At 44.4% G+C, this 57671-nt stretch carries 57 protein-coding genes (1 of these 57 cut by a window edge); 3 read left to right on the top strand and 54 right to left on the bottom strand.

All coding sequences use genetic code 11. The features are described 5' to 3' along the window. From topA to HNR43_RS04355, 30 genes are all read right to left on the bottom strand, one after another. Positions 1-1747, bottom strand: the 5' portion of a protein-coding gene (topA, locus tag HNR43_RS04210) for a type I DNA topoisomerase (RefSeq protein WP_183241580.1). The gene continues 323 nt to the left of window position 1, outside the view; 1747 of the gene's 2070 nt are visible here — the first part of the coding sequence; its start codon is at positions 1745-1747; its stop codon lies off the left edge, out of view. Between the two features lie 104 nt (positions 1748-1851). Continuing rightward, the gene (gene dprA / locus HNR43_RS04215; RefSeq protein WP_183241582.1) at positions 1852-2739 is read right to left on the bottom strand and encodes a DNA-processing protein DprA; all 888 of its coding nucleotides are present in this window, start codon (positions 2737-2739) and stop codon (positions 1852-1854) included. Positions 2740-2800: 61 nt separating this feature from the next. Continuing rightward, entirely contained in the window at positions 2801-3703 is a 903-nt protein-coding gene (gene sucD, locus HNR43_RS04220) for a succinate--CoA ligase subunit alpha (protein WP_183241584.1), read from the bottom strand. A gap of 19 nt (positions 3704-3722) precedes the next feature. Further along, positions 3723-4883, bottom strand: a complete 1161-nt coding sequence (gene sucC, locus HNR43_RS04225; RefSeq protein WP_183241586.1) for an ADP-forming succinate--CoA ligase subunit beta — start codon at positions 4881-4883, stop codon at positions 3723-3725. 118 nt (positions 4884-5001) lie between these two features. Further along, the gene (locus HNR43_RS04230; protein WP_183241588.1) at positions 5002-5268 is read right to left on the bottom strand and encodes an EscU/YscU/HrcU family type III secretion system export apparatus switch protein; all 267 of its coding nucleotides are present in this window, start codon (positions 5266-5268) and stop codon (positions 5002-5004) included. Beyond that, on the bottom strand, positions 5265-6431 hold the full coding sequence (locus tag HNR43_RS04235) for a hypothetical protein (RefSeq protein ID WP_183241590.1): 1167 nt from the start codon (positions 6429-6431) through the stop codon (positions 5265-5267). The genes HNR43_RS04230 and HNR43_RS04235 overlap by 4 nt, the downstream gene beginning before the upstream one ends. 1 nt (position 6432) lies before the next feature. Then, a complete protein-coding gene (locus HNR43_RS04240; protein WP_183241592.1) occupies positions 6433-7212 on the bottom strand; it encodes a ribonuclease HII in 780 nt (259 codons plus the stop codon). Between the two features lie 57 nt (positions 7213-7269). Next, complete coding sequence (gene ylqF / locus HNR43_RS04245; protein ID WP_183241594.1) at positions 7270-8124, bottom strand: ribosome biogenesis GTPase YlqF; 855 nt, start codon at positions 8122-8124, stop codon at positions 7270-7272. Positions 8125-8138: 14 nt separating this feature from the next. Beyond that, the gene (gene lepB, locus HNR43_RS04250; protein ID WP_183241596.1) at positions 8139-8690 is read right to left on the bottom strand and encodes a signal peptidase I; all 552 of its coding nucleotides are present in this window, start codon (positions 8688-8690) and stop codon (positions 8139-8141) included. A 72-nt stretch (positions 8691-8762) separates the two neighbouring features. After that, complete coding sequence (rplS, locus tag HNR43_RS04255) at positions 8763-9107, bottom strand: 50S ribosomal protein L19 (RefSeq protein WP_003394943.1); 345 nt, start codon at positions 9105-9107, stop codon at positions 8763-8765. Between the two features lie 125 nt (positions 9108-9232). After that, entirely contained in the window at positions 9233-9970 is a 738-nt protein-coding gene (trmD, locus tag HNR43_RS04260; protein ID WP_183241598.1) for a tRNA (guanosine(37)-N1)-methyltransferase TrmD, read from the bottom strand. Then, positions 9967-10488, bottom strand: coding sequence for a ribosome maturation factor RimM (gene rimM, locus HNR43_RS04265; RefSeq protein WP_280790527.1), 522 nt, complete (start codon positions 10486-10488; stop codon positions 9967-9969). The genes trmD and rimM overlap by 4 nt, the downstream gene beginning before the upstream one ends. After that, positions 10488-10871, bottom strand: coding sequence for a YlqD family protein (locus HNR43_RS04270; RefSeq protein WP_183241601.1), 384 nt, complete (start codon positions 10869-10871; stop codon positions 10488-10490). Before HNR43_RS04270 ends, rimM begins: the two co-directional genes overlap by 1 nt. 48 nt (positions 10872-10919) lie before the next feature. Next, entirely contained in the window at positions 10920-11147 is a 228-nt protein-coding gene (locus HNR43_RS04275; protein ID WP_032099744.1) for a KH domain-containing protein, read from the bottom strand. 3 nt (positions 11148-11150) lie between these two features. After that, the gene (gene rpsP / locus HNR43_RS04280; RefSeq protein WP_004891099.1) at positions 11151-11423 is read right to left on the bottom strand and encodes a 30S ribosomal protein S16; all 273 of its coding nucleotides are present in this window, start codon (positions 11421-11423) and stop codon (positions 11151-11153) included. A 95-nt stretch (positions 11424-11518) separates the two neighbouring features. Next, positions 11519-12859 carry a signal recognition particle protein gene (gene ffh / locus HNR43_RS04285; RefSeq protein ID WP_032099745.1) on the bottom strand — a complete coding sequence of 447 codons (1341 nt, stop codon included), beginning with the start codon at positions 12857-12859 and terminating at the stop codon, positions 11519-11521. A gap of 12 nt (positions 12860-12871) precedes the next feature. After that, on the bottom strand, positions 12872-13204 hold the full coding sequence (locus HNR43_RS04290) for a putative DNA-binding protein (protein WP_055441164.1): 333 nt from the start codon (positions 13202-13204) through the stop codon (positions 12872-12874). A 71-nt stretch (positions 13205-13275) separates the two neighbouring features. Beyond that, positions 13276-14274: a signal recognition particle-docking protein FtsY gene (gene ftsY, locus HNR43_RS04295; protein WP_032099747.1), complete on the bottom strand. Its 999-nt coding sequence runs from the start codon at positions 14272-14274 to the stop codon at positions 13276-13278. A gap of 6 nt (positions 14275-14280) precedes the next feature. Next, on the bottom strand, positions 14281-17841 hold the full coding sequence (gene smc / locus HNR43_RS04300; RefSeq protein ID WP_183241603.1) for a chromosome segregation protein SMC: 3561 nt from the start codon (positions 17839-17841) through the stop codon (positions 14281-14283). 59 nt (positions 17842-17900) lie between these two features. Beyond that, entirely contained in the window at positions 17901-18617 is a 717-nt protein-coding gene (rnc, locus tag HNR43_RS04305; RefSeq protein WP_032099748.1) for a ribonuclease III, read from the bottom strand. Between the two features lie 69 nt (positions 18618-18686). Continuing rightward, complete coding sequence (gene acpP / locus HNR43_RS04310; protein WP_003394967.1) at positions 18687-18923, bottom strand: acyl carrier protein; 237 nt, start codon at positions 18921-18923, stop codon at positions 18687-18689. Between the two features lie 58 nt (positions 18924-18981). Next, positions 18982-19719 carry a 3-oxoacyl-[acyl-carrier-protein] reductase gene (fabG, locus tag HNR43_RS04315; protein WP_032099749.1) on the bottom strand — a complete coding sequence of 246 codons (738 nt, stop codon included), beginning with the start codon at positions 19717-19719 and terminating at the stop codon, positions 18982-18984. Positions 19720-19721: 2 nt separating this feature from the next. Next, entirely contained in the window at positions 19722-20663 is a 942-nt protein-coding gene (fabD, locus tag HNR43_RS04320; protein WP_183241605.1) for an ACP S-malonyltransferase, read from the bottom strand. Positions 20664-20674: 11 nt separating this feature from the next. After that, positions 20675-21664: a phosphate acyltransferase PlsX gene (gene plsX, locus HNR43_RS04325; RefSeq protein ID WP_183241607.1), complete on the bottom strand. Its 990-nt coding sequence runs from the start codon at positions 21662-21664 to the stop codon at positions 20675-20677. Continuing rightward, positions 21661-22245, bottom strand: a complete 585-nt coding sequence (gene fapR / locus HNR43_RS04330) for a transcription factor FapR (RefSeq protein WP_183241609.1) — start codon at positions 22243-22245, stop codon at positions 21661-21663. The genes plsX and fapR overlap by 4 nt, the downstream gene beginning before the upstream one ends. Before the next feature lie 75 nt (positions 22246-22320). Next, positions 22321-24369 carry an ATP-dependent DNA helicase RecG gene (recG, locus tag HNR43_RS04335; protein ID WP_183241611.1) on the bottom strand — a complete coding sequence of 683 codons (2049 nt, stop codon included), beginning with the start codon at positions 24367-24369 and terminating at the stop codon, positions 22321-22323. Next, entirely contained in the window at positions 24362-25249 is an 888-nt protein-coding gene (gene sdaAA / locus HNR43_RS04340; RefSeq protein ID WP_183241613.1) for an L-serine ammonia-lyase, iron-sulfur-dependent, subunit alpha, read from the bottom strand. The genes recG and sdaAA overlap by 8 nt, the downstream gene beginning before the upstream one ends. Before the next feature lie 24 nt (positions 25250-25273). Continuing rightward, positions 25274-25936 carry an L-serine ammonia-lyase, iron-sulfur-dependent subunit beta gene (gene sdaAB / locus HNR43_RS04345; RefSeq protein WP_183241615.1) on the bottom strand — a complete coding sequence of 221 codons (663 nt, stop codon included), beginning with the start codon at positions 25934-25936 and terminating at the stop codon, positions 25274-25276. A gap of 86 nt (positions 25937-26022) precedes the next feature. Next, positions 26023-27681, bottom strand: a complete 1659-nt coding sequence (locus tag HNR43_RS04350) for a DAK2 domain-containing protein (protein ID WP_183241617.1) — start codon at positions 27679-27681, stop codon at positions 26023-26025. 17 nt (positions 27682-27698) lie between these two features. Further along, positions 27699-28061, bottom strand: a complete 363-nt coding sequence (locus tag HNR43_RS04355; RefSeq protein WP_006323120.1) for an Asp23/Gls24 family envelope stress response protein — start codon at positions 28059-28061, stop codon at positions 27699-27701. 220 nt (positions 28062-28281) lie between these two features. Between HNR43_RS04355 and rpmB the strand changes: the two genes are divergently transcribed. Continuing rightward, entirely contained in the window at positions 28282-28467 is a 186-nt protein-coding gene (gene rpmB / locus HNR43_RS04360; protein WP_003394988.1) for a 50S ribosomal protein L28, read from the top strand. Positions 28468-28497: 30 nt separating this feature from the next. On the opposite strand, the gene spoVM is transcribed toward rpmB, so the two are convergent. From spoVM to HNR43_RS04440, 16 genes are all read right to left on the bottom strand, one after another. Next, positions 28498-28578: a stage V sporulation protein SpoVM gene (gene spoVM / locus HNR43_RS14130; RefSeq protein ID WP_003394991.1), complete on the bottom strand. Its 81-nt coding sequence runs from the start codon at positions 28576-28578 to the stop codon at positions 28498-28500. A gap of 73 nt (positions 28579-28651) precedes the next feature. Then, positions 28652-29290, bottom strand: coding sequence for a thiamine diphosphokinase (locus HNR43_RS04370; protein ID WP_183241619.1), 639 nt, complete (start codon positions 29288-29290; stop codon positions 28652-28654). 30 nt (positions 29291-29320) lie between these two features. Then, positions 29321-29977, bottom strand: coding sequence for a ribulose-phosphate 3-epimerase (gene rpe / locus HNR43_RS04375; RefSeq protein WP_183241621.1), 657 nt, complete (start codon positions 29975-29977; stop codon positions 29321-29323). Between the two features lie 2 nt (positions 29978-29979). Continuing rightward, the gene (rsgA, locus tag HNR43_RS04380; protein WP_183241624.1) at positions 29980-30861 is read right to left on the bottom strand and encodes a ribosome small subunit-dependent GTPase A; all 882 of its coding nucleotides are present in this window, start codon (positions 30859-30861) and stop codon (positions 29980-29982) included. An 11-nt stretch (positions 30862-30872) separates the two neighbouring features. After that, the gene (gene pknB / locus HNR43_RS04385; RefSeq protein WP_183241626.1) at positions 30873-32798 is read right to left on the bottom strand and encodes a Stk1 family PASTA domain-containing Ser/Thr kinase; all 1926 of its coding nucleotides are present in this window, start codon (positions 32796-32798) and stop codon (positions 30873-30875) included. Between the two features lie 6 nt (positions 32799-32804). After that, a complete protein-coding gene (locus HNR43_RS04390; protein ID WP_183241628.1) occupies positions 32805-33554 on the bottom strand; it encodes a Stp1/IreP family PP2C-type Ser/Thr phosphatase in 750 nt (249 codons plus the stop codon). A gap of 50 nt (positions 33555-33604) precedes the next feature. Beyond that, entirely contained in the window at positions 33605-34654 is a 1050-nt protein-coding gene (gene rlmN / locus HNR43_RS04395; protein ID WP_183241630.1) for a dual-specificity RNA methyltransferase RlmN, read from the bottom strand. Then, positions 34651-35997 carry a 16S rRNA (cytosine(967)-C(5))-methyltransferase RsmB gene (rsmB, locus tag HNR43_RS04400; protein WP_183241632.1) on the bottom strand — a complete coding sequence of 449 codons (1347 nt, stop codon included), beginning with the start codon at positions 35995-35997 and terminating at the stop codon, positions 34651-34653. The genes rlmN and rsmB overlap by 4 nt, the downstream gene beginning before the upstream one ends. Beyond that, a complete protein-coding gene (fmt, locus tag HNR43_RS04405; RefSeq protein ID WP_183241634.1) occupies positions 35990-36934 on the bottom strand; it encodes a methionyl-tRNA formyltransferase in 945 nt (314 codons plus the stop codon). Before fmt ends, rsmB begins: the two co-directional genes overlap by 8 nt. Further along, positions 36931-37404, bottom strand: a complete 474-nt coding sequence (gene def, locus HNR43_RS04410) for a peptide deformylase (protein WP_183241636.1) — start codon at positions 37402-37404, stop codon at positions 36931-36933. Before def ends, fmt begins: the two co-directional genes overlap by 4 nt. Positions 37405-37421: 17 nt before the next feature. Then, positions 37422-39836: a primosomal protein N' gene (priA, locus tag HNR43_RS04415; protein WP_183241638.1), complete on the bottom strand. Its 2415-nt coding sequence runs from the start codon at positions 39834-39836 to the stop codon at positions 37422-37424. Continuing rightward, on the bottom strand, positions 39833-41035 hold the full coding sequence (gene coaBC / locus HNR43_RS04420) for a bifunctional phosphopantothenoylcysteine decarboxylase/phosphopantothenate--cysteine ligase CoaBC (protein WP_183241640.1): 1203 nt from the start codon (positions 41033-41035) through the stop codon (positions 39833-39835). Before coaBC ends, priA begins: the two co-directional genes overlap by 4 nt. 68 nt (positions 41036-41103) lie before the next feature. Continuing rightward, positions 41104-41313 carry a DNA-directed RNA polymerase subunit omega gene (gene rpoZ / locus HNR43_RS04425; RefSeq protein WP_003395016.1) on the bottom strand — a complete coding sequence of 70 codons (210 nt, stop codon included), beginning with the start codon at positions 41311-41313 and terminating at the stop codon, positions 41104-41106. A 1-nt stretch (position 41314) separates the two neighbouring features. Next, a complete protein-coding gene (gene gmk / locus HNR43_RS04430) occupies positions 41315-41935 on the bottom strand; it encodes a guanylate kinase (protein ID WP_183241642.1) in 621 nt (206 codons plus the stop codon). A gap of 24 nt (positions 41936-41959) precedes the next feature. Next, positions 41960-42838, bottom strand: coding sequence for a YicC/YloC family endoribonuclease (locus HNR43_RS04435; RefSeq protein WP_183241644.1), 879 nt, complete (start codon positions 42836-42838; stop codon positions 41960-41962). A 102-nt stretch (positions 42839-42940) separates the two neighbouring features. Continuing rightward, entirely contained in the window at positions 42941-45610 is a 2670-nt protein-coding gene (locus HNR43_RS04440) for a calcium-transporting P-type ATPase, PMR1-type (RefSeq protein ID WP_183241646.1), read from the bottom strand. A gap of 101 nt (positions 45611-45711) precedes the next feature. Between HNR43_RS04440 and HNR43_RS04445 the strand changes: the two genes are divergently transcribed. Then, a complete protein-coding gene (locus HNR43_RS04445) occupies positions 45712-47424 on the top strand; it encodes an Rqc2 family fibronectin-binding protein (RefSeq protein ID WP_183241648.1) in 1713 nt (570 codons plus the stop codon). 103 nt (positions 47425-47527) lie between these two features. Next, a complete protein-coding gene (locus tag HNR43_RS04450) occupies positions 47528-48145 on the top strand; it encodes a hypothetical protein (RefSeq protein WP_183241650.1) in 618 nt (205 codons plus the stop codon). Positions 48146-48178: 33 nt separating this feature from the next. Here HNR43_RS04450 and pyrE read toward each other — a convergent pair whose 3' ends face one another. Genes pyrE through HNR43_RS04490 form a run of 8 tightly spaced genes read right to left on the bottom strand, consistent with a single transcriptional unit; the run spans position 48179 to position 57624 of the window. Further along, the gene (pyrE, locus tag HNR43_RS04455) at positions 48179-48793 is read right to left on the bottom strand and encodes an orotate phosphoribosyltransferase (RefSeq protein WP_183241652.1); all 615 of its coding nucleotides are present in this window, start codon (positions 48791-48793) and stop codon (positions 48179-48181) included. Next, positions 48793-49506, bottom strand: a complete 714-nt coding sequence (pyrF, locus tag HNR43_RS04460) for an orotidine-5'-phosphate decarboxylase (RefSeq protein ID WP_183241654.1) — start codon at positions 49504-49506, stop codon at positions 48793-48795. The genes pyrE and pyrF overlap by 1 nt, the downstream gene beginning before the upstream one ends. Beyond that, positions 49478-50416: a dihydroorotate dehydrogenase gene (locus HNR43_RS04465; RefSeq protein WP_183241655.1), complete on the bottom strand. Its 939-nt coding sequence runs from the start codon at positions 50414-50416 to the stop codon at positions 49478-49480. The genes pyrF and HNR43_RS04465 overlap by 29 nt, the downstream gene beginning before the upstream one ends. Further along, on the bottom strand, positions 50413-51177 hold the full coding sequence (locus HNR43_RS04470) for a dihydroorotate dehydrogenase electron transfer subunit (RefSeq protein ID WP_183241657.1): 765 nt from the start codon (positions 51175-51177) through the stop codon (positions 50413-50415). The genes HNR43_RS04465 and HNR43_RS04470 overlap by 4 nt, the downstream gene beginning before the upstream one ends. Next, positions 51174-54365, bottom strand: coding sequence for a carbamoyl-phosphate synthase large subunit (gene carB / locus HNR43_RS04475; RefSeq protein WP_183241659.1), 3192 nt, complete (start codon positions 54363-54365; stop codon positions 51174-51176). Before carB ends, HNR43_RS04470 begins: the two co-directional genes overlap by 4 nt. Continuing rightward, positions 54358-55452, bottom strand: a complete 1095-nt coding sequence (locus HNR43_RS04480; RefSeq protein ID WP_183241661.1) for a carbamoyl phosphate synthase small subunit — start codon at positions 55450-55452, stop codon at positions 54358-54360. Before HNR43_RS04480 ends, carB begins: the two co-directional genes overlap by 8 nt. Beyond that, positions 55449-56735, bottom strand: coding sequence for a dihydroorotase (locus tag HNR43_RS04485; protein ID WP_183241663.1), 1287 nt, complete (start codon positions 56733-56735; stop codon positions 55449-55451). The genes HNR43_RS04480 and HNR43_RS04485 overlap by 4 nt, the downstream gene beginning before the upstream one ends. Next, positions 56701-57624 (bottom strand): aspartate carbamoyltransferase catalytic subunit, encoded by a 924-nt coding sequence (locus HNR43_RS04490; protein WP_183241665.1) that lies wholly within the window; start codon positions 57622-57624, stop codon positions 56701-56703. Before HNR43_RS04490 ends, HNR43_RS04485 begins: the two co-directional genes overlap by 35 nt. Positions 57625-57671 lie beyond the last annotated feature (47 nt).

Consider the following 57671-nt stretch of genomic DNA (forward strand, 5'->3'; position numbering starts at 1 on the left):
CGCATACTTCGCAATCGATATGAGCTGATTCATCGGCTATTTCAACTTTTTCCATTTCAACTTCAGCAATTTTTAATCGTTTTTCAAACTCGCGATAAAATTCATCAATAATGCGCACCCATTCAACTTTTCCTTCTTCGATATCATCTAAATTTTTTTCCATTTTAGCTGTAAATTCGACATCTAAAATCTCTGGGAAAAATTGCATGATTAAATCGAGCACAATTTCACCGAGTTCGGTTGGAACGAATCGCTTATTTTCAAGCGTCACATAATTGCGCTTTTGTATCGTATCGAGCGTTGGAGCATATGTCGATGGGCGACCGATGCCGAGCTCTTCTAACGTTTTCACAAGGCGAGCTTCCGTATAACGCGGTGGAGGCTGCGTAAAATGTTGTTTTCCTTCGATATCTTTACTAAACACGCGCTCTCCTTCCGCAAAATCTGGCAATAGTCGCTGTTGTTCATCTTTCGGATCGTCCGTTCCTTCGACATACACTTTCATGAAGCCCGGAAACTTGACTGTCGAACCTGTCGCACGAAAGACGACTGAGCCGTTTGAAAGTTCGATCGCTACTGTATCCAGTACAGCTGGCGCCATTTGGCTTGCGATAAAGCGCTCCCAAATGAGTTTATATAGCTGATATTGATCGCGCGTGACATACGGTTTAATCGCGCTAGGATGGCGCCAAACGGACGTTGGACGAATGGCTTCGTGAGCATCTTGCGCATTCGCTTTTTGTTTTTCTTTTCTTTTTTCTGTTGCTACATATGATGTGCCGAACGTCTGTTCAATATACTGCATCGCCTCTTGTTGGGCGCTTTCTGATACGCGCGTTGAGTCTGTACGCATATATGTAATTAAACCGACCGTTCCTTCGCTTCCAAGGTCAATTCCTTCATATAGTTGTTGGGCAACCATCATCGTTTTTTTCGTGCGGAAATTTAACTTACGCGCAGCTTCTTGTTGTAACGACGATGTAATAAACGGGGCAACGGGATTGCGCTTGCGCTCTTTTTTCGTTACCGCTGTAACAACAAATTCATTGCCTTGAATATGGCTTAATACATGTTGGACATCTTGTTCTGTTTTTAAATCGAACGTTTCACTATCAAGGCGATAAAATTGCGCTTCAAATACATCATTGCCTTTAACAAACGTTCCTTGAATCGTCCAATATTCTTCAGGCTGGAACGATTGAATTTCTTTTTCTCGATCAATAATTAAGCGAAGGGCAACAGATTGCACGCGTCCTGCACTTAATCCTTTTTTTACTTTTTTCCAAAGCAGTGGGCTAATGTTGTAGCCGACAAGACGATCGAGCACGCGTCGCGCTTGTTGAGCGTGAACTAAATGCATATTAATGGCGCGCGGCTGTTCAAATGATTGTTTAATGGCATCTTTCGTAATTTCGTTAAATACGACACGACATGGCGAGTCCGTATTTAAGTCAAGTAAATGTGCTAAATGCCATGCAATCGCTTCTCCTTCACGATCCGGGTCGGCGGCAAGAAATACTTTTTTTGCCTTTTTTGCTGCCGCCTTCAGCTCTTTAATCACGGAGCCTTTTCCACGAATCGTAATATACTTCGGTTCATAATCATTTTGTATATCAACGCCCATTTGGCTTTTCGGCAAATCGCGCACGTGACCCATCGATGCTTTTACTTTATACTTTTTTCCTAAATATCTTTCAATCGTTTTCGCCTTTGCTGGCGACTCTACAATGACTAAGTAGTCTGACATCATTTTGTCCTCCCTCAAGAGGTAATTCGTAAAGTAAAATCTTCATTATTATTAATGATGATTCGTTCATTTGTCAAACATCATTTTTCGATTTTTTCTTTCGTTCATGTAAAAAGGTGTCGAAATTCTTCCGAAATATCCTCACTTGACAATATTAATTTCGCTCCTTGCTGAATTAATCGATTCGTCCCAAGCGCCTCTTTTGTTGTGATGTCGCCAGGAATCGCAAACACTTCTCTCCCTTGTTGGAGCGCAAAATGAGCAGTAATAAGAGAACCGCTTCGCTCTTTCGCTTGTACGACAAGCGTACCGAGCGATAAACCGCTAATGATGCGATTGCGCATCGGAAAATGCCAAGTTTGTGGACGAACAAACGGTGGACATTCGGAAATAATTAATTGCGTTGTCGCTAATTGTCGAAATAATGATTCGTTTTCAGGCGGGTACATATAATGTAGTCCACCAGCAATGACACCAATCGTCTCACCACAGTATTTCAAACATAACCGATGGGCTTCCGCATCGATGCCTTTGGCTAACCCGCTCACAACGACCCAACCGTTTTGAATCAGTGGCGGGAGTACGATGTGCATCGCTGTAATTCCTTGCCGAGTTGGTGTTCTTGTTCCGACGACGCTAATCATTTTTTTTCGCTTAAGCAATGCCACATTGCCTTTCGCATATAGTACCCACGGTGGATCATATATATGTTTTAGCCACTCCGGGTAGCTATCGTCCTTTATTGTTACAATATGAATGTTTTGTTCCTCATATGTTTTTATCATACGTTTCAACTTGTGACAATGCAAATCATGGAAAAAAGCAGTGAAATGTTTTTGAGAAATCGGCAGTAATTGTTGGAGTTGATGAGAAGGAAGTTGAAAAATGGAGGCAAGCGATGGGTCAACATGGAGCAGTCGTGCGATACTTTTCCATCCAATACCACGACAATGATGTAGATGAATGAGCCGTTCGCGAACGGTATCGTACATCCGTACCCCTCCTTTTTTATAAAAATCGTCCTAAGGCTTGTTCCTTAGGACGATTGGACGATTAATGTGTTTTACATTTTTCGTATAAGCCGCGCTCTTTTAGTACAGAAATGAGCGTTTCGCCGATCACAGACGGCGTTTCAGCCACTTTAATGCCGCATGCAGTCATCGTTTGAATTTTTTCTGCGGCTGTCCCTTTGCCGCCAGAAATGATCGCACCAGCGTGTCCCATACGCTTTCCTGGAGGCGCTGTTTGTCCACCGATAAAGCCGACAACCGGTTTTGTCATGTTCGCTTTCACCCATTCTGCTGCTTCTTCTTCTGCTGTTCCACCAATTTCACCGATCATAATGACGGCATATGTGTCTTCATCTTCGTTAAACGCTTTTAATACGTCGATGAAGTTTGTTCCGTTGACTGGGTCACCGCCGATACCAACCGCTGTCGATTGACCGATGCCCGCTTGTGTTAATTGATGTACCGCTTCATACGTTAACGTACCAGAACGCGAAACGATGCCGACATGACCTTTTTTATGAATGTAACCTGGCATAATGCCGATTTTGCATTCTTCTGGAGTGATGACACCAGGGCAGTTTGGACCAATTAAGCGCGTTTTCTTGCCTTCCATGTAGCGCTTCACTTTAACCATATCCAACACAGGAATGCCTTCTGTAATACAAACAACTAAGTCGATTTCTGCATCAACAGCTTCCATAATCGCATCTGCTGCAAATGCCGGTGGAACGTAAATAACTGAGGCGTTCGCTCCCGTTTTTTCAACCGCTTCTGAAACCGTATCAAACACAGGCACACCTTCTACTTCTGTACCGCCTTTTCCTGGGGTCACCCCGCCGACGATGTTTGTGCCATATTCAATCATTTGTTTCGTATGGAACAATCCTTGTGAACCTGTAATTCCTTGCACGATTACTTTCGTCTCTTTATTAACAAAAACGCTCACGTTTCTCCCATCCCTTCTATTAGCTTACTAGCGAAACGATTTTTTGCGCGCCGTCTGCCATCGATTCAGCGGCTGTAATGTTTAGTCCAGACTCTTCTAAAATCTTTTTCCCTAATTCGACGTTCGTTCCTTCTAAACGAACGACAAGCGGAAGGTTTAAGCCGACTTGTTTTGTCGCTTCAACAATGCCGTTTGCGATGACGTCGCATTTCATAATGCCACCGAAAATATTAACGAAAATACCTTTTACTTTCGGGTCAGATAAAATGATTTTAAATGCTTCCGTTACTTTTTCTGTTGTCGCACCGCCACCAACGTCTAAAAAGTTTGCTGGCTCCCCACCGTAATATTTAATAATGTCCATTGTAGCCATCGCTAAGCCCGCACCGTTTACCATGCAGCCGATGTTTCCATCAAGAGAAATGTAGTTTAAATCATATTTTGATGCTTCAATTTCTTTTGGATCTTCTTCATCTAAATCGCGGTATTCTAAAATGTCTTTATGACGATATAGCGCGTTAGAATCGAAGTTGAGCTTTGCATCAAGCGCCATGACTTTTCCGTCTCCTGTCACAACGAGCGGGTTAATTTCAGCGATTGAGCAGTCTTTTTCAACGAACACCTGATATAACCCTAACATAAATTTGACCGCTTGATTGACAAGCTCTTTCGGAATGTTGATATTAAACGCCATGCGACGCGCTTGAAACGCTTGTAAACCGACAGCTGGATCGATGTACTCTTTAAAAATTTTCTCTGGCGTTTTTGCTGCGACTTCTTCAATTTCTGTTCCGCCTTCTTCTGAGCCCATTAAAACGACGCGGGACGTCGCACGGTCAACAACAAGCCCGATGTAATATTCTTTTTTAATGTCGCATCCTTCTTCGATCAGAAGACGTTTCACTTCTTTTCCTTCTGGACCTGTTTGGTGTGTGACAAGCACTTTTCCTAATAGCTCACTCGCGTATGTACGAACTTCTTCTAAACTTTTTGCGACTTTTACTCCCCCTGCTTTTCCGCGACCACCGGCATGAATTTGTGCTTTGACGACACAAACACTACTGCCGAGCTCTTTCGCTGCCTCGACCGCTTCTTCAACCGTAAATGCTACACGGCCGTTCGGTACGCTCACTCCGTAGCTTCTGAGGATCTCTTTTCCTTGATACTCATGAATATTCATACCCCATCCTCCTATGTATAAAAATAAAAGTACTAGCGCTTTCATTGTATAATGATACTTTGTCAGTTGTCTACCATTTAGACAGAAAATTCTTTAACAAAAGAAAAAGAAGCGACGGTCACGAGCGCTCCTCTACCTTCTTTTCTATTTGATAAATAAATGCAAATACTTCAGCAACGACTTTGTACAGCTCTTCTGGAATCGTCTCATTTAACTGCAGTTGTCCGAGCATCGCAGCAAGCGTTTTATCTTCGTAAATCGGGACGTCGTATTGTTTCGCACGTTCAATGATACGCTCGGCAACCATTCCTTCTCCTTTTGCTACAACGACCGGGGCAATATGTTGTTCGTCGTACGATAAAGCAACGGCACGCTTTCGTTTCATACGCGGTAATCCACTCCTTTATACGAAAATGGTTCAACAGGTAATCGTTTGCTTCGCTTGTTCATCGGCGGTTTAACGGAAACAGCAGAAAGCGTGTATCCATGTTCAGCAAGCTTCTCCTTTAGTGACGGCTCAAGGGCAGATGCATACAATTCTACATGGGGCGTGTCGTTGATGATCGAAATATGAACGATGCGTTGTTGAATGTGAACGTCTACAATCGTTTCTTTTAACGTCGCCATCGTCAAATAAAATAAAATGCGACAATAGTCTGTATCCATTTTTCCATTTTCCCGTTGTTTTCCGCGCCATTGAATCGTCACATCTGTTGCGTGCGTCCCGATGAGTAACGGAAATTGAGTAAATATATGTTGGAGAGAATGGTCATTTGTTGATAAAAACTGATATGCTTTCATCCGATCAAGTAATGAGGTAATCTCCGTTTTTAACTCACCTGTTGCTTCTTCTGCTGCTTTTTGCAATAAAACGAACCATTCATCTTGTTGTTTCATCGTTTCTTCAAGCAGTTGTTGAATATGTTCAGGCGAAAAAGAAGAAAGCGTCGGCATATGGCGTAAATAGGAAGAAAGTGTCGCTAACGTTCCTTTTGGATGAGCGCGATCAATGAGCACCGCAAGCATAAGCCGTTGTTCATATAGCGGCTTATCATGCTGTAAAGTGACGAACGCACGAAACACATCATCACGAAGCGGCAAATTGTGCATAAATAGCCATTTGACTGCTTGAGCTTCCTTTTCGCCACCTGTTTGTAACCATTGTCGAATGAGCGCCATGTCATGCTTTTTAAACGAAAATGATTCATCCATCATCCAGCGAACGAGCGCCTTCGTTTGTTCATTCATCGGTAAACGAAAGTGACGGATGACGCTCTCTTCATCTTTCAGCTTTTCTGTATGTTGCAATATTTTTAGCTCAAGCGGAAATGTTTTTTGTACATGAAACGTATATGTGCCGCCTTCTTTGACAGGCGACTGCAGTTCAGCTGTAAGCGTATGACTTCCAACCCGAACGAGCGCTGTTCGGTCTTCGTTTATTTTTTCGATTTTTCCATAGATGATGTCGCCAATTTGAAACGTCGGTGCTTTTGGTACACGTATCGTTTGTGCATCATCAAATAATGTGCGTAGCCATTGAACGTTCATTTCATTCTCCTCGCTTTAATCGCTCGCGAATCGGGGCAAACGAACGACGATGCTCTTCAATGACTCCATATCGTTCAATCGCTTGCAAATGCGCTTTCGTGCCATATCCCATATGTTGTTCAAATCCATATTGCGGATATGTTTCACCTAGTTGCTTCATCATGCGATCGCGCGTCACTTTTGCTATAATGGAGCTTGCTGCAATGGATATACTATGTGCATCCCCTTTCACAATGGATGTTTGCGAAATCGATAGCGGGAGGCTCATTGCATCAATAAGCAAATGTTCTGGAACGATGGAAAGCGATTGAACGGCTTGCACCATCGCTTTTTTCGTTGCTTCGTAAATGTTTAACTCGTCAATTTCGCGTGCGCTGACAACACCAATGCCGATGGCAAGCGCCGTTTGTTGAATGATAGAAAACAATTGTTCACGTTTTGCTTCCGATAGTTTTTTTGAATCGTCTACATAAGGAATATATACATCCTTTGGCAAAATAACGGCTGCAGCAACGACCGGACCAGCTAGCGGCCCTCGTCCTACTTCATCTACGCCAGCAATGTAACGTACCCCTTTATCGTATAACGCCTGCTCATATTGCAACATATGCAAACAACGTTCTCGTTCGCGCTTTTCTTCTTCTTTTTGCTTATACCATTGTTGAATGAGACGTTGAACGCCTTTTCGTTCATCGTGCAATAGTTGTTGAAACCATTCATCTGTTTCATCGTGAATCGTTTGTAGCCTTTTTTTTATTTCTTGTATATTCACCGTCATCACTCCTTACACCTTATATCGACAAATAAACAAAAAAATAAAGGCTCGCTTATGCGAACCTTACGGGCGGTCAAAACTAAGTCGGCCTAATTTTTCTGTACGAATATCGCGCAACACAAGCTCAGCTACTTTATCGTAATCGACGACGCCACCGGCAGCTAAACAGCCACGCTTTTTTCCGATTTCGTCAAATAGTTGAACGATGTCCTCTGGAATATGCGAAAGCACATACCGTTCTTTTAAACGATCGGGATAATAAATAGCTAAAAAACGTAACGCATAAACAGCAACGTCTTGCAAATTTAAAATCGTATCTTTAATCGCTCCCGTCGTCGCAAGCTTTAATCCGACTTCTTCATCTTCAAACTTCGGCCATAAAATCCCTGGGGTATCAAGCAGTTCAAGCTCTTTGCCGACTTTAATCCATTGTTGCGCTTTCGTGACCCCTGGTGTATCGCCTGTTTTGGCAATATGTTTTCCAGCGAGTCGGTTAATGAGCGTTGATTTTCCGACGTTTGGAATGCCGACAATTAACGCACGCATCGCCCGTGGGCGTTTAATCCCCTTGGCAAGCATTTTCTCAAATTTTGGACGCAACTTCTCTTTTGCTACCTCTACAATTTGTTTGACACCAGCTCCGCTTTGTGAGTCGATCGCAAGCGCTTCGATTTGTTGTGCAGCAAAAAAGTCAATCCATTGTTTTGTGACGTCTGGATCAGCCATATCGGCTTTATTTAATAACATGATGCGCGGTTTGTTCGCCACAATTTCATCAATGAGCGGATTGCGCGATGAAATAGGAATGCGGGCATCCACTAGTTCAAATACGATATCAATGAGCTTTAGCTTTTCTGTTACTTCCCGTTTCGCTTTTGCCATGTGGCCAGGGAACCATTGAATCGTCATCGTTGCCACCTACTTTTATTATGTTATTCAACAATGCGAGCATCAGAAAGAGGCCAATAGACGACCGACGTTTTGCCTACGACTTTTTCCATCGGAATAAATCCAATATGGCGACTATCTTTACTATACCGACGATTATCCCCAAGCACAAATAAATGACCTTCTGGAACCGTCTTTCGTCCCCACAATTCTTCAAGTGTAAACGACTCCGTTAATGGGCCATCAAACAGTTGTTTTTTCTCCTCATCTAAGTAAGGTTCTTTGTAAGGCTTTCCGTTGACGTATAACGTATCGTTTTTATATTCGATCCGATCGCCTGGCAACCCAATGACGCGTTTAATATAATCTTTTCCTTCTTCGGCGTGAAACACAATAATATCAAATCGTTCTGGTTCGCCAATTTTATATGCCATTTTATTGACGATCATCCGGTCTTGGTTATGTAACGTCGGCATCATCGATTCCCCTTCAACGATAATCGGGGCAAAAATAAAGTAGCGAATGCCTCCTGCTAACGCTACGGCAATCAAAATTGCTTTCAACCATTCAAACCATTCGTTTTTTTGTTTTTCCATCCTTCTCCCACCTATATGATACATGTTGAAAAAGGAGCTTGATGATCAAGCTCCTCGCAATCATTTCGTTTGTTAGATGATTTCTTTGATGCGTGCTGCTTTACCGCGGAGTTGACGCAAGTAATACAATTTCGCGCGACGAACTTTACCGCGACGAACAACTTCTAATTTAGCAATCTTCGGCGTGTGTAATGGGAATGTACGCTCAACACCTACACCGTAAGATACTTTACGAACTGTAAATGTTTCGCTAATTCCACCACCACGACGCTTGATAACCACGCCCTCAAATACTTGGATACGTTCACGGTTTCCTTCAACAACTTTCACGTGAACGCGCACTGTGTCACCAGGGCGGAATTCAGGAAGATCGTTACGTAGTTGTTCTTTTGTAATTTCTTGAATTAAATGATGCATCATCTTCATCTCCTTCCAACAGATGCTCATGCCTATGTTTATCGTTCATAGCAGCGGAACATCGTTTTACGTGCGACGTAAGTCACAACGTTTATACTAGCATAAAGATGTACCGGATGCAAGAGTTACCGCTTATTTTTTTCCCATTGTTCAATCCATTTTTTTTGTTGTTCCGTTAGTTCATACGTCTCCAACAAGTCTGGTCGACGCAGCCATGTGCGACGCAACGATTGTTTTTGACGCCACTCTTCAATTAAACGGTGATTACCCGAAAGAAGAACATCTGGTACTTTCATGCCACGAAAATCGGCAGGGCGTGTATAATGTGGATGCTCAAGCAAGCCAGAGCTATACGAATCGTGTACGGGCGAATGTTCATTGCCGAGCACGCCTGGAAGCAGACGAACAACGCTGTCGATGACGACCATCGCTGCGAGTTCTCCGCCTGTTAAGACATAATCTCCAATGGAAATTTCGTCTGTGACAAGATGCTCACGAATGCGCTCGTCGTAGCCTTCATAATGTCCGCAAATGAAAATGATATGTTGTTCTTTAGCAAGTTCCTCTGCTTTTTTTTGCGTGTAACGTTCACCTTGTGGACAGAGTAAAATAATGCGCGGACGATGATCGCTTTGTTTCGTTAAATGATCGACAGCATCGAAAATCGGTTGTGGTTTTAATACCATGCCTGCGCCCCCGCCGTAAGGGTAGTCATCCACCGTTTGATGTTTATTATCGGCAAATTCACGAAAGTTGACGAGTTGAAACGTGACTGCTCCTTTTTCTTGTGCGCGCTTTAAAATTGACTCGTTGAACACACCAGTAAACATTGTTGGAAATAAGGTGAGCACATCAATTTTCATTCGTCAAGCAGTCCTTCCATCACATGAATCGTAATCGTTTTGTTTTCTACATCGACTTGTTTGACGACATCTGCAATGTATGGGATTAACACATCCCCACCTTTTTTTCGTTTGACGACCCATACGTCATTAGCGCCCGGTGTTAAGATTTCTTTTACTTCGCCAATCGTTTCACCATCTTCTGTCACGACCGTACAACCGATAATTTCGTGAAAATAATATTCTCCTTCGTTAAGCGGTTGTAATTGGGTTTCTGGTACTTTAATGATTGCCCCTTTAAACTGTTCAACTAAGTTAATGTTGTCGTATCCTTCAAACGTTAATAAATCAAACGTCTTATGAACCCGATGGCTCGCCACTTTGACTTCAATTGGCGGCTTGTTTTCCATAAAAATATATAGCACATTTCCGACTTTATACCGCTCTTCTGCAAAATCTGTGCGTGAAATCACGCGCACTTCACCGCGAATGCCATGCGTATTGACAATTTTTCCGACATGAAACCATTTCACAACGATCACTCCTCGCGTATATCAACAACGATTCCATCTTCAATGATAATCGTTTTTTGAGGCGTCCAACGCTCACCAATGTGAACGTCGATGATCGCCTCTACCTCTCGTTCTTTTATTTCGCTTCCTATCGGTAATATGCGCAATTGTTCGAGCAGGAAATCAAGTTCTGCTATTTTTCGACGGCGAACTTGCATTTCTCGTTCAAACTTTTCTTTAATTTGTTTCGGTGGAAACGATGTTTGCTTTTCCATTCGTTTCTGTTCAAAGATGAGCTGCTCACATTGTTGTTCAAGTTGCTGTTTTTGTTTTGTAAATTGTTGTATAAGTTGTTGCTTGCTTTTTTCTGTCAGTCGTTGCTTCACTTCAACCGTTTGAATGATTTTCATGGCGCACCGCCTTTCTGAACGAAAAAAGGGGAGGTGTCTCCCTCTCCCTTACTCTTCGATGCGTACGTCTATTCGCTTCTTCGACTCATTTGCTGCTTGAACAACGGTGCGAATGGCTTGAATCATTCGCCCGTTTTTTCCGATCACTTTTCCAACGTCTTCTTGATGAAGTGCAATCGCATATGTGATCGATTGTTGTTGTTCCGTTTCGCGAATGACGACGCATTCCGGATGATCGACAAGTGACCGAACAATTGTCTCAAGCAACGTCTTCATATATTACTTTCCGTACTTTAAGTTGTGGAATTTTTCTAAAATTCCTTGTTTTGAAAGCAAGTTGCGCACCGTGTCAGATGGTTTTGCACCGTTTTGCAACCATTTTAATGCAAGCTCTTCGTTAATTTTGATTTCTGCAGGCTCTGTTAAAGGATTGTATGTGCCGATTGTTTCGATGAAACGACCGTCACGTGGAGAACGAGAGTCTGCAACAACGATACGATAGAATGGTGATTTTTTTGCACCCATACGTTTTAAACGAATTTTTACTGCCATGATGATAGCACCTCCGAAAATATTTCACACAAGATAGTATATTAGCAATAAACGTTTTGTTTGTAAAGTGTTTTTTCTTAACACTGTTGTTTTGTTTACATGAACGGGAAGCGGAATCCTTTCTTTTTCCCTTTTGGCATTGTTGTCATCATTTTCATCATTTTTTTCATTTCGTCAAACTGTTTTAACAACCGATTGACGTCTTGAACTGTCGTTCCGCTTCCTTTGGCAATTCGCTTTTTGCGACTTGAGTTAATGATGTCTGGATTCATTTTTTCTTCTTTTGTCATCGAACGAATGATCGCTTCAACGCGGCTAATTTGTTTTTCGTCAATTTGTAAGTTGTTTAAGCCTTTTACTTTGTTTGCACCCGGAAGCATTTTTAAAATTTCATCGAGCGGGCCGAGTTTACGCACTTGCCCAAGCTGTTCTAAAAAGTCGTCAAGTGTAAATGATGCGGTGCGCATTTTTTGCTCGAGCTCTTTTGCTTTTTCTTCATCGACAGCCGCTTGCGCTTTCTCGATGAGCGTCAACACATCACCCATCCCTAAAATACGCGAAGCCATCCGCTCCGGATGAAACGGCTCAAGCGCATCGAGTTTTTCGCCCATACCGACAAATTTAATTGGCGTGTTCGTGACCGCTTTAATCGATAATGCTGCCCCGCCGCGCGTATCGCCGTCGAGCTTTGTTAAAATGACGCCCGTTAGTCCAAGCTGTTCGTTAAAGCTTTGCGCGACGTTGACCGCATCTTGTCCTGTCATCGCATCGACAACGAGGAAAATTTCATCGGGTTTCGTCACTTCTTTAATTTGTTTTAATTCGTCCATGAGCGCTTCGTCAATGTGCAATCGCCCCGCAGTATCGATTAATACGTAATCATGATGTTCTTCTTTTGCTTTTGCGATCGCTTGCTTAGCAATTTCAACCGGACTCACTTGATCGCCAAGCGAAAACACAGGGATGTTCAGCTGCTTTCCTAACGTCTCAAGCTGTTTGATCGCTGCTGGACGATAAATATCAGCTGCGACAAGCAACGGTTTACGGTTATGTTTTTTACGTAATAAATTTGCTAGTTTCCCCGTCGTTGTCGTTTTCCCTGCCCCTTGCAAACCGACCATCATAACGACTGTTGGTGGACGGCTCGCTACGGCAATTTTGCTGTTCTCTCCCCCCATCAGCTCCGTCAATTCTTCTTTCACGACTTTAATGACTTGCTGTCCTGGGGTTAAGCTTTTCATTACCTCTTGTCCGATAGCTCGTTCGCTTACTTTTTTTACAAAGTCTTTGACGACTTTAAAATTGACATCCGCTTCTAATAGCGCTAGCCGCACTTCGCGCATCATTTCCTTTACATCGGCTTCCGTGACTTTGCCTTTGCCACGAATTTTATTCATGACATGTTGCAGACGGTCGGCCAATCCTTCAAATGCCATCGTTACCGCCCCCTACTCTAATTTCTCCAACTCCACAACGATCCTCATCAACTCTTCATCGTTCGGATAGCGTTCGGCTATATGCGCTTTTAATCGATGTAATAGCTTGTGCCGTTGCTGAAACTTTTGAAAGAGCAATAGCTTTTGCTCATAATCTTCTAGCATCGCTTCCGTTCGTTTAATGTTATCATATACAGCTTGACGACTCACTTCGTACTCTTCGGCAATTTCACCGAGGGAGTAATCGTCTAAGTAATAAAGGGACATATAGTTCCGTTGCTTCGGTGTCAACAACGATTGATAAAAATCGTATAAATAGTTCATTCTCGTTGTTTTTTCTAGCATGAAACTCCCCCCTGTTAAGTGAAACGCCTTTACATGACTTTAGTGTATATGTTTTATCCGATGCTGTCAAGTCATTCTCCTTGCGTCTCTTCTCGTTCCATAAACGTTGAAAATAATCCGTACACGAATTGTTCGGCGTTAAACGGCTCTAAATCGTCCATTTTTTCTCCTAACCCAACAAACTTCACCGGAATGTTTAACTCATGGCGGATCGCTAACACAATGCCACCTTTTGCCGTTCCATCTAGTTTGGTGAGCACAATACCGGTAACATTCGTTGCTTCTTTAAACGTTTTCGCTTGGCTCATCGCATTTTGTCCTGTCGTTGCATCTAACACAAGCAACACTTCGTGCGGTGCACCCGGCACTTCCCGTTCAATAACGCGCTTCACTTTTTCTAGCTCTTTCATTAAATTCACCTTATTTTGTAAACGTCCAGCAGTGTCGCACAATAAAATGTCAACATTTCGCGATTTTGCTGCTTGAATGGCATCATACATGACCGCAGCAGGATCTGAGCCAGCTGATTGTTTAATCACTTCAACGCCAACGCGCTCGCCCCATACTTCAAGCTGTTCAATCGCACCAGCACGGAACGTATCGCCTGCAGCAAGCATTACTTTTTTTCCTTCGTTTTTTAATTTGTATGCCAACTTTCCAATTGTCGTTGTTTTTCCAACGCCGTTGACACCGACGAATAAAATGACCGTTAAACCGTTTGGCTGGATGTTTAGTTCTGTCGTTTCGTCCCCGCTTGTTTGATATATGTCAATGAGTTTTTCGGAAATGACACTATACATTTCTTTTGGATCTTGAATGTTGCGGCGTTTTACTTCCATTTTCAACTCATCAATGAAATCCATCACCGTTGCAACACCGACGTCTGAAGCAATTAAAATTTCTTCCAGCTCTTCAAAAAACTCTTCATCCACTTTTCGATAACGAGCGATTAAATCATTTACTTTTCCAGCGAATGAGTCGCGTGTTTTTTCTAAGCCACGCTTAAACTTTTCCGTTACGGTATCCGCTTGTTTTGCAATTTTTTCTTTTAATTTTTTAAAAAAGCTCATCGTTTTTCATCCTTTCCTTTCAGCTGCTTCTTCGAGTCGAACGGAAACAAGTTTCGATACACCTGATTGTTGCATCGTTACTCCGTATAGTACATCCGCTTCTTCCATCGTTCCTTTTCGATGCGTAATGACGATAAATTGCGTTTCGCTGCTAAATGTTTTCAAATATTTCGCATATCGTTGCACGTTTGCTTCATCGAGTGCGGCTTCTACTTCATCGAGCACGCAAAACGGAACAGGGCGAACGTTTAAAATAGCAAATAAAAGAGCGATCGCCGTTAACGCCCGCTCACCACCTGATAATAAGCTTAAGTGTTGTAGTTTTTTTCCTGGCGGTTGGGCGACAATATCGACACCGGTATGAAGTAAATCGCTCGGATCCGTCAGCTGCAAATCCGCTTTACCTCCTCCAAACAATTCGACGAACACACGAGCAAATTGAGCACGAATTTGTTCAAACGTCGTCGCGAATCTTCGTTTCATTTCATCGTCCATTTCGTCAATGACTTGATACAATGTATCTTTCGCTCGTTGTAAATCTTCTTTTTGTTCCGTTAAAAAGCGATGGCGTTCGGAGACACGTTCATATTCTTCGATCGCCCCAAGGTTCACCGTTCCAAGCTCATCAATGGCAAGTTGGATGAGCTTTACTTTTTTTCGCGCTTCTTGGGCAGGGATATGGAGCGGGAACGCTTCTTTCGCCGCTTCAAATGACAACTTGTATTCTTCGCGAAGTTTGTTTAACAAGTGATCGAGCTCCATATCAAAACGAGCGAGCTTCACTTCTTCGTCTTTTAACGTATCGGTTAGTTGTTTATGCTGACGTTTCAATTCTTTTATTTCTTTTTCGAACTGTTCAAGCTTCGTTTGATAGTCTAGTCGCTGTTCACGTCGGCTTGCGATGAGTTGAATCGTTTCTTCTTTTTGCTTCATTTTTTCTTCGCATATTCGTTCGAGTTGTTGCTCATCTTCCGTTTGTTCATTCATATGATAGAGAAGTTGGTTGCGCTCATGCTCCATTTGTGCACGAGTTCGCTTTGTTTCTTCCCATTCTTCGATGAGTCGGCGCACGTGTTGCTCTTCGTTTCTTACATGTTCTTGCTTTTCGGCGAGCGCCACTTTCAAAGCGGTAAGCTGTTCTTGCATTTGTTCTTTTGATTGTTGCTCGAGTTGTTTTTTCTCTGTCCATTGCTTTACTTGTTCGTCAATGTCGGTAATTTTTTGCTCGAGCGTCTCAAGCAATTGCACAACATGATGAAGGCGAGCAGTAAGCTCTTGCTTTTCTTCTTCAAGCGTTTGTCGTTCATAACGATATACAGCGAGTCGCTCGTCCATATGCTTTTTGCGAAGATCGAGTTCCATCCATGCACTTTTTTCTTCTTGTAGCGCCATGCGGCTCGCTTCTAGTTCGGCATAAAGCGCTGTTCGTTTTTGCTCACCCTTTGCAATCGCTTCTTTTTCACGTTGCACAAGCTGTTCAAGTTCCAGCGTTTTTCGCTCAGCATCGCGCCAGTTTGCTGTCACTTCTTCTAGCTCACGCGCACGACTTAATAACGAATTTGTCTGTTTATTTACCGTTCCTCCCGTCATCGCTCCGCCCGGATTCACAACGTCTCCTTCAAGTGTGACGAGACGGTAACGATATTGCAATTGGCGCGCAAGTTCATTTGCTCCTTTTAAATCGCGGGTAATAATGACCGTTCCAAGAATGTTTGTCATTACTTGTTCGTACGCCGCGTCATATGAAATTAAATCGGAAGCGACACCAACGTAAGCTGGATGTTTGGCAATGTCCATACGTACCGATGGAGGAAGCGTTTTTCGTTGAATGACGTTGAGCGGCAAAAATGTTGCGCGCCCATATTTATTTTGCTTTAAAAATTGAATGGCTGCGCGAGCGCTTTGTTCATTTTCCACAACAATATGTTGCGCAGCTCCTCCAAGCGCTACTTCGATCGCTGTCTCTAGCTCAGAAGGCACTGTCATCAGCTCAACGACTGCTCCATGAATGCCTAAGAGGCGATCTTTCGCTTTTAACACTTCTTTTACACCTTGGAAAAATCCAGCGTACTCTTGTTGCATCGCTTCAAGCATTTCTTTTTTTGATTTTATTTTTTGTACATATTGATATGCTTCGTATAACGTTGCTTCTTTTTTGCGATATTGCTCTTTTCGCACCGTTAATTGTTGTTCTTCTATTTGAAGCGTTTGTTCTTGTTTATTGATGCGCACTTGCAGTTTTTGAATGTGTTGTTGTTTTTGCTCCCATTGTTCGACGATGTGCTCGTATGCTTGAATATGTTCATCGTTTGCAGCGATGAGTTGCCGTTGCTTTTCTTCGTTTTTTTGCAGCTGTGTCTCGATATGCATCCGTTCATTTTTTAACGTCGCTTGCTCATGAACGAGATCAATATATTCGCTTTTTAATCGTTCAATTTCCGCCTCCGCTTTTGGACCGTAAGCGGAAAGGACGTTATTTTGTTCTTTTAATTGTGTTTGAAGCATCCGCACATCTGTTTGAAGCTGTTGAAGCAACTTCTTTTTTTCGGCAATCGTCGCTTCAAGTACACGTTCGCGCTCAGCGAGTTGCGCGATCGTCTGTTCGATTTGTTGTTGTTGCTTATGAGCATTGTTTTTTCGCTCTTTTAATAATTGTTTTTTTCCTTCCATTTTTTCGAGTTCTTCGCTCACAAGCAATAACACTTGTTGTAAGCCGTCAATCGATTCATCAAGCGCTGTCAGTTCATGCCGCAACTGAGCGATATGCGCTTCTTCTTTTTGTATGGTCGTCGCTAGTTCCATCTCGTTTTGTTCATGTAAAGCGAGTTGCGCTTTGAGCGCTTCCCATTTTTCATGTAGCTGTTCAATTTCATAGACGATTAAGCCGACTTCATACGTCTGTAATTGTTCTTTTTTCTCGATATATTCTTTTGCAATCGATGCTTGTTGTTTCAACGGTTCAAGCTGTTGATTTAATTCGTGTAAAATATCTTGCACCCGCTGCAAATGATCTTCTGTTTCGCTCAGCTTGTGTTCAGCCTTTTTTTTCCTCATTTTATATTTTAACACACCCGCTGCATCTTCAAAAATCATGCGCCGATCTTCTGCTTTACTGCTTAAAATTTCTTCTACTTTTCCTTGGCTAATGATTGAGAAAGCTTCGCGTCCGACACCCGAATCCATAAACAAATCGACAATGTCTTTTAAGCGGCAAGGTTGCTTGTTAATAAAAAATTCGCTATCGCCTGAACGATAGACGCGTCTTGTGACGCTTACTTCTTCGTATTCGAGCGGCAAAAATTGATCGCTATTGTCGAGCGTTAGCGTCACTTCAGCGACATTTAACGGTTTTCGCGATTCACTTCCTGAGAAGATGACGTCTTCCATTTTTGCTCCGCGAAGCGACTTCGCCGATTGTTCCCCGAGCACCCAACGAATTGCGTCTGTAATATTGCTTTTCCCGCTTCCGTTCGGACCGACGATTGCCGTCATGCCCGGCACAAAATCGATAGAAATGCGATCCGCAAAAGATTTAAATCCGATAGCTTCTAAACGTTTGAGGAACACATATATCCCCCTTTATCTAAAAGATGTGACAGTAAACAAGGCTGTCCTTTCGCACTGGATCAGCCTTGTTGTAATTGTTTTAGCTTAGCTAATGCCATCTGTGCGGCGCGTTGCTCTGCCTCTTTTTTCGAGCGTCCAACTCCAATACCGAGCTCTTCGCCATTTAACGATACGCGCGATACGAATTCTTTATTATGGGCAGGACCTTTTTCTTGTAAAATTTTATATTCTAAAACTCCGCTACCATCACGTTGCACAAGTTCTTGTAGTTGACTTTTGTAATCCATCACATGAGAAAAAGCACCTTGGCGAATTTTCGGGAACATCGTTTTCTCTAAAAATTGTACGACTGCTTCAATCCCTTGATCTAAATAAAGCGCCCCGATAAACGCTTCAAACACGTCCGCTAACAACGACGGGCGCATGCGCCCTCCTGTTAGCTCTTCTCCTTTTCCGAGCAAGACGAGATCGCCAAACGATAGCGCATGAGCGAACGTAACGAGCGACGGTTCGCAAACAATCGCTGCGCGCAGTTTCGTTAGTTCCCCTTCGCTCATTTGTGGAAACTGTTCAAATAAATATTGAGAAACAGTCAATTCAAGAACAGCATCCCCTAAAAATTCAAGGCGCTCATTATCTTCATGTAGCCGCTTCCGATGCTCATTCACATATGATGAATGGGTAAATGCTTGAATAAGCAATTTTTCATTGCGAAAAAAAATGCCGATTTGCTCTTGAAACTGTTTAAATTTCACGTACGGTCGTTGCTTCGACATGCATATGAACCCCCAACTATAAACGTAAAAAGCATAGAAAGCCCCGCTTACAAAACGGGACTTTTCTTATTATGATAGACGGCTTTTTATGTAGTTTACTGCGTCACCGACAGTAACAATTTTCTCCGCCTCTTCATCTGAAATTTCCATATCAAATTCATCTTCTAATTCCATAACAAGCTCAACGACATCAAGCGAATCTGCTCCTAAATCTTCTTTGAATGAAGATTCAAGCGTTACTTGTGACTCCTCAACACCAAGGCGATCAACAATAATTTTCGTTACACGCTCTAACACATCTGCCATTTTATTCACCTCCCCTCAAGTCATTATACTGAATTATATCAGAAAATAAAACGAATTTTTACATGACCATGCCGCCATCAACATGAATCGTTTGCCCTGTCATATAGCTTGCCCCATCTGAGACGAGAAACGCTACAACATGCGCAATATCTTGTGGATTTCCAAAGCGAGCGAGCGGAATTTGTTGCAGCATCGCTTGGCGCACATCCTCGCTTAGTTGATCGGTCATATCTGTCGTAATAAATCCAGGCGCAACAGCGTTGACCGTAATGTTTCGACTCGCTAGTTCTTTTGCTGCTGTTTTTGTTAGCCCGATGACACCTGCTTTCGCAGCAACATAGTTTGCTTGCCCTGGATTACCGCTTACGCCGACAATGGACGCTACGTTCACGATTCGACCGTATCGTTGTTTCATCATCGGACGTGTCACCGCCTTCGTGCATAAAAAGACACCTTTTAAGTTCGTATTGATGACCGCATCCCATTCTTCTTCTTTCATGCGCATAAGCAAGTTGTCGCGCGTAATGCCTGCATTGTTAACTAAAATATCGACGCGCCCCCAACGCTCAAGCACTTCTTTCACCATGCGCTCGACCGCTTCGCTGTTTGCGACATCTGCCTGTACAGCGAACGCTTCGCCACCATGCTCGACAATTTGAGCGACAACTTCATTTGCTTTCGTTTCACTTCCCGCATAATTGACCGCTACTTTTGCACCAAGACGAGCGAGATGCAAAGCAATTTCGCGCCCAATGCCACGTGACGCTCCTGTCACAATCGCTACTTTTCCTTCCATCTTTATTCCCCTTTCACCGCAGCCACCGTCGCTATAAACGAAGCTTCATCAAAAATCGAATAGACGTTGACATGACGGTTTATTTTTTTCACAAGACCGCTTAATACTTTTCCAGGACCGATTTCAATAAACGTATCTACACCTAAATCAATCATCGTTTGTATAGATTGCTCCCAACGAACAGGCGAATACAATTGTTCAACGAGACGATGTTTGATTTCCGTCGGATCTGTCATCGGCTCAGCCGTCACGTTCGAAATGACAGGCACTTTACTTAGTTGAAACGACAATGTGTTAAGCACAGCTGAAAACTGTTCTGCTGCTGGCTTCATTAAAACGGAATGAAACGGCCCGCTTACTTCAAGCGGAATGACCCGCTTCGCCCCTTTTTCTTTTGCAAGTTGCGATGCTCGCTCGACCGCTTCTTTTGCCCCTGAAATGACAATTTGTCCCGGACAGTTTAAGTTTGCTAATTGAACAGGTGATGATTCCGTTGATGCTTCATCGACAACTTGTTGCAATAACGCTTCATCCATACCAAGCACCGCAGCCATCGTTCCTTGTCCTGACGGCACTGCCTTTTCCATCAATTCTCCGCGCTTGCGTACCGCATATACGGCGTCGGAAAACGACAGCACAGATGCCGCAACGAGCGCACTATATTCTCCGAGACTATGTCCTGCGACATAATGTGGAGCAATCCCTGCTTCTTTTACTTTTTGCAAAAATGCGATGCTTGTCGTTAATAATGCCGGTTGGGCATTTTCAGTTTTTGTTAATATGTCTTGTGGACCTTCAAAAATGAGCTGTGACAAAGAAATTTGCAATCGTTCATCCGCTTGGCGAAAAACAGCAGCTACTGCTTCATCTTTTTCCGCCCATTCTTTCCCCATGCCGACCGTTTGTGAACCTTGTCCTGGAAAAATAAATGCGATTTTCCCCATCATGCCACCTCTTATTGTTTTATTTCAGCTACGGATTGTTTCACCGTTTGTACAACGTCATTGGCAACCATTTCGCGCGCTTGGCGCACCGCATGAAAAATAGCGTGAGCATCGGATGAGCCATGTGCTTTAATGACTGGTGCTCGTAAACCGAACAGTGCTGCACCACCATATTCTGCATAATCCATTTTTTTCTTCAATTGCATAAGCCGTGGTTTCAATGCAAGCGCCGCCATTTTGCTAACGACATTGCTTGTCAATGCTGATTTTAACATTGAGAAAACAGCGATTGCCGTTCCTTCGATCGTTTTTAGCGCGACGTTGCCGGTAAACCCGTCAGTAACAACGACATCCGCTACTCCTTCTAATAAATCGCGCGCTTCCACGTTTCCGACAAAGTTTAACGATGTATCTTGTATAAGCTGAAACGCTTTTTTTGCTAATTCATTTCCTTTTTGATCCTCTGTTCCAACGTTTAATAAACCGATGCGTGGGCGACTAATGCCACGTACTTTTTCAGCGTATGCCGCACCCATGAGCGCATATTGCAATAAATGTTCTGGACGAGCATCAACGTTTGCTCCAACATCTAACAATACAAATCCTTTTCCATCAATCGTTGGCAGCGTCGGCGCAAGCGCAGGACGATCAATGCCGTCGATGCGCCCGACGATAAACAGCCCTGCAGCCATTAAAGCGCCCGTATTTCCTGCAGAAATGCACGCATCTGCACGTCCTTCACTTACTTCGTTTGCCATTAATACCATGGACGCCTCTTTTTTACGGCGAACAGCACGGACAGGCTCATCTGTTGCTTCAATCACTTGTTCAGTATGAATAATGGATAATCGTTCATCATTTGTTATGTACGGGCGAATGAGGGTTTCATTTCCAACAAGCGTAATTTCGATATCTTGAAAATGCTCAATCGCCTTTTGTGCACCGATCACGACTTCTTTCGGTGCGTGATCGCCTCCCATGGCATCGATCGCGATTTTCATCTTTCTTCTCCGTCCTTTTTAACAACGTTTGAGCGATACATATGAAATTCTCCTTGAAAAACAAGTTCTTGTCCTACATAACTATTTACTTCGACGACGGTGCGCCCGTTTTCGTTTAAATTTTTCACTTTCGCTTTGGCGACGACGCGCTCGCCTTCTTTGACAGGGCGCATAAAACGAATGTTTGCCTTTGCCGTTAATGCGAGTTCATCGTTAATAACTGCTACAGCGAGCGAATTGGCTTGGGCAAATAAATGATGCCCTCGTGCAATTTGATTACGTTTAAACACATGTTCTTGTTTGACATCAAAAATCGAAATCGCACTTTCATCTAATTGCATATCAATAATTTCCCCGATGACTTCTTCAATAGGCAACGACTTCACTTCGTCAGCGAATGTGCGCTCAGCAACATGTTTAATGCGCTCGCGCAACTCCGGAATCGATAGTTCTAGGCGATCGAGGCGGATCGTTTGAATGCTGACTGAAAATTTTTCGGCAAGCTGTTCGTCCGTAATAAAAGGATTTTCTTCAATCGTTGCTTGCAGTAATCGTTGCCGTTCTCGTTTATTTCTTCTCATGTTCGATCCACCATCCGAATTATTACTAGGTACTAATAGTAGTATATAACACCCAAAGTGACATTTCAACAACTTTTAATCTAATTTTTCGCCGTTTAAAACGCCCGATTGTTGTAAATGTTCACGAAGTAGCGCATATGTTTCATCGCGCCAAAACGAAGGCGAAGCAATGAGGCGCGCCGCATCTTGTCGCGCCACTTCTAAAATGCGATAGTCGTGAACAAGATCGCCAAGGCGAAACTCGGGCATGCCGCTTTGCTTCGTTCCGAAAAAGTCGCCCGGTCCACGTAGCTCTAAATCTTTTTCAGACAATACAAAGCCATCGTTTGTTTCTGTCATAATGCGCATTCGCTCTTTTCCGGTTTCTGATTTTGGATCGGCAACTAAAATACAGTACGACTGCGCTTGTCCACGCCCAACGCGCCCACGCAACTGATGAAGTTGGGCAAGACCGAAACGATCAGCATCATAAATAACCATGACCGTTGCATTCGGAACGTTTACGCCGACCTCAACAACCGTTGTAGAAACTAAAATATGGATGTCGTTTGTGCTAAAAGCACGCATCACTTCTTCTTTTTCTTCTGAAGATAAACGACCGTGCATGAGTCCGATGCGATATCGCCCTTTATAATAGTGCGTCAGCATCGCATGCACATCAATCGCGTTTTGGACATCCAGTTTTTCCGATTCTTCAATGAGCGGGCAAATGACGTATGCTTGATGACCCGCATCGACTTGTTTAGCGATAAACTGAAAGACGCGTTCAAGCATATCGTGTTTAACCCAATACGTCGCAATTTTTTTTCTTCCTTTTGGCATTTCATCAATGACGGACACGTCCATTTCTCCAAATGCCGTAATTGCAAGCGTACGTGGAATAGGTGTCGCCGTCATAAATAATACATCAGGCGATTGTCCTTTTTCACGTAAAATACGTCGCTGTTCGACCCCGAAACGATGTTGTTCATCTGTGATGACAACCCCAAGTTTCGCAAAATTCACATCGTCTTGAATGAGCGCGTGCGTACCGACAACAACGTGAACGTCGCCTCCTGCGAGCTGTTCGAGTAGCTGTTTACGCCTTTTTCCTTTTACTGAACTCGTCAACAGCTCGACACGAATGCCCATCGGTGCAAGTAGCGAACAAAGTGATTCAGCATGTTGTTCAGCTAAAATTTCTGTCGGTACCATTAACGCTCCTTGATACCCTGATAAATACACTGCGTATAATACAATAGCAGCAACGACTGTTTTTCCCGAACCGACATCGCCTTGTAATAGGCGATTCATACGGTATGGTGATTTTAAATCTTGCAAAATTTCACGCACAACGCGCTGTTGGGCGTTCGTTAACGGAAAAGGGAGCGACTGAATAAAAGCATGAAGCTGCTCATCGGAAAAGCGATGAGCAACGCCCGGTGACTGTTCGCGACGATATTTTTTTAACGCTTGCATTTTCAATTGAAAAAGTAAAAATTCTTCATAAACGAGACGGCGCCGCGCTTGTTTCAGTTGCTCGTGCGAAAGCGGCATATGAATGGCTCGTATTGCATCACGTTTTGATATAAGCCGATATGTTTGCAATAGCTCGTTCGGTAACGGATCGACGATCGCATCGCTGTATTGTTGCAAAGCAAGCGCAATAAAACGCCGCATACCTTTCACCGTTACATCGCCACGCGTCGAATAAACCGGTTCGATTTCCTTTTGTTGTTTCATTTCCCCGATGTGTAACTGTTGTACCGTAATCGTTTGACGATGTTTATCCCACTTGCCTGTGATCGTTACCGTTTCGTGTAAAGCAAGCTTCTTTTTCAAATACGGTTGGTTAAAACAAACGGCGGTTACTAAAAACCGGTCAACAAGTACACGAAACGTTAAGCGTGACTTTTTTCGGCTATAATATGTGAGGACAGGCTCGCTATACACTTTGCCAACGATCGTTATTTTTTCATCGTGCTTTGCTTCTTCTAATGAACATATGCGATAATCTTCGTAACGAAAAGGGAAATGATATAACAGTTGTTCAATTGTATGAATCCCCATCTCATGAAGCGTAGCCGCCGTCTCTTCTCCAATTCCTTTAATCGCTGTGACTGCTTGTTGTAATACGTCACTCACGTTTCTCATTCGGCTTGCCGAAAATATCCGCTTCCCATTTACGAGCGGTCGGCGTCGCCGCTAACCCTCCTTGTGCTGTTTCTTTTAACGCAACAGGCATCGTTTGACCGATGCGAAACATCGCTTCAATGACTTCATCGCACGGGATGCGACTTTGTATCCCAGCAAGCGCCATATCAGCAGCAATCATCGCATTTGCTGCTCCGATCGCATTTCGTTTCACACATGGTACTTCCACTAACCCTGCAACGGGGTCACAGACGAGCCCAAGCATATTTTTTAAAGCGATCGCCATCGCTTCTGCCGCTTGTCTTGGTGTACCACCAGCCATTTCGACAAGCGCCGCCGCTGCCATACCTGCTGCTGAACCGACTTCCGCTTGACAACCTCCTGCCGCCCCAGAAATCGATGCATTGTTTGCGACGACAAATCCGAACGCACCAGCTGTAAATAAAAACTCAACCATTTGTTCACGCGTCGGTTGCAGTTTTTCTTTCACTGCAAATAACGTACCTGGGACGACACCAGCCGATCCCGCTGTCGGCGTGGCACAAATCATCCCCATTGCTGCGTTCACTTCGTTCGTCGCCATCGCTTTGCTGACGGCATCTAAAATCGTTTCCCCTGATAAAAATTGACCGCGTGCAATATATTGTTGCAAGAGTGGAGCATCGCCGCCTGTTAACCCAGAATGCGAGCGAACGCCTGCTAATCCGCGTATGACGGCTTGTTCCATCACTTGTAAGTTTTTCTCCATTTGCGCAATGATATCCTCTCGACTGCGCTCAGTGACTTCCATTTCTTGACGAATCATCACTTCAGCAATTTTTATTTGTTCCCGTTCCGCTCGTTCCACAAGTTCTGCTACATTTCGAAACATCGTTATCTCCCCTTTGCGCCGCGCTTACTCGACAATTTTTGTTACGTCAATAATATGTGGTAGCGCTTTTAATTGTTCGACAATCGCATCGTCAATATTTTGATCGACTTCAATCGTCATTAACGCTTGTTTTCCTTTTTCCTTCCGCGAGACTTCCATATGACCGATATTAATCGCATATTTCGCTAACACGTTAGCGACCCCTGCGATCGCTCCATAACGATCGTTATGCATAATTAGAAGGGCAGGGTGATGACCAGAAAGCTTTAGTTCGAAACCGTTTAGCTCAATAATTTCAATTTTTCCACCGCCAATCGAAATGCCGACAAGCTCGAGTTCCCCTTTTTCATCACCGAGACGAATTTTTGCGGTGTTTGGGTGAGGTGGAATCGCTTCTTCTTCATGAAACGTGATGCGAATACCTTCTTGCTTGGCGATGTGTAGCGACGTTTTCATTCGTTCATCAAACGTATCAAAATTTAATAAACCGCCAACAATAGCAACATCTGTCCCGTGCCCTCTGTACGTCTCAGCGAATGAACCGTAAAAGAAAATATCGGCCCATGCTGGCTTTCTCCCAAATAAATTGCGCGCTACTTTGCCAATGCGTACCGCTCCTGCCGTATGCGAACTTGACGGACCGATCATAATCGGACCGATAATGTCAAATACACTGCGATATTTCACGTTTTGTTCTCCCCTTTGTCATCTTCATGAAAAAGAAGGGGAACACTCCCCTTCTTTCATCATATGTGAATGATAGCGATCTCGCTTTATTCAATCGCAAAAATAAATGGATATAGCGGTTGGCCACCTTGATGCGTTTCTACTTCGACATGCGGAAATTGTTGTTCAACAAATTGAACGACGTGTGCGAGTTGTTCTTCTGTCGCATCTTCTCCAAAGAGAATCGTTAAAATCTCATCTTCCTCGCTAACCATATGTGTAAGTAACGTTTCAACGACATACGTAAGCTCTTTGTCGGATACGACAATTTTTCCATCGGCAATTCCCATATAATCGTCTTTTTCGATTTCGACACCATCAATATTTGTATCGCGTACAGCAAACGTCACTTGTCCTGTTTTTACGCGAGCAAGCGCCTCCGTCATCGCTTTCTCATTGTCTTCTTTTGTCGCAGAAGGGTTAAAGGAAAGCAGAGCAGTCATGCCTTGTGGTACTGTTTTTGATGGAATGACGACCACATCACATGAAGCGACAGAAGCAGCTTGTTGAGCTGCTAAAATAATATTTTTATTGTTTGGCAAAACAAATACCGTTTGGGCATTTACTTCCTCAATTGCCTTCACGATGTCTTCTGTGCTTGGATTCATCGTTTGTCCACCTTCGATGACCGCATGAGCACCGATGCTTGTAAATAATTGGGCAATGCCATCCCCCATCGCCACCGCAACGATGCCGTATGGGATGCGCTCTTGTTTTTTCGGCGGCTGCATCTCTTGGTGAACGATATTTGCATGCTGTTCACGCATGTTTTCGATTTTAATGTTAATTAAACTCCCGTAGCGTTGTGCGTATGTGAGCACTTCACCTGGTTGCTCCGCATGAATGTGCACTTTCACTAATTCGTCATCTGCAATGACAAGGAGCGAATCACCGAAGCGGCTTAAATCTTGACGAAATGCATCTTCATGGAACGGATGTTTCGCCACTTTATCTTGCTCAAATTTCACCATAAATTCTGTACAATATCCAAATTCGATGTCATCTGCACTCAGATGGCTTTGAACGTTGCGATGATGTTCTGTGCGGACGAGCTGTTCCATTGACAACGCTTCTGTTTCTGCAATCGTTTCACCTTTTAAAGCAGCTAAAAATCCTTCATATACAAATACGAGGCCTTGTCCACCGCTGTCAACGACACCTACTTCTTTTAAGACAGGAAGCAAATCAGGCGTCCGCTTCAGCGATGCTTTTGCTTCTTTCAGCACTTCCGTCATCACAACGACGATATCCGTTTCTTTTTTCGCCACAGCTACTGCGCGCTTTGCTGCGTCTTTTGCAACCGTTAAAATTGTTCCTTCAACCGGCTTCATCACCGCTTTATATGCCGTTTGTACGCCCGCTTCAAGCGCTGCCGCAAACTCTTTGCTGTTAATTTCGCTTTTTTGTTCAATTGCTTTCGCAAATCCACGGAATAATTGTGATAAAATGACGCCTGAATTTCCGCGCGCGCCCATTAACAACCCTTTCGCTAGCGCACTTGCCACTTTTCCGATATGGTCAGATACGTGATTTTTTACTTCTTTCGCACCAGATGTCATCGACAAATTCATATTCGTTCCTGTATCCCCATCTGGAACGGGAAACACGTTTAATGCATCTACTGTTTTTGCATTGTTCGCTAAATGTGTCGCGCCTTGCAACACCATTTGTGCAAAGCGTTTCCCATCTAATGTTGTCATTGTCACCGACTAGTTCCTCCTCACTACGGATTCGTGACACGAACCCCTTGAACATAGATGTTAATTGACTGAACAGATAAACCTAACGTTTGATCTAACGTATACTTCACTTTCGTTTGTACGTTATGTGCAACTTCAGAAATTTTCGTACCGTAGCTAACGATGACGTATAAATCGATGTGCACTTCATCGTTTTCTTGGCGAACAACAATACCTTTTGCGAAATTTTCACGACGTAAAATTTCAGCAATCCCATCTTTTAATTGATTTTTTGATGCCATGCCGACAATGCCGTAGCAATCGACCGCGGCTCCTCCAGCAATCGCTGCAATGACATCGTTACTAATTTCAACACGACCATATTTCGTTTGTAATTCAATGGACATCGCTCAAGTCCCCTTTCTTGTTAGGTAGCTAACGCCATTGTACTATACTCGGCTTATTTTTAAAAGTTCCTACCCATAGTATATTTACCCGAAATAGAAAACAGATGTCAAGGTTATTTTCTTGAAAGAGTATGTCGGAAGTATTGCAATCCGTTTTTATGTATGATAAATTATAGTAGTGTTTTGAGCACGTAGTTTGGCAAGTGAGGAGGGAAACAAAATGGCAAAATGCTTTGTGACTGGTAAGAAAAAATCATTCGGAAACGCTCGTTCTCACGCAATGAATGCGAGCCGCCGCACATGGAAAGCAAACCTTCAAAAAGTTCGCATTTTAGTTGACGGAAAGCCAAAGCGCGTTTGGGTTTCTGCTCGCGCATTAAAATCCGGAAAAGTAGAACGCGTGTAATAGAAAAAAGCACCAATTATTTGGTGCTTTTTATCCTTTTTTGAACGAATTTAACATTGCTCGCACAATTCCACCTAAAAATTTCGGCAACTTAATCGTATAAAATTTCACTATGATTCCCTCCCCTACAGTGCACACTCTTCTACTAATATATTCATCTCCGCACAAATCGTACCTCGAAGCGTTATTTTTCATCCTTGCTTCTTATCATCATTAATATGCCTTCAGTGAATGAAAAAGTACCAAAATGATGGATGAGTTCGTTGCTTACGCATAATGTTGATCCGAGCGGTATATCGTGCGCATCGAGCGAATATTTAAATCCCCGAAGCGTTAAAGCACGAATCGGGGTCATGGGGATAAAGGAAATATACGAATAATCGCCTTCTTTTTCAACGATATGTTCCCCGTTTCGATAAAGTGTAACGACATTTTGACGATCAATTAATTCAATTTGTCCATCTTTTCCTTTAAACAAAAGCTGGACGTTTCCGAATAAATGATCAAGTCGCCCACCCGTTCCTCCAAACACGCGAATTTTTGTCGCTTGTTGTGCAAGTGCCCAATCAAGTGCAATGTCTGTATCCGTTTGATCTTTTTCAGATGGCCATATGTCGATGTGAGGTAATTTTTTTTTCAATTGTTGTAACTCTCGTTCATCCATGGAGTCAAAATCGCCAAACGCTCGTTTTGGCATGATTCCCGCATCAAGTAGCGCTAAAACGCCACGATCTACTCCTATCCAACATACGTCTTCTCCGTCATAAGCTTGCAAATGAGGTAAGAAGCTTGTCGGCCCTCCTGCTACAAGATGAATAATCAATTGGCTCCCCTCCTAAGAAAGAAGGATGTGTCAACATGACACACCCTCGCGAATAGCGCGAATTGCTTTGGCACGATCTTTTTGATTATAAATGGCTGATCCTGCAACGAGAACGTTCGCTCCGGCTTCGACACAAAGTTTTGCGGTTTCAGCGTGAATACCGCCGTCGACTTCAATTTCAACAGAAATTCCACGCTCGCGAACGAGTGTTGAGAATGCTTGAATTTTTGGAAGTACTGCTGGAATAAACGATTGTCCGCCAAAACCCGGATTGACCGTCATAAATAAAACGAGGTCAATGTCTTCAACCAAATGTTCAACCATCGAAATCGGTGTATGCGGATTTAACGCTACTCCTGCTTTTACACCATGTTCTTTAATGAGATGAATGGTGCGATGTAAATGCGGACACGCTTCAACGTGTACGGTTAAATAGTCTGCTCCTGCTTTCGCAAACGTCGGGATATAACGATCAGGTTGTTCGATCATTAAATGAACGTCAAGCGGCAATGTCGTCACAGGACGAATCGCCTCGACGATGAGCGGTCCGATGGTAATATTCGGGACGAAATGCCCGTCCATGACATCGACATGAATATAATCCGCTCCCCCACGCTCTACATCGATAATTTCTTCGCCAAGTTTAGCAAAATTGGCAGATAAAATGGATGGTGCAATTTTAACCATGCTTAATACCTCGGCTTTCGTTCTTTTATTTCCTCGATAAAGCTCACGTAATGTTCGTAACGATAAGAAGGAATGTCTCCCGATGCTAACGCCTCTTTCACCGCACATTTCGGCTCGGCTGTATGCGTACAACCACGAAACTTACAATCGGCGCTTCTAGATACAAACTCTGGAAAACAGAGCGGCAATTGTTCGAGTTCGATCTCATCGAATTCTAGCGCACTAAATCCCGGCGTATCTGCAACAAAACCGCCCCCGATTTCAATTAACTCAACATGCCTTGTCGTATGTTTTCCTCGTCCAAGATGATGGGAAATGTCCCCTGTTTTTAACTGTAAGTCCGGACGTAACGCATTGAGTAAAGACGACTTCCCAACGCCCGACTGCCCCGCAAATACGGACACTTTTCCTGCAAAGTACGGCAATAACGCCTCAACGCCCGCAAGCGTTTTGACTGACACTTCTAACACATCATATCCAATTTGACGGTAATCGCGAATATATTGTTCGATGTGCGGCTTTGTTTCATCATCGACTAAATCCATTTTGCTTACAACAATAATGGGACGGATATGTTTTGCTTCAATTAATACGAGAAATCGATCAAGTAGTCCGGGGCTGAAGTCTGGCTCGGCGGCTGAAAACACTAAGATCGCTTGATCGATATTTGCGATTGGCGGGCGAACAAGTTCATTTTTCCGCTCAAATACATCTAATATGTAGCCTTCTCGTTCATTTTCCGCCTGAAAAGAAACGTAGTCGCCGACAAGCGGCGTCACTTTCCGCTTCCGAAACACTCCGCGACCACGACATTGATATACTTGACCGTCACTTAATACGTAATAAAAACCGCTTAGCGCTTTAATAATTTTTCCTTCTGCCATACCTTCCTCCTTTAAGGTGTTGTTGGATACGGGACGATACCTTCACGTACTGTCGTGCCATTGACAACGACGCGATATCTTCCTTGTTTCCCTTGTTGAATGACAAATTCAACACGTTCTTTTACATCATTTGTTAAGCGATAACGTTTGTACGGTTGAGCAAATGAATGGTTTTCATCTTCAATATATAATTCTGCCATGACTGGTTCATTCACATCAACAGGCGGTTCATACGGAATGTCAATTTCTTGAACGACTTTCTTTGTTTGCACCGGCTCTTTTCCGAGGGAAATAACGACCGTAACAGTCGCCCCTTTTTCCAATCTTGCATTCGCTTGTGGCGTTTGAGAAATAACGAGCCCTTTTTCGACTGTATCAGAATATTGCTGTTTGACGATCACGTACAGTTGTTGGTCTGCTGCATAATCACGCACACTTTTTTCCGTGTATCCTGTTAAGTCTTTTAAAATAATTTTTTCTTGTCCAAGGCTTACTGTGAAACGTACTTCTGTTTCTTCTGGCACAACTTTTTCACCTGGAAGCGGAAATTGCTCAATGATCGTTCCTGCAGGTTCGTCGCTATACACTTCCTTTTTATCGATAAGCAAATATTTTTCCGCTCGTAATTGTGGCTCGACATCAGCGATTTGCTCACCAACATAATTTTTGAACTCGATTTTTTTCTTTCCGATACTTTTGTAAATTGTCACCGCTGTTCCTACTTTTACGACTTTTCCAGCCTGTGGATTTGTGCGAATGACGTAACCTTCTGCAATATCATCGTGTTCTTCTTCAACCGTCTTTTCAATTTTCAAACCTAACGACGTCAATTGTGTGATCGCATCATCATAATTTTTGTTTGTGACATCCGGCACAGTCACATCTTTTGGAAAAAATAAGTCTGGAAGCCATGTGACCGCACTCACCCCAGCACTAATGAACAACAAAAGAAACACTGTCCATGCAGCAAGCCACTTTTTCGAACGCTTCTTCTTTGGAGCAACGTCTTCTTGTTTTTCTTGTGGCGGAGAAGCGGCCGATTTGACAATCGGGATAATTTTCGTCTCTTCATCATCGTCTTCCATAGGCAACGTAAACCTTGCTTCATTCATACGCTCCGGTGAAAGAGCAGTACGAATATGTTGTTGCATATCCAATGCGCTATTGTAGCGATGCAACAAGTTTTTTGCTGTCGCTTTTAACACAATGTTTTCTACGCTTTGCGGAATATTCGGATTCCATCGTCGCACAGACGGTGTTTCTGTTTGCAAATGTTTTAATACAATCGCCACAGCAGATTCGCCAGAGAACGGCAATTGACCTGTTAATAGTTCAAACATGACGATACCGAGCGAATAAATATCCGATTTTTCCGTCGCCATCCCACCTTTAGCTTGCTCAGGCGACAAATAATGAACGGAGCCTAAAACGGAATTCGTTTGGGTAATTGTCGTTGAACTTAAAGCAACCGCGATACCGAAGTCTGTAATTTTTAATGTTCCATCTTCTGCGACTAAAATGTTTTGTGGCTTAATGTCGCGATGAATGACTCCGTTTTGATGGGCGTGGGCCACTGCCCCTGTTAATTGATCCATCATGCGCAACACTTCTTGCACAGGGAGGGGGGCATGTTGCTGAATATATTGTTTTAACGTACATCCACGCACATATTCCATAACCATGTAATAAATACCGTCATCTTCTCCGACATCGTAAATCGTTACAATATTTTCATGGTTTAAACTTGTTGCGGCTTGTGCTTCGCGGCGAAAACGTTTAATAAATAATTCATCGTTTGCAAAATCTAAACGTAACACTTTTACGGCAACGTCGCGATCCAAAATGATATCTCTAGCTAAATAAACGTTCGCCATGCCACCGCCACCAATGAGTTGCAAAATTTTATAGCGACCGTTTAATCGTTTGCCGATGAGCACGAGCGATCACCTACTTTCATCCGCAGCTGCAAATTGTACGATCGCTAACGTAATATTATCTTCTCCACCGTGTTCGTTTGCCACATCGATGAGCGCCTGCGCTTTTTCTTCAAGCGAGCGATCGGACGTTAATACGTCGACCATCGTCTGTTCCGATACTTTATTAGAAAGTCCGTCAGAACAAAGCAATAACATATCTCCTTCTTCGACAGTCACTGTTTTCACGTCTAGCTGAATCGTCTGTTCTGTTCCGAGCGCACGCAATAGCACATGTTTACGCGGATGATATTCTGCATCTTCTTTCGATAGTTGCCCGCTTTTCACTAATTCATTAACAAGGGAATGGTCTTCCGTCATTTGTTGAAAACCGTTTGCATTTAACAAATAGCAACGACTATCACCAATGTGCCCGATCGTCGCAAACTGGTTTGTACAAATGGCAGCAACAACGGTCGTCCCCATTCCTTGACAATGATCGTTCTTTTGGGAGTGATGAAAGAGCGATTCGTTTACTTTCATGACATGTTCTTTTAACCACGTTTCCGCTTGTTGTGGCGATGTCATTTCATCTGTTTCTTCCCAAAATTGTTTTAATTGTGTCATCGTCATTTCACTCGCCACATCGCCAGCCAGATGGCCACCCATCCCGTCAGCGACAACGGCTAAATAGTTGCCTGCTTTATTGATAAAAACACCGCCGTTATCTTCATTATGCGACCTAATTTTACCGACATCCGTTTGAAACACCGCCTTCATACATGCACGATACTCACGCGAGTATCGCTTCCTCCCTTCTGCTGTCCCGTTTACGCTTTCGTTTCTTCCTTTCTTTCTTTTGCACGCAGTTGTCCGCATGCTGCATCAATATCATGCCCTTGTTCACGACGAATCGTGACGTTAATGCCATATTTTTTTAACGTTTTTTCAAACGCAAAAATTTGTTCACGCGGCGTACGAACATAGTTGCGTTCAGGTACGTAGTTGACTGGAATTAAATTGACATGGCATTTTAATCCTTTAATCAGCTCCGCAAGCTCTTCTGCATGTTCAATTTGATCGTTCACACCGCCAAATAAACCATATTCAAATGTGACGCGTCTCCCGGTTTTTTCAATGTAATAGCGCACCGCTTCCATTAATTCCGGCAATTTATAAGCGCGGTTAATCGGCATCAGTTTCGACCGCAATTCCGTATTTGGTGCATGAAGCGAAATCGCAAAATTAATTTGCATATTTTCATCAGCGAATTGGTAAATTTTCGGGATAATACCGCTTGTCGATACGGTAATATGACGCGCGCCAATATGCAGCCCTTTCGGATGATTAACAATTTTTAAAAACTTGAGCAGCTCGTCATAGTTATCGAACGGTTCACCTATTCCCATCACAACGATGCTACTTACGCGTTCGTTCGTTTCATCGAGCGCTTTTTGCACTTTGACAACTTGAGCAACAATTTCACCTGCTTGTAAATTGCGCTTTAATCCGCCTAATGTCGAAGCACAAAACGTACAGCCAATTCGGCAACCGACTTGAGTCGTGACACAAATCGAATTGCCGTAATCATGGCGCATAAGCACCGTTTCAATCGAATAGCCGTCATGAAGCTCAAATAAAAACTTCATCGTTCCGTCTTTTGATGTTTGCTGCACGAGCGTTTTTAATGTCGTGATGACAAAATGTTCATCTAACCGCTCGCGTAGCGCTTTTGGAATATTCGTCATGTCCTCAAATGATGTCACCCGTTTTTTATATAGCCATTCAAAAATTTGTGTGGCGCGAAACGGCTTTTCTCCTTGCTGTTCCACCCAACTTTGTAAGTCTTCTAAACGCAGGGAGTAAATGGATGGTTTCATATTATGTCACCTTTCTTTTTCAATGTTGCGATAAAAAATCCATCGCTAAATACGTAATGTGGAAGCAATTGCAACATACCGTCATGAACATACGATGCAACTGAAGATGGCAAGCGTGAAGCAAGCGTTTCGTCGCGATCATATTCAGGATGTTCATCTAAAAACTGAGCGATGACTTGCTCATTTTCTTCGCGATCAACGGTACATGTGCTATATACAAGCGTTCCACCGCGTTTTAAAAGTGGGGCAACCGCTCGTAAAATATTTAGTTGAACGCTCGCAAGTTGCTCAATATCTTTTTCGCTTTTCGCATATTTAATTTCCGGCTTCCGACGAATAACACCGAGCCCTGAACAAGGGGCATCAACTAATATACGATCAAACGTTTCAGCGACAAATTGCGTATGCGCTTGACGGCTATCGAGCTGTTTTGCTTCTATATTCGACAAGCCTAAACGCTTTGCCTGCTGTTCAATGAGTTTTACTTTATGATCGTGAATATCTAATGCAACGACACGACCTTTATTGTTCATTCGTTCTGCCATATGTGTCGTCTTTCCGCCTGGAGCCGCACAACAGTCTAACACGACGTCTGTGTCCGTCGGAGAAAGGGCGTAGGCGACAAGCATTGAGCTTTCATCTTGAATCGTGATGAGCCCTTCTTGAAACACGCTCGTTTTCGCTGCATTTCCTTTCATGATTTTGATTCCAATCGGCACAACCGAAGAAGGAACGGCTTCAACTCCTTCTTCTTTTAGGCGAGCGATCACTTCTTCAACGGTTGTGCGCATGACGTTCACTCGTGCCGTTTGTTCAGGCGGTAAGTTGTTCACTTCACACATCTGTTTCGTCTCATCGAAGCCGAACTGTTCAATCCAACGCCGCACAACCCAAAGCGGATGGCTCGTTGCGATTGCTAAACGTTCACTCTCATCTTTCATCTCATCGAACGATCGCAATCCTTGACGCTGAACGGAACGTAATATGCCGTTTACGAGCGAAGCAATACCGCGATGGCCACGACGTTTCGCAATTTCCACCGCTTCAAATAACACCGCACGATCAGGGATGCGGTCTAAATATACCATTTGATAAAGCGACAAGCGAAGCAATATGCGCACCCACGGTTCGATTTTTCCTTTGATAAACGGCTGTAAATAGTAATCGAGCGTATCGCGACGCTGAATCGTTCCGTATACTAATTCTGTTAACAGTGCCACGTCTTGAGCGGATAATTCGTTCGTTTCAATGACGTGATGTAACGACAAGTTGCTATATGCTCGTTTTTTTTCAATGTCCTCTAACACATGTAGCGCCAATTGGCGCACGTTTTTTTTACTCATTCGCCCCTCCTAATACTGTTCCAATTGAAATCGTCGTTCCGCGCAAAAAGTCAGTGGCGCTCATTTTTCGTTTTCCGGCTGGCTGCAGTTCCGTAATTTTTATTGCTGTCTCATTTCCGGTTGCAACGATGATGCCATCTTGCTCAACAGCGACAATCGTACCCGGCTTCGCTTGTGAAGAAGCTTGTACTTTTTCTCCCCACCAAATTTTCCAACGCTCATCGCCATATGTCGTATAGGCAACAGGCCACGGATTCATGCCGCGAATATGGTTGTAAATGTCTTCACCTGTTTTCGTCCAATCGATTCGTTCTTGTTCAGGCTTAATGTTGTACGCAAATGTCGCTTGTTCATCATCTTGCTTGATCGGCGTGATGTCGCCTCGAAACAGTTTCGGAAGCGTCTCAGAAAGAAGTTTCGCTCCCGCTTCGCTTAGTTTGTCGTGCAACGTTCCGACCGTATCGCGCTCATCAATTGGCACTTCTACTTGCGTCAATATATCGCCTGCATCTAGCTTTTCAACCATGTACATAATTGTAATGCCCGTTTTCTTTTTTCCTTGTAAAATGGCGTAGTGAATCGGAGCACCTCCGCGCAACTCTGGCAAAAGTGACGCATGCACATTAATGCAACCGTACGTTGGTGCTTCGAGGAGCGGTTTCGGTAAAATTTGTCCGAATGCAGCGGTCACAATCAAATCAGGCTGTAGAGCGATTACTTGCTCGTATTGTTCTTTCTCACGAATTTTCGTCGGTTGTAATACCGGAATGCCGTACGATTCAGCTGTCACTTTGACAGGTGGTGGGGTTAATTGTTGTTTTCGTCCTTTCGGTTTATCTGGTTGCGTCACGACGCCGACGACGTTATAGCCGTCTTTTATTAGTTGTTCTAAAATTGGAACGGCAAAATCAGGTGTTCCCATAAACACAATGTTCATTGTTCGAACTCTCCTTCTTCATAATAACGAATCACTTTTGACGTAAACAATATGCCATGTAAATGGTCGATCTCATGTTGTAACGCACGCGCTAAAAAGCCAGTCGCTTCGATTTCGAATGGGCGACCGCGACGATTTTGCGCACGTACTTTCACGTATTGGAAGCGTTTCACTTCCCCAAATAATCCCGGAAAACTTAAACATCCTTCTGGTCCGATTTGTTCGCCGCCCTGTTCGACGATGACAGGATTAATTAATTCAATGCGCCCATGGCGGTCGCCAATGTCAACAATTGCAATTTGTTGAGCGATGCCGATTTGTGGGGCGGCTAAGCCGACCCCATCGGCCGCAAGCATCGTATCGTACATGTCGTTTAATAGCTTCGTCAATTTTCGGTCAAATACGGTGACTAGCTGACAAGCGGTTTCTAAAATTGGTGCAGGATATGTTACAATCGGTAAAATGGCCAAAACGTCTCCTCCCTTATTTACATCATCATATATGGATTTAAATCAATGGTAATCGTCACATCGCCGCGCGCCATGTCACGCTGATAATGTTCAACAATCGTGCGGAGCGCTGTCGTTAAGTTCGCTTCTCGCTTGTATTTTATCATGCATTGGTAACGATATCTATCGTTCATGCGCGCAATCGGAGAAGCGACAGGTCCTAGCACAATGGCTTCAGGAGAAAGATGTTTTTTCACGTGTGTAGCAATTTTTTCGGCTACGCTTACTCCTTTGAGCGGATCGACATGGGATACGGTAATGAGCGTTAAATAGTAAAACGGCGGATACCCATGTTTTTTTCGGGTAATCATTTCGCGCTCATAAAACGCTTCAAAATGATGATCGGCTGCTAGTTGAATGCTGTAATGTTCAGGCGTGTATGTTTGGATGACGACTTCCCCCGGTAAATGATGTCGCCCTGCACGGCCGCTCACTTGTGTTAGTAGCTGAAACGTTTTTTCTGCCGCCCGAAAGTCAGGCACATGAAGCATCGTGTCAGCTGCTAATACGCCAACTAATGTGACGTTTGGAAAATCAAGTCCTTTCGCAATCATTTGCGTGCCAAGTAAAATGTCAGCATTCCCTTCCCCAAATTCATTTAGCAATCGTTCGTGTGCTCCTTTACGGCTCGTTGTATCGACATCCATCCGAATGACGCGTGCATGAGGTAAAAGCTTTGTTAATTCTTCTTCCACTTTTTGTGTTCCTGTTCCGAAAAAACGAATATGTTCGCTTTGACAAGCAGGACAATGTGAAGACATACGTTGTTCGTATCCACAATAATGACATTTCAGTTGTTGTTGAACGCGATGGTATGTAAGCGAAATATCGCAATGCGGGCATTGAATCACATGACCGCAGTCTCGACACATGACAAAAGATGAATAGCCACGACGATTTAAAAATAAAACGGATTGTTCTCCTTTTTGTAACCGCTCCGTTAGTTTTTCAAATAAGAGCCGAGAAAACATCGAACGGTTTCCTGCCCGCAATTCTTCGCGCATATCGACAATCTCAACAGGTGGAAGCGCATGATCGTTCATTCGTCTCGTTAACGTAACTTGTTTATATACTCCTTTTTTTGCGCGCGCAAACGATTCAAGCGATGGGGTAGCGCTGCCGAGCACAATCGGACAGCGATGGTAACGGCCGCGAAAAATGGCAACATCGCGAGCGTGATAGCGCGGTGATTCTTCTTGTTTGTAGCTCGTTTCATGCTCTTCATCGATAATAATGATGCCAATGTTTTCAAACGGAGCGAAAATGGCAGAGCGCGCCCCGACGACAAGTTGCACTTCTTTTCGTTGAATTTTCCGCCATTCGTCATATTTTTCTCCGAGCGATAGACCACTATGGAGAACGGCTACTTTGGAGCCGAATCGTTCTTTAAACCGCCTCACCATTTGTGGTGTCAGTGAGATTTCTGGTACGAGCACAATCGCTTCTTTTCCTTTTTTTAAGACGAGATCAATCGCTTGCATATATACTTCTGTTTTCCCACTTCCAGTGACACCGTACATTAAAAAGACGTCGTGTACGTTTTGCTCAATCGCTTGTCCGATCGCATGTAGCGCTTTGCGTTGTTCATCTGTTAAAGCGAGTGGTTTTGTTTTTGGAAATGGGCGATTCGCATACGGATCACGATATATTTCTTTTTCTTTCACAGCGACAAGTTGTTTTTTGATGAGTGTTTGAACGGTTGCCCATGTGCTATTTGTTTCACTAAGCAACTGTTTTAACGGTAAAGCGCGCGCCACAAGCAATCGCTCGAGTATTTGTTTTTGTTTCATTGCGCGCGTTGAGAGCGATGTGAGTATATGTGTGACGTGTTCATCACTTGCACATAATTCAACCCATTTTTCTGTTTTTATTTTTCCTTTTTCTTCAACTCGGTAAACAACTTCAATATGACCGTTTGCAATTTCCTTTTGCAACAGGCGCACGTATGGGGTTTTTTCGACATCGCTCCATGGGATGATGAGACGGTCACGAAATAGCGCGCGTACGTTTTCATGGACGAGTGGCATATATTGTTCGATGAGCCGAATATCCTTTTCATATTTCGCTTTCATCGCGGCAGGTAACATCGCTTGAAAGGCAGATACCATGAAACATAGTGTCGTTTCTGTTAGCCATTTCCCTAATTGAAGTAATTCCTCGTTTAATACAGGAACAACATCAAAAAGGGAATGAATCGGCTTTAATTGTTCTATTGGCATATCGGTCGTTTCTTTCACTTCAATGACAAACCCTTGTAAGAGTCTAGTTCCAAATGGTACGACAACGCGCATCCCAGCTTGTACGATGCCAACAAGTTCAGGCGGGATGATGTAATCAAACGGGCGATCCGTTTGACTCGCTGGAATATCAACGATGACAGAAGCAATCGTCATAAGCGTCCCTCAATTTCACGATGAACTTCACGTAAAATTTCTTTTGCCACTTCCGATTTTGGTAAAAGCGGAAGTTGTTTTTCGGTGCCGTCTCGTTTAAATAGCGTTACAATGTTCGTATCCGTTCCGAATCCCGCCCCTTCTTGCACGACGTTATTTGCGACAATCATATCGGCGTTTTTGCGGGCAAGCTTGTCTTTGGCATATCGTTCGACATCGTTCGTCTCTGCCGCAAAACCGACTAAAAATTGATGCGTTTTTTGTTTACCGAGCGTTTGTAAAATATCGACGGTTCGTTCTAAAACGACAGTATAGTCCTCTTGTTGTTTTTTTATTTTATTGTCCGCAACATATTTCGGACGATAATCTGCTACTGCCGCTGTTTTAATGACGATGTCGCTATCGTGAAAATGGTTCATCACGTTTTCATACATGTCTTGCGCGCTTTCCACACGAATCGTCTGTACGCCTGCAGGACTAGGAAGCGATGTCGGACCAGAAATGAGGACGACATCGGCTCCAAAATCGCGCGCCGCTTCGGCGAGTGCATATCCCATTTTCCCAGTCGAATGATTGCTGAAAAAACGGACAGGGTCAAGTTTTTCACGGGTCGGACCAGCGGTCACTAATACTTTTTTTCCTTTTAATATCTCGTTTGTTGCGAAATGTTGTTCAAGCAAAGCGACGATCGTTTCTGGCTCTTCTAATCGTCCTTTTCCAACGTAACCGCACGCAAGCATCCCTTCCGCCGGTTCAATGAAGCGATAACCGAATGACTGCAATGTACGCATATTTTGTTGCACAGCTGGGTGTTCATACATATGAACGTTCATCGCTGGGGCAATCCACACCGGCGCTTTTGTCGCAAGTAAAATGGTTGTCACCATATTATCGGCTAGTCCGTGTGCAAGCTTTGCGATCGAGTTTGCGGTCGCAGGGGCAACGAGTACGACATGTGCCCAATCAGCTAAATCAATATGCGCAATGACGTTCGGCTTTTTTTCATCAAATGTATCGACGTACACCTCGTTTTTTGATAACGCTTGGAACGTAAGCGGTGTAACGAATTGACAAGCCGCTTCCGTCATGACGACTTTCACATTCGCTCCCGCTTGTACAAGTTTGCTTGTGAGCGCTGCTGCTTTATATACTGCAATTCCACCTGTCACACATAATAAAATGTTTTTATGCTGAAGCATCGACGTTGCCCCTTTCATTTGGTATTTGTAAAAAAATAACAACCTAAAACTAGGTTGTCGTAAGTAGTTTATTGCGTTGCTTCTTCTTCGCTAACGACTTCAATATGACCCGCCGCAATTTCTTCTAACGCTTTGCCGACAAATTTTTTCGACACAGGTTTTTCGATCGTTAAATCGTTTTTTACTTGTAATTGGCGTGCGCGCTTCGCCGCCACTGTCACAAGCGTATATTTTGAATCTAATTTTGTCATAAGTAAGTCAATCGAAGGATATAACATATTACTCAACCTCCAACATCTTTTTATATCGTTGTGCCACGCGTTCCCGACGACAATGTTCAGCCGTCACAATCGCTTTAATGCGTTCACACGCAAGCTCAACTTGATCGTTTTCAACGACGTAATCGTACGCATCCATCATTTCTAGCTCTTCTTTCGCTGCCTTTAATCGATCGCGAATGAGCTCTTCTGATTCTGTTCCGCGCATTTCAATGCGCTTACGCAATTCGCTTAAACTTGGCGGAGCGAGGAAAATAAAGAGCGCCTCTGGAAACACTTTACGAACTTGCATCGCCCCTTGCACTTCAATTTCTAAAAAGACGTCTTTTCCTTCTTGCAACGTTTTTTCCACGTACTCAATTGGCGTACCGTAGTAATTCCCAACATATTCCGCCCATTCTAGCAATTCATTTTGGCGAATCATTTGTTCAAACTGTTCGCGCGTTTTGAAAAAGTAGTCGACACCATCAACCTCCCCTTCACGCGGTTTGCGCGTCGTGACGGAAATCGAATATTGCAATTGAATGTCTGGCTGTGAAAATAATGCTTTTCGCACTGTCCCTTTTCCAACGCCGGACGGTCCTGATAAAACGATTAATAACCCTCGTTCTTTCACGTTCATCCCTACCCTTCTATAATAAACAAACTACTCCACATTTTGCACTTGTTCTTTAATTTTTTCAAGGGCGCTTTTCATGTTAACGACTTCAGAGGCGATGTGGCCATCGTTTGCTTTGGAGCCGATCGTATTCATTTCGCGGTTGAGCTCTTGGACGAGAAAGTCGAGCTTTCGTCCGACTGCTCCCCCTTCGGAAACGATGCGACGAAACTGTTCAATATGGCTATATATACGTTTTAATTCCTCGTGAATATCGACTTTTTCTGCAAATAAAGCGACTTCCGTTAGTAGCCGTTGTTCATCAACAATACCTTGGACGAATTCATGCACCCGTTTATGTATGCGTTCGCGGTAAGAAGCGACAACCGTTGGTGCAAGCTGTTCAATGCGATGCACACTTTTTTCGATCGTCTCAAGTTGTGTAAGCATATCTGCTAATAACGCTTTTCCTTCTTGTTCACGCATATATTTTAACTGTTCAACCGCTTCTTTTGTCGCTTCTAACAGCAAAGAAAGAAGTGCATCGTTTTGTAGCGGTTGTTCTGTCATTTCCACCGCATCCGATAGCATGTGTACCATATCTCGAAGCGATATATCATCTGTGAAATGAAACCGACTGCGTACATCCGTCAACATACGATAATACGCATCAACAAGTTGCCAATCGACATGAAGCGTTCGTTCAACGAGCTGTTCTCCTTCAATCGTGACAAACACCTCGACACGTCCACGTGCAATATGTTCGGTAATGACTCTTTTTATTTTATCTTCAAACATCATCCACTGTCTAGGCATGCGGATCGAAATTTCACAAAAACGGTGATTGACTGATTTCATTTCCACCGTAATGCGTACGTTTTCATCTTCTCTTTTTCCTCGACCAAATCCTGTCATACTCACGATCATATTCTCACATCCATTGCTACATTGTCGACAATAAAAGAAGGTAATAGATGACTCCATTACCCTCTCTCATTATAACATATATCACTATATAGCGAAAACATTTCATGAACGGCGGCGGGTGAATAGCGAACCTGCCAGTAAAAATGTCGGAATGGACGATAAACCAACAATCAACAACCAATCCGTGAGCGGAAGCGACATCGTATGGAAAATTGGTTGTAGCGGTGGATAATAGATGACGACAAGCAGCAATAAAAGCGACGACAAGACAGCAAGCACTAAATACATATTTTCAAACGGATTGCGGTCAAACACCGAGCGCTCGCTTCGACAATCAAAGACGTGAATGAGCTGTGCGAGCACGAGCGTCGCGAACGCGACCGTCTGCGCATACGTTAAATTTTCTGGATGACGCGCATGCACAACAAGAAAGGCAATAAGCGTCACCATGCCAATTAAAAAACCGCGGCTAACAATTTTCCAACCGAGCCCGCGCGCAAACACCCCTTCTTTCGGATGGCGTGGCGGTCGTTTCATGACGTTTTCTTCTGCAGGATCTAATCCGAGCGCCATGGCAGGTAACCCGTCTGTCACAAGATTGACCCATAAAATTTGAATCGGTACAAGCGGAAGCGGAAGCGCTAAAATCATCGCAAACAACATGACTAAAATTTCTCCCACGTTTGAGGCAAGCAAGTAACGAATAAATTTGCGAATGTTTTCGTAAATGTTTCGTCCTTCTTCAATCGCCGCTTTAATGGTCGCAAAGTTATCGTCTAACAAAACGAGCGACGCCGCTTCTTTTGATACGTCCGTTCCTGTGATTCCCATCGCAATGCCAATGTTCGCTGTTTTAATGGCAGGGGCGTCGTTGACACCATCGCCTGTCATCGCGACAATATGTCCTCTTTTTTGTAACGCTTGTACGATTTTTAATTTATGTTCTGGCGACACGCGCGCAAAAACATATACATCTTCAACAATATCTTCTAATTCCTCGACAGAAAGGGTCGATAACGTTTTTCCGTCCATTACTTTTCCGTTTGGTGGCAACATGTGTAGTTGTTGGGCAATAGCTTTAGCTGTTAAAATATGATCCCCTGTAATCATGATTGTTTTGATGCCCGCTTTTTTACATTCGGCAATCGCTTGTTTCACTTCTTTTCGAGGCGGATCGATCATTCCTTGCAAACCGATGAACGTTAAATCGCTTTCCGCTTTCGTTTCATCATTGACCGTTTCGGTAAACGAAAGTGGGCGATACGCGATCGCAATTGTGCGCAACGCTTGTGAGGCGAGCATATTGACCGTTTGTTGCACCGTTTTTCGTTCTTGGTCACGAAACGGTTTTGCTTGACCGTCCACATATATGAAGCGGCAACGTTCAAGCAACATATCTGGCGCTCCTTTTGTAACAATCCAACGTCGATTCGAGCGGTCCTTGACGATGACGGTCATCATTTTGCGCGTCGAATCAAACGGAAATTCATGTTCAATCGTAAATTCGGCGGCGATTTTTTCTTTCGTCCACCCGGCTTTCGCTGCCGACACAACGAGTGCTCCTTCGGTCGGGTCGCCGTCAATCATATACGTTTTCCCTTTTTTCTTCAGTTCCGCATGATTGCATAGTGCGCCGAACAATAACGTTTGTTGCAACGATGTGTCTATTTTTTCTTGTTTCCCGTTCAACAAAAACGTTCCTTTTGGCTCATAGCCCGTCCCGCTTACCGTCCATAACCGATTATTCACCCATACGTGTGTGACCGTCATTTGATTTTCTGTCATCGTTCCTGTTTTATCCGAACAAATGACCGACGCACATCCAAGGGTCTCAACCGCCGGCAGTTTGCGCACGATGGCGTTTCGTTTCATCATTCGTTGCACACCGAGCGCCAACACGACAGTAACAATGGCAGGCAAGCCTTCCGGAATCGCGGCAACCGCAAGCGATACCCCAGCTAAAAACATGTCATATAACGCATGCCCTTGCCATACACCGAGCACAACAACGAGCGCCGTCAGCGCTAAAGCGATGACAATTAAAATTTTGCCGAGCTGTTCAAGCTTCCGCTGCAACGGTGTCGTCATCGTTGGCGCAGACTGTAATAAATGGGCAATTTGCCCCATCGCTGTATTCATTCCTGTCGCCACAACGATCCCGATCCCGCTTCCTTTCGTCACGAGCGTCCCCATAAACGCCATATTTGTCCGATCACCTAACGAAGCGTCTGGCGCAAGTGGTGCGGTTTGTTTTTCAACGGGAAGCGATTCGCCTGTCAACGACGATTCTTCAATATATAACCCTTTCGCTTCCACGATGCGAACATCAGCCCCGATGCGATCTCCACTTGTAAATTTAACAATATCTCCCACAACAAGATCGGCAGACGGTACTTTCATCCATTCGCCATCACGCAAAACGAGCGATTCTGGGGCAGATAGTTTTTTTAACGCTTCAAGCGACTTTTCCGCACGCCGCTCTTGTATAAATCCTAAGCACGCGTTAATGATGACAATCGCCACGATCGCGACCGCATCAATGTATTCGCCGAGTACGGCGGAAATCGCTGTTGCTGCCAATAAGACGAGCACCATAAAGTCTTGAAACTGCCCGATAAATTGTTTGAACGCAGACGGCTTTTTTTCTTCTGATAACTCATTTTTCCCCAATTGTTTTAACCGTTTTTTCGCTTCTTTTTCCGTTAATCCGAAACCGATCGTTGTATTTACTTGTTGTTCGACTTGTTCCACACGCAGTCCGTGCCAGCTCATTTCTTTCCCCCTTCCGCTTGTCTTATCTATGACAGCTTATTCAGGCATGTACAAAAAAATGATATGGTATAATGAAAAGAAAAAAGAGAAAGGTGTTTTTTATGTCGTTTGACGGAGTATTTACATATGCGATGACAAAAGAATTGCAGCGCACGCTTGTCGGGGGGCGCATTTCAAAAATTTATCAGCCATTTCCATCTGAATTAGTGCTACATATTCGTTCGCACGGAAGCAATTATAAATTACTATTGTCTGCTCATCCGACTTATGCCCGCATTCATTTAACAAATGAAACGTACGATAACCCTTATGAACCGCCGATGTTTTGTATGCTTTTGCGTAAACATATCGAAGGCAGCGCCATTGAAGCGATTACGCAAGTCGATTTTGATCGCATCATCATCATTCACGTGAAAGCAAGAAATGAGCTTGGTGATGTATGCACGAAACAGCTCATCATCGAAATTATGGGCCGCCACAGCAACATCATTCTCGTCGATGAACAGACAAACACAATTATTGATAGTGTCAAACATCTTTCACCTGCTGTGAACCGATACCGAACAGTGTTACCAGGGGCGCCTTATATATTGCCTCCATCGCATGACAAAATCAATCCGCTTCATGCAACAGAAGAGACGGTGTTAAAAAAAATCGATTTTCTCGCAGGAAAATTAGCGGATCAACTTGTGGCGACATTTATGGGCATCTCCCCGCTATTTGCGCGCGAAGCTGTCCATCGCGCAGGGCTTGCTAACCGGGCGACGCTGCCGAAAAGCTTCATCTCTTTGATGGAAGATGTACGCAGCGAGAAATTTACTCCGTGTATATATACAAGCGGACAAAAAGAAATATTTTATGCGCTACCATTGACTCATATGGAAGACGAAATGAAGCCGTTTGCCACATTAAGTGACATGCTTGACCGTTTTTATTTCGGCAAAGCGGAACGCGATCGCGTCAAACAACAGGCGCACGATTTAGAACGATTTGTCGCAAATGAAAAAGCGAAAAACGAGAAAAAGCTCGTGAAGTTAAAACAAACGTTAGAGGAAGCAAAACAAGCGGAGCAATATCGACTATATGGGGAACTGCTGACGGCAAACCTTTATACAGTGAAGCGCGGAATGAGCGAAATCGAAGTCGTCAACTATTATGATGAAAACGGTGCAACGATCATCATCCCGCTTGATGAACAAAAAACGCCGTCGGAAAACGCGCAAAGCTATTTTCAAAAATACCAAAAAGCGAAAAATTCGCTTGCGATTGTCCAAGAGCAAATTGAGCGCACAAAAGAAGAAATCGTGTATTTCGATACGCTATTGCAGCAGCTCGAAACCGCCTCACCAAAAGATATTGAAGACATTCGCGACGAATTAATCGAACACGGCTATTTGCGCGCCAAAGCAACAAAACAAAAAAAACAAAAGCCGCGCACGATCGAACTTGAGCGCTACATCTCAAGCGACGGAACAGAAATTTTTGTCGGCAAAAACAATAAACAAAACGACTATTTAACGAACAAATTCGCAAGCAAAGACGACATTTGGCTGCACACGAAAGACATCCCAGGCTCCCACGTCGTCATTAAAAGCAAACAGCCATCCGAACAAACGATCATCGAAGCTGCTCACTTAGCTGCTTACTTTAGCAAAGCGCGCCACTCGAGCTCCGTCCCGGTCGACTACACGCGCGTCCGCTACGTCAAAAAACCGAGCGGCGCCAAACCTGGCTTTGTCATTTACGAAAACCAGCAAACGATCTACGTCACGCCGGATGAGGAGTTGGTCGTGAGGATGAAAAAACCCGTCTAGATAAGGCGGGTTTTTGTTTTAATCGAAAAATTTCGTCATTTTTTCGTCCTCTCTTTTTGTCGAATGATGATATAATGGAAAAGGAAAAAAGGAGGTGAACATGGTGGAACAGTTGTTGCAACGCATTTTTGATGAGCTGGCATTTTTACGTGCAAACATGGCAACAAAAGAAGACGTCGCTATGTTGAAAGATGAGATTCGAGCGTTAGAAAGCCGCGTCAGTCATATTGAGCAGACGATGGCCACGAAAGACGATATCGCAAGCATTGAACAGCGCATGGCAACAAAAGATGATATCGCTGTTATGGACAAACGCATCGAACACATCGAACAAACGATGGCCACAAAAGACGATATCGCAAGCATCGAACAACGTATGGCGACAAAAGACGATATCGCTGCGTTACAAAACAGTATGCATGCGCTCGAACATCGAGTAGATCGGATTGAGCAAACAATGGCAACAAAAGAAGATGTAGCACTTGTGCCAGCGATTCGTGAAATGGTTGGACAATTAATGGAACGAATGACGGTTGTTGAGTTGCATGTGCAAGAAATTCCAGTGATGAAACAACAAATCGAACAGTTGTCACAACAAATGGAAGAAGGGTTTGAGAAAATAGCGCATCAAGAAACGATCCTACAAGCATTATCACTCCGTTCGATTCAACAAGCAAACGATATCCACTATTTAAAAACAAACGTCATTTCCACAAAGTAAGAAAAGGGTGTCGCTCGTGGGACACCCTTGTTTTTATGTTCCTAACTGCTCACGCCAATGATGTAACGTCGCTCGCTCTTCTTCGGTAATGATACCGAGTTCCATCGCTGTGTCCATCAACGTATCGTAATCAGTCACCGTATAGACCGGAACGTGCTCGTGTTCAAACGCTCGTTTTCCTTTTTCTAATCCGTATGTAAAAATCGCAACGACGCCAAGCACGTGGCATCCTGCTTCGCGCAAAGCGCGCACGGCATTGAGTGAACTGCCGCCTGTTGAAATTAAATCTTCAATGACGACGACGTGTTTCCCTTGTTCGACTTTCCCTTCAATTTGCTTTCCTTTTCCGTGTCCTTTCGCTTGACTGCGAACGTAGCACATCGGCATATTCAACCGCTCGCTCACCCATGCGGCATGAGGAATGCCTGCGGTAGCTGTGCCAGCGACGACGTCGACGGTTGGAAAATGCGTGCGAATGAGTGATGTCAGTTCGTCAGCAATGGCTTGTCTAATTGCGGGATACGCTAACGTCAAGCGATTGTCGCAATAAATGGGCGATTGTATACCTGAAGACCACGTAAACGGTTCGTTTGGGCGCAATGATACTGCGCCAATAGAAAGCAATTGTTTTGCGATTTCTTTTTTCATTATTGTCCACCATCCCATTCCCGTTTTAGCCGCTCATATGCCGCATATGGATCATGCGCTTTTGTGATGCTTCGTCCGATGACGATATAATTCGTCCCAAGCTGTTTCGCCTCATGTGGTGTGACGATGCGCACTTGATCGTCCACATGATCATCCGCAAAGCGAATACCTGGGGTAACAGTCAAGAACGATGCGCCAAGCGATGCGCGAAGAAGCGGCACTTCTTTTGCCGAACAAACGACGCCGTCAAGCCCGCTACGGTAAGCAATCGTAGCGTAATGAAGTACCGTTTCATTCATCGTCCGGTCAATTAACAATTCATCGTGAAGCATGCGTTCGTTTGTGCTCGTTAGTTGCGTCACCGCAATGCAGCGCGGACGCTTCATTCCAGAAGGCGTCCCTTCTTCTAATCCTTCGACCGCTGCGCGCATCATCGCGCTTCCTCCCGATGCATGAACGTTCACTAAATCGACGCCTAATTTCGCCAATCCTTTCATCGCTTTTTTCACTGTATGTGGAATATCATGAAGCTTTAAATCTAAAAAAATATGATGCCCACGCTGTTTTAATTCGTCGATGATCGTTGGACCTTCTTGAAAATATAGCTCCATGCCGACTTTTAAAAAGAGCGACGTATCGGAAAATACGTGTAAAAACGACCGCACTTCTTCCTTTGATGAAAAATCAAGTGCCACAATAAACGGTTTGTCCATTGTTCCAGCTCCTTCCCGTACATTCCGAAATGTGATGAATACGAAGTTCATCTAAAAGCGGGGGCAAGTCGCGAATAATATGTGGACAAACGTACGGGTCGATAAAGTTCGCTGTGCCAATCGCAACCGCGCTCGCACCGGCATAAAAAAACTCGATCACATCTTCCGCACTTTGAATGCCGCCCATGCCGATAATCGGAATTGATACCGCCTGGCTTACTTCATAAATCATCCGAATCGCAATCGGCTTAATCGCTGGGCCGGACAATCCGCCTGTTACGTTCGCTAAAATCGGCTTCGCTGTTTTAATGTCAAGGCGCATACCTAATAGCGTATTAATCATCGTCAATCCGTCCGCTCCCGCTTGTTCAACCGCTTTCGCCATCGCGACGATGTTTGTCACATTTGGCGATAGTTTCACATACACAGGCACAGCAGACACTTCTTTTACCGCCCGCGTCAGCTCCGCAGCGACTTCTGGAACTGTTCCGAATGCGATGCCTCCCTTTTTCACGTTCGGGCATGATATGTTTAGCTCGAGCGCATGAACGTTTGGCGCTTGTGATATGCGCTTGGCGACTTCCACATATTCTTCTACCGTTGCGCCAGCAATGTTAGCGATAATTGGTACATCGTATTGCGCTAACCACGGCAGTTCTTCAGCCAGCACTTTGTCTACACCGGGGTTTTGTAGTCCGATCGCATTTAACATGCCGCTTGGCGTTTCCGCGACGCGCGGCGTCGGATTGCCGAAGCGCGCTTCAAGCGTCGTCGCTTTAATCATGATTGCGCCAAGGACGCTTAAGTCATAAAATTTCGCATATTCCCGCCCGAATCCGAAACAACCTGAGGCAGGCATAATCGGGTTTTTTAATGAAAGCCCTGGCAATTCAACGGCTAATCGGTTCATAATACGACCTCCCCCGCTCGAAATACAGGCCCGTCGCTACATACTTTTTTATATGCTGTTTCGCTATGCGGCACGCGACATACGCATGCGAAACAAGCACCAATTCCGCAACCCATCCGTTCTTCTAACGACAAATATAGCTCTTTATGCGGAAATTGTTGTTGTAACGCTTTTAACATCGGCTTCGGTCCACACGCATATAACACATCAAACGAAAGAGCGTGATGTTCAATGACGTCGGTAACAAATCCTTTCATGCCGTATGAACCATCTACCGTCGCAACGTACGTCTTGCCGAACGATGCGAAGCGCTCCTCGTAAAAGACGACGTCTTTCGTTTGAAAGCCGAGTACGATTGTCACATATACTCCGTTTTTCACTAGTTGTTTCGCCAGTTCATATAACGGTGGTACCCCGATGCCGCCGCCAACAAGAAGGGCGCGCTGTCCGCTTGAAAGAACGGAAAGCGGAAAGCCGTTTCCGAGCGGTCCGAGCACATCGAGCGTCTCCCCAGGCTGCTTTTGCGAAAGGAGCGTCGTGCCTGCTCCTTCCGCGCGGTAAACGATCGTGCATTCGCTCGCTTCGTGATTAATGTCGCAAAGGCTGAGCGGACGGCGAAGTAGCGGAGCGAAAGTTGCCACTTTCACATGCACAAATTGCCCGGGCGTACGCATGCGCCCAACGAGTGAACTAGCGAGCGTCAATTCATAAACGCCTTTTGCGATTTGGCGATTGGAGATAATCGTCATATGTTCCTTCATACGCCCACCTTCTTTTCTGTCATCGCTGTTGTCGAAAACGTCATCGCTTCTAAGACGAGAAGCATCGCTTTCGCTGTATCGAGCGACGTTAAGCAAGGAATGCCGTTTTCGACTGCTTCGCGACGAATGCGGAATCCGTCGCTTTCTGTTTCTTTTCCTTTTGTTAATGTGTTAATGACGACTTGCGCTTCGCCTTGGCGAATGACGTCAAGAATGTTCGGTGTCCCGGTATGAATTTTTTCGACGACAGTCACCGGAATGTTCGCTTCGCGCAACGTTTGCGCGGTGCCGTTTGTCGCTAGCAACTGATATCCAATATTGTAAAAGCGACGGGCGATGTCGATCGCCTCTTCTTTATCTTTATCGGCAATGGTCAATAAGACCGCCCCGTACGGACGAATGTGAATCCCTGAAGCGACAAGCCCTTTATAAAGCGCCTTCGCAAACGTGTCGTCTTTTCCGATCACTTCACCCGTTGATTTCATTTCTGGACCGAGCGAAATATCGACGTTGCGCAACTTCGCGAATGAAAAGACCGGTGCTTTCACATATACGCCTTCGCTTTCTTCTTTCAATCCGGTGTAGTAGCCAAGCTCTTTTAGCTTCGCCCCTAAAATGACTTTCGTCGCGAGATTGGCCATCGGGACGTTCGTAATTTTACTTAAAAATGGAACGGTGCGGCTTGAACGCGGATTCACTTCTAACACGTACACATCACCGTCATATAGCACGAACTGAATGTTCAACAAGCCGACGATGCGCAACCCTTTCGCAAGCGCAATCGTATAATCAACAATTTTTTGTTTGATGTCTCTTGTTAACGTCTGCGGTGGATAGACGGCGATCGAATCGCCCGAATGGACACCAGCGCGCTCAATATGTTCCATAATGCCTGGAATGAATACATCTTCTCCGTCGGAAATCGCATCGACTTCGATTTCTTTTCCGATTAAATAACGGTCGATTAATACAGGATGTTGCGGATTTACTTTCACCGCGTGCTCCATGTAATGTAGCAGCTCTTCTTTTTTATAGACGATTTCCATTGCCCGACCGCCAAGTACATACGACGGGCGCACGAGAACAGGATAGCCGATGTCTTCAGCGATGCGTACCGCTTCTTCAACCGAAAACGCTGTTTTTCCTTTCGGCTGTGGAATGCCGAGTTGCGCAAGCGTCCGCTCAAATTTGTCGCGGTTTTCGGCGCGATCTAAATCTTCGAGCGACGTGCCGAGAATGCGCACCCCGCGCGCGGCTAATTCCGCTGCTAAGTTGATCGCTGTTTGTCCGCCAAATTGAACGATGACGCCAATTGGCTGTTCTAAATCGATGACGTGCATCACATCTTCAATCGTTAACGGTTCAAAGTATAGCTTATCGGAAATGCTAAAGTCGGTTGATACCGTCTCTGGATTGTTGTTAATAATGATCGCTTCATACCCCGCTTCTTTAATCGCCCATACGGAATGAACGGTCGCGTAGTCAAACTCGATTCCTTGCCCGATACGAATCGGACCAGAGCCAAGGACGACGACACTTTCGCGCGGCGTAACAAGCGATTCGTTTTCTTCTTCATACGTGCTGTAATAATACGGCGTTTCTGATTCAAATTCCGCTGCACACGTATCGACCATTTTATACACCGGCGTAATGCAAGCGCGTTTACGTATCTCATAGACGTCGCGTTCTGCCATATGCCAGCATTTCGCAATGGCCACATCGGAAAAGCCCATTTCTTTTGCTTTTTTTAGTACGTCGATATCACCAACATGTTCGCGTAAAACCGATTCGTACTTCACAATGTCTGCAATTTTTGTTAAAAAGAACGGATCGATTTGACTCCATGCATGCACTTGTTCGACCGTTACGCCGCGACGAAACGCTTCCGCAATGTAAAATGGACGTTCATCTCCTGCTTTTTGAATGCGTTTTTGTAGCAGCGCATCATCGACTTGTTCTTTTAGCTCCAAATGATAGACGTTCGTTTCAAGCGAGCGTACCGCTTTTAATAGCGACTCTTCAAACGTGCGCCCGATCGCCATCACTTCTCCTGTCGCTTTCATTTGCGTGCCGAGATGGCGGTTCGCTGATTCAAATTTATCAAACGGAAAGCGCGGAATTTTTGTGACGACGTAATCAAGCGTTGGCTCAAAGCAAGCGTACGTTTTTCCCGTCACAGGATTCATCATTTCATCAAGCGTTAAACCGACCGCAATTTTTGCGGCGAGTTTCGCAATCGGATACCCCGTTGCTTTCGATGCAAGCGCCGATGAGCGACTGACGCGCGGGTTGACTTCAATGACGTAATATTGAAAACTGTGCGGATCAAGGGCAAGCTGCACGTTGCAACCCCCTTCAATGCCGAGCGCACGAATAATGCGGAGCGAGGCGTTTCGCAACAGTTGATATTCGCGATCGCTTAACGTTTGGCTTGGGGCAACGACAATCGAATCGCCCGTATGAATGCCGACCGGATCGATATTTTCCATATTGCAGACGACGATCGCATTGTCTTTCGCATCGCGCATCACTTCATATTCAATTTCTTTATAGCCCGCGATACTTTTTTCTAATAAACATTGATGAACAGGGCTCATTTTTAAACCGCTTGAGACGATGTCGATCAGCTCTTCTTCGTTCGTACAAATGCCTCCGCCTGTTCCACCGAGCGTAAATGCAGGGCGAACGATGACCGGATACCCGATTTGTTCAACGAACGCATACGCTTCTTGCAAACTATGTACGATTGCGCTTTCTGGCACCGGTTCGCCAAGTTCGTTCATAAGCGCTCGAAATTGTTCGCGGTCTTCTGCTTTTTCAATCGCTTCTAATTTTGTGCCGAGAATTTCAACGCCGCACTCTTCAAGTACTCCCGCTTTTGCCAATTCGACCGCCAAATTTAACCCCGTCTGTCCGCCAAGCGTCGGCAAAATGGCATCGGGCCGTTCTTTCCGAATGACGCGGGCGACAAATTCGAGCGTTAACGGCTCCATATACACTTTGTCGGCAATTTGTGTATCGGTCATAATTGTTGCCGGATTGGAGTTGACGAGAATGACTTTATATCCTTCTTCTTTTAACGCTAAACACGCTTGCGTTCCCGCATAATCGAACTCCGCTGCCTGCCCGATGACGATCGGTCCAGAACCGATGACGAGAATCGTTTCAATATCTTGACGTTTAGGCATGAACGACACCTCTTTCTTTTTTAAACTGTTCAATCATCGCCATAAAATCATCAAATAAACCGTTTGCATCTTCTGGACCTGGTGACGCTTCGGGATGATATTGCACCGTAAACGCGGGAACGTCGCGATGACGAAGCCCTTCAATCGTTCCGTCGTTTAATGCGATATGCGTCACTTCTAATCGCGTATGAACGAGCGACTGTTCCGTGACAGTGTAGCCGTGATTTTGCGAGGTGATCGCTACTTTTCCTGTTTCAATATGTTTCACCGGATGATTTGAACCGCGATGGCCGAACTTCATTTTTTCTGTATTCGCTCCGCAGGCGAGCGCAAACAGTTGATGGCCGAGGCAAATGCCGAAAAGCGGCACACGCCCAAGCACACCTCGAATCATGTCGATCGCCTCCGGCACATCTTTCGGATCCCCTGGTCCGTTTGATAACATAACGCCGTCGGGATGAAGTTGCAACACATCTTCTGTGGTTGCGTTGTATGGTAATACGACAACGTCGCAATGACGTTTATTTAATTCGCGCAAAATGCCGTGCTTCATGCCAAAGTCGATTAAAACGACGCGATGGCCGCGCCCTGGGCTAGCGTATGGGCTTTTTGTCGATACGCGCTTCACTTGATCGCGCGCAAGTTCCGTTTCTTTTAAATAAGCGACCGCCTCCGAAACGGACACGTCCATGTCGCAAATCATTCCTTTTAACGTGCCGTATTGGCGAATGATGCGCGTCAGTTTCCTCGTATCGACACCGGCTAAACCCGGAATGTTTTTTGTGCGCAAATATTCGTCAATCGTTAGCTCGCTTCGCCAATTGGACGGAGATGTACACGCTTCTTTTACGATAAAACCGAACACATGCGGTTCAATCGATTCGAAATCATCACGGTTGATGCCATAGTTTCCGATCAAAGGATACGTCATCGTCACGATTTGCCCGCAATACGACGGATCGGTTAAAATTTCTTGATATCCTGTCATTCCTGTGTTAAAAACGACTTCACCGATTGTTTGTCGTTCACTTCCAAACGCTTCGCCAACAAAGCGCGTACCATCTTCTAAAATAAGTTGTCGTTTCATCGCTCTCTTCCTTTCTGCCAAACGATTTTCCCATCTACAACCGTCATCGTCGGCCATCCTTTACATACCCAGCCTGCAAACGGTGTGTTTTTTCCTTTTGAAGCAAATGTATGAGGGTCAATGACTTGTTCGGTATGTAAATCGATGACGACAAGATCTGCTTTGGCGCCAACTTTTAGTTCCCCGCCGTCGATGCGAAACGTCTCAGCTGGCTTTTTCGCAAGCCAATCGACAAGCTGTTTTAACGTGCATATCCCTTTTTCAACAAGATGCGTATATAAAAGCGGAAAGGCGGTTTCTAATCCGACGATGCCAAACGGGGCGAACGACATGCCTTCGCTTTTTTCTTCTTCTGTATGCGGGGCATGGTCAGTTGCGATAAAATCAATCGTTCCGTCAAGTAATCCTTCGATTAACGCTTGTTGATCTTCTTTCGTTCGCAGCGGCGGATTCATTTTAAAGTTCGCGTCTAACGAATGAATATCTTCATCGCAAAGCAGCAAATGGTGCGGTGTCACTTCAGCAGTTACGCGAATGCCTGCTTGCTTCGCGTCGCGCACGATGCGCACCGATTGTTTCGTGCTTATATGGCAAACGTGGTAGTGACATCCTGTCGCCTCCGCTAACAACACATCACGCGCAATATGTACAGATTCGCAAACGGAAGGAATGCCTGTCAGCCCATGCCGTTTCGCAAATGATCCGTCATGCACGCATCCTTTATACGTGAGCGTTTCGTCTTCACAATGCGCGACAATTGGCATATCGAGAGAGGCCGCTTGTTTCATCGCCTCATACATGATGCGTGCGCTTTGCACGCCAACGCCATCGTCTGTAAACGCAAACGCCCCTGCTTCTTTTAAGGCGGCAAAATCAACGAGCTGCTTTCCTGCTTGACGTATCGTAATCGAAGCGTATGGCAACACGCGCACGTGCGCCGTTTCGCGAATGCGGTTGACGAGCCATTCCATTTGTTGTTTCGTATCGGGAACAGGTTTTGTGTTTGGCATCGCTGCAATCGTCGTAAATCCACCTTTGGCAGCAGCAAGCGTACCTGTCGCAATCGTTTCTTTATGTTCCCCGCCTGGTTCACGCAAATGAACGTGTACGTCGATAAATCCCGGCGCGACAAACTGTTCACGCACGTCGATCACTTCGTCATTATCGCTTACAGCGATGTGAGGTGCAATTTGAACGATGCGCCCGTCGTTCATTTTTATATCAGCTAACGTCAGCTCGCCTTGTTCATTAAGCAAGCGCGCACGTTTGAAAATGATAGTCATGTTTTGTTCCCCCTTTTTGTAATGCCCGTTTCAAAACAGCCATGCGCACGTATACGCCGTTTTCCATTTGTTTAAAAATGCGTGAGCGTTCACATTCAACGAGCTCGCTTGCAATTTCTACGTCGCGATTGACTGGGGCTGGATGTAAAATGATGCTCGTTTTTTTCATTTGTTTTTCCCGCGCGATCGTTAAGCCGTATTGCTCGTGATATTGTTCTTTCGTCCATCCCATTTTTTCTTCATGCCGCTCATGTTGAATGCGAAGAAGCATGATCACATCTGCCTCTTTTACGGCTGTATCGAATTCGACGTACGTGCCATACGGATTCGTTATATCTTGCCACTCAGGCGGACTGCAGAAGAAGACATTTGCACCGAGCCTCGTTAATATTTCAGCATTAGAACGTGCCACTCGGCTATGACGAATGTCACCAACGATTGCGACATTCAGCCCGATAAATGTGCCAAATTGTTGACGAATCGTCATTAAATCGAGTAGCGATTGAGTCGGATGATGACCGCATCCGTCACCGGCATTAATGATCGGGATATGAATCGTTTCGCGAAGTGAGTCGAAGTAATGATCAGATGGGTGGCGAATGACGACTGCTTCCACACCGATCGCTTGCAACGTCCGAACCGTGTCATACAATGTTTCTCCTTTTTGAATGCTCGACATGTCTGCATCAAACGGAATGACTTCAAGCCCAAGCTTTCGTTCCGCTATTTCAAAGCTGCATTTCGTGCGCGTGCTCGGCTCAAAAAATAAGTTGGCAACAAACGTTTGTTTGTTCACTCGCCACGTCTCTCCGTGCGCAAATCGTTCCGCTTCATGCAAAATGGCAAGCACTTCATCAACTGATAACTCCGCTAACGTTAGTAAATGCATATAAACTCCTCCTTTTTAGTAAAAAACACCTTGCCGAGCGAGGCAAG

Origin of the sequence: Anoxybacillus mongoliensis (assembly GCF_014201515.1) — a bacterium.
Classification (GTDB): domain Bacteria; phylum Bacillota; class Bacilli; order Bacillales; family Anoxybacillaceae; genus Anoxybacillus; species Anoxybacillus mongoliensis.

What these genes read in the sequence shown, in the direction of transcription:
- dprA (WP_183241582.1), bottom strand. Translation starts at nt 2,739, where the DNA reads ATGTACGATACCGTTCGCGAACGGCTCATTCATCTACATCATTGTCGT.
- sucC (WP_183241586.1), bottom strand. Translation starts at nt 4,883, where the DNA reads ATGAATATTCATGAGTATCAAGGAAAAGAGATCCTCAGAAGCTACGGA.
- HNR43_RS04230 (WP_183241588.1), bottom strand. Translation starts at nt 5,268, where the DNA reads ATGAAACGAAAGCGTGCCGTTGCTTTATCGTACGACGAACAACATATT.
- HNR43_RS04235 (WP_183241590.1), bottom strand. Translation starts at nt 6,431, where the DNA reads ATGAACGTTCAATGGCTACGCACATTATTTGATGATGCACAAACGATA.
- lepB (WP_183241596.1), bottom strand. Translation starts at nt 8,690, where the DNA reads ATGGAAAAACAAAAAAACGAATGGTTTGAATGGTTGAAAGCAATTTTG.
- rplS (WP_003394943.1), bottom strand. Translation starts at nt 9,107, where the DNA reads ATGCATCATTTAATTCAAGAAATTACAAAAGAACAACTACGTAACGAT.
- trmD (WP_183241598.1), bottom strand. Translation starts at nt 9,970, where the DNA reads ATGAAAATTGATGTGCTCACCTTATTTCCAACAATGTTTACTGGTGTG.
- HNR43_RS04270 (WP_183241601.1), bottom strand. Translation starts at nt 10,871, where the DNA reads ATGAAAATCATTCAAACGGTTGAAGTGAAGCAACGACTGACAGAAAAA.
- HNR43_RS04275 (WP_032099744.1), bottom strand. Translation starts at nt 11,147, where the DNA reads ATGAAGACGTTGCTTGAGACAATTGTTCGGTCACTTGTCGATCATCCG.
- rpsP (WP_004891099.1), bottom strand. Translation starts at nt 11,423, where the DNA reads ATGGCAGTAAAAATTCGTTTAAAACGTATGGGTGCAAAAAAATCACCA.
- ffh (WP_032099745.1), bottom strand. Translation starts at nt 12,859, where the DNA reads ATGGCATTTGAAGGATTGGCCGACCGTCTGCAACATGTCATGAATAAA.
- HNR43_RS04290 (WP_055441164.1), bottom strand. Translation starts at nt 13,204, where the DNA reads ATGCTAGAAAAAACAACGAGAATGAACTATTTATACGATTTTTATCAA.
- ftsY (WP_032099747.1), bottom strand. Translation starts at nt 14,274, where the DNA reads ATGAGCTTTTTTAAAAAATTAAAAGAAAAAATTGCAAAACAAGCGGAT.
- rnc (WP_032099748.1), bottom strand. Translation starts at nt 18,617, where the DNA reads ATGTCGAAGCAACGACCGTACGTGAAATTTAAACAGTTTCAAGAGCAA.
- acpP (WP_003394967.1), bottom strand. Translation starts at nt 18,923, where the DNA reads ATGGCAGATGTGTTAGAGCGTGTAACGAAAATTATTGTTGATCGCCTT.
- fabG (WP_032099749.1), bottom strand. Translation starts at nt 19,719, where the DNA reads ATGGAAGGAAAAGTAGCGATTGTGACAGGAGCGTCACGTGGCATTGGG.
- fabD (WP_183241605.1), bottom strand. Translation starts at nt 20,663, where the DNA reads ATGGGGAAAATCGCATTTATTTTTCCAGGACAAGGTTCACAAACGGTC.
- plsX (WP_183241607.1), bottom strand. Translation starts at nt 21,664, where the DNA reads ATGAAAATCGCGATCGATGCCATGGGAGGCGATCACGCACCGAAAGAA.
- fapR (WP_183241609.1), bottom strand. Translation starts at nt 22,245, where the DNA reads ATGAGAAGAAATAAACGAGAACGGCAACGATTACTGCAAGCAACGATT.
- sdaAA (WP_183241613.1), bottom strand. Translation starts at nt 25,249, where the DNA reads ATGTTTCGAAATGTAGCAGAACTTGTGGAACGAGCGGAACGGGAACAA.
- HNR43_RS04355 (WP_006323120.1), bottom strand. Translation starts at nt 28,061, where the DNA reads ATGTCCATTGAATTACAAACGAAATATGGTCGTGTTGAAATTAGTAAC.
- rpmB (WP_003394988.1), top strand. Translation starts at nt 28,282, where the DNA reads ATGGCAAAATGCTTTGTGACTGGTAAGAAAAAATCATTCGGAAACGCT.
- rpe (WP_183241621.1), bottom strand. Translation starts at nt 29,977, where the DNA reads ATGGTTAAAATTGCACCATCCATTTTATCTGCCAATTTTGCTAAACTT.
- rsgA (WP_183241624.1), bottom strand. Translation starts at nt 30,861, where the DNA reads ATGGCAGAAGGAAAAATTATTAAAGCGCTAAGCGGTTTTTATTACGTA.
- HNR43_RS04390 (WP_183241628.1), bottom strand. Translation starts at nt 33,554, where the DNA reads ATGAAGGCGGTGTTTCAAACGGATGTCGGTAAAATTAGGTCGCATAAT.
- rlmN (WP_183241630.1), bottom strand. Translation starts at nt 34,654, where the DNA reads ATGAAACCATCCATTTACTCCCTGCGTTTAGAAGACTTACAAAGTTGG.
- rsmB (WP_183241632.1), bottom strand. Translation starts at nt 35,997, where the DNA reads ATGAGTAAAAAAAACGTGCGCCAATTGGCGCTACATGTGTTAGAGGAC.
- fmt (WP_183241634.1), bottom strand. Translation starts at nt 36,934, where the DNA reads ATGAACATTGTGTTTATGGGAACACCTGATTTTGCCGTTCCAATTTTA.
- priA (WP_183241638.1), bottom strand. Translation starts at nt 39,836, where the DNA reads ATGACGATTGCTTCTGTCATCGTTGATATTCCAGCGAGTCAAACGGAT.
- coaBC (WP_183241640.1), bottom strand. Translation starts at nt 41,035, where the DNA reads ATGCTTCAGCATAAAAACATTTTATTATGTGTGACAGGTGGAATTGCA.
- rpoZ (WP_003395016.1), bottom strand. Translation starts at nt 41,313, where the DNA reads ATGTTATATCCTTCGATTGACTTACTTATGACAAAATTAGATTCAAAA.
- gmk (WP_183241642.1), bottom strand. Translation starts at nt 41,935, where the DNA reads ATGAACGTGAAAGAACGAGGGTTATTAATCGTTTTATCAGGACCGTCC.
- HNR43_RS04435 (WP_183241644.1), bottom strand. Translation starts at nt 42,838, where the DNA reads ATGATCGTGAGTATGACAGGATTTGGTCGAGGAAAAAGAGAAGATGAA.
- HNR43_RS04440 (WP_183241646.1), bottom strand. Translation starts at nt 45,610, where the DNA reads ATGAGCTGGCACGGACTGCGTGTGGAACAAGTCGAACAACAAGTAAAT.
- HNR43_RS04445 (WP_183241648.1), top strand. Translation starts at nt 45,712, where the DNA reads ATGTCGTTTGACGGAGTATTTACATATGCGATGACAAAAGAATTGCAG.
- pyrE (WP_183241652.1), bottom strand. Translation starts at nt 48,793, where the DNA reads ATGAAAAAAGAAATCGCAAAACAATTGCTTTCTATTGGCGCAGTATCA.
- pyrF (WP_183241654.1), bottom strand. Translation starts at nt 49,506, where the DNA reads ATGGACAAACCGTTTATTGTGGCACTTGATTTTTCATCAAAGGAAGAA.
- HNR43_RS04465 (WP_183241655.1), bottom strand. Translation starts at nt 50,416, where the DNA reads ATGAACCGATTAGCCGTTGAATTGCCAGGGCTTTCATTAAAAAACCCG.
- HNR43_RS04470 (WP_183241657.1), bottom strand. Translation starts at nt 51,177, where the DNA reads ATGAAGGAACATATGACGATTATCTCCAATCGCCAAATCGCAAAAGGC.
- carB (WP_183241659.1), bottom strand. Translation starts at nt 54,365, where the DNA reads ATGCCTAAACGTCAAGATATTGAAACGATTCTCGTCATCGGTTCTGGA.
- HNR43_RS04480 (WP_183241661.1), bottom strand. Translation starts at nt 55,452, where the DNA reads ATGAAACGACAACTTATTTTAGAAGATGGTACGCGCTTTGTTGGCGAA.
- HNR43_RS04485 (WP_183241663.1), bottom strand. Translation starts at nt 56,735, where the DNA reads ATGACTATCATTTTCAAACGTGCGCGCTTGCTTAATGAACAAGGCGAG.
- HNR43_RS04490 (WP_183241665.1), bottom strand. Translation starts at nt 57,624, where the DNA reads ATGCATTTACTAACGTTAGCGGAGTTATCAGTTGATGAAGTGCTTGCC.